This is a genomic window from Salinilacihabitans rarus (assembly GCF_024296665.1).
Taxonomy (GTDB): Archaea; Halobacteriota; Halobacteria; order Halobacteriales; family Natrialbaceae; genus Salinilacihabitans; species Salinilacihabitans rarus.
In genome coordinates, this window is sequence record NZ_CP100762.1 from 1,661,526 (window position 1) to 1,717,209 (window position 55,684).

Annotated in this window: 54 protein-coding genes (2 of these 54 only partly in view); 34 read left to right on the forward strand and 20 right to left on the reverse strand. The window is 68.5% G+C overall.

Features of this window, described 5'->3' with window-relative positions:
* From NKG98_RS08700 to NKG98_RS08710, 4 genes are all read right to left on the reverse strand, one after another.
* On the reverse strand, positions 1-382 hold the 5' portion of the coding sequence (locus NKG98_RS08700) for a TATA-box-binding protein (protein ID WP_254769264.1). Its footprint begins 167 nt before the window's first position; 382 of the gene's 549 nt are visible here — the first part of the coding sequence; the start codon lies at positions 380-382; its stop codon lies off the left edge, out of view.
* A gap of 46 nt (positions 383-428) precedes the next feature.
* On the reverse strand, positions 429-704 hold the full coding sequence (locus NKG98_RS19165) for a DUF8112 family protein (RefSeq protein ID WP_484593357.1): 276 nt from the start codon (positions 702-704) through the stop codon (positions 429-431).
* Entirely contained in the window at positions 701-1,177 is a 477-nt protein-coding gene (locus tag NKG98_RS08705; protein ID WP_254769265.1) for an SWIM zinc finger family protein, read from the reverse strand. The genes NKG98_RS19165 and NKG98_RS08705 overlap by 4 nt, the downstream gene beginning before the upstream one ends.
* A gap of 448 nt (positions 1,178-1,625) precedes the next feature.
* Positions 1,626-1,871 carry a MarR family transcriptional regulator gene (locus NKG98_RS08710; protein ID WP_425504402.1) on the reverse strand — a complete coding sequence of 82 codons (246 nt, stop codon included), beginning with the start codon at positions 1,869-1,871 and terminating at the stop codon, positions 1,626-1,628.
* A 149-nt stretch (positions 1,872-2,020) separates the two neighbouring features.
* On the opposite strand from NKG98_RS08710, the gene NKG98_RS08715 reads away from it, so the two are divergent.
* From NKG98_RS08715 to NKG98_RS08725, 3 genes are all read left to right on the forward strand, one after another.
* Positions 2,021-2,740 (forward strand): PH domain-containing protein, encoded by a 720-nt coding sequence (locus NKG98_RS08715; RefSeq protein WP_254769267.1) that lies wholly within the window; start codon positions 2,021-2,023, stop codon positions 2,738-2,740.
* A gap of 62 nt (positions 2,741-2,802) precedes the next feature.
* The gene (locus NKG98_RS08720; RefSeq protein WP_254769268.1) at positions 2,803-3,384 is read left to right on the forward strand and encodes a hypothetical protein; all 582 of its coding nucleotides are present in this window, start codon (positions 2,803-2,805) and stop codon (positions 3,382-3,384) included.
* A 236-nt stretch (positions 3,385-3,620) separates the two neighbouring features.
* The gene (locus NKG98_RS08725) at positions 3,621-4,541 is read left to right on the forward strand and encodes an HFX_2341 family transcriptional regulator (protein WP_254769269.1); all 921 of its coding nucleotides are present in this window, start codon (positions 3,621-3,623) and stop codon (positions 4,539-4,541) included.
* Between the two features lie 30 nt (positions 4,542-4,571).
* Here the strand turns inward: NKG98_RS08725 and NKG98_RS08730 are convergent, their stop codons facing one another.
* Together NKG98_RS08730 and NKG98_RS08735 are read right to left on the reverse strand one after the other, a co-directional pair.
* Positions 4,572-5,360, reverse strand: coding sequence for a hypothetical protein (locus NKG98_RS08730; RefSeq protein ID WP_254769270.1), 789 nt, complete (start codon positions 5,358-5,360; stop codon positions 4,572-4,574).
* 87 nt (positions 5,361-5,447) lie between these two features.
* Positions 5,448-8,030, reverse strand: a complete 2,583-nt coding sequence (locus tag NKG98_RS08735; protein ID WP_254769271.1) for an efflux RND transporter permease subunit — start codon at positions 8,028-8,030, stop codon at positions 5,448-5,450.
* Between the two features lie 110 nt (positions 8,031-8,140).
* Here NKG98_RS08735 and NKG98_RS08740 point away from each other — a divergent pair, with 110 nt between their 5' ends.
* Positions 8,141-8,809, forward strand: a complete 669-nt coding sequence (locus NKG98_RS08740) for a DUF8102 family protein (RefSeq protein WP_254769272.1) — start codon at positions 8,141-8,143, stop codon at positions 8,807-8,809.
* A 285-nt stretch (positions 8,810-9,094) separates the two neighbouring features.
* A complete protein-coding gene (locus tag NKG98_RS08745) occupies positions 9,095-11,758 on the forward strand; it encodes a valine--tRNA ligase (protein ID WP_254769273.1) in 2,664 nt (887 codons plus the stop codon).
* A gap of 385 nt (positions 11,759-12,143) precedes the next feature.
* Here NKG98_RS08745 and NKG98_RS08750 read toward each other — a convergent pair whose 3' ends face one another.
* Positions 12,144-12,842 carry a DUF1405 domain-containing protein gene (locus NKG98_RS08750; protein WP_254769274.1) on the reverse strand — a complete coding sequence of 233 codons (699 nt, stop codon included), beginning with the start codon at positions 12,840-12,842 and terminating at the stop codon, positions 12,144-12,146.
* Positions 12,843-12,968: 126 nt separating this feature from the next.
* On the opposite strand from NKG98_RS08750, the gene pdxS reads away from it, so the two are divergent.
* The 4 genes from pdxS to NKG98_RS08770 all read left to right on the forward strand — a co-directional run bounded on the left by pdxS (position 12,969) and on the right by NKG98_RS08770 (position 17,164).
* Positions 12,969-13,877, forward strand: a complete 909-nt coding sequence (gene pdxS, locus NKG98_RS08755) for a pyridoxal 5'-phosphate synthase lyase subunit PdxS (RefSeq protein WP_254769275.1) — start codon at positions 12,969-12,971, stop codon at positions 13,875-13,877.
* Between the two features lie 97 nt (positions 13,878-13,974).
* Positions 13,975-15,156: a radical SAM protein gene (locus NKG98_RS08760; protein WP_254769276.1), complete on the forward strand. Its 1,182-nt coding sequence runs from the start codon at positions 13,975-13,977 to the stop codon at positions 15,154-15,156.
* A complete protein-coding gene (ahbB, locus tag NKG98_RS08765) occupies positions 15,153-16,184 on the forward strand; it encodes a siroheme decarboxylase subunit beta (RefSeq protein ID WP_254769277.1) in 1,032 nt (343 codons plus the stop codon). The genes NKG98_RS08760 and ahbB overlap by 4 nt, the downstream gene beginning before the upstream one ends.
* 125 nt (positions 16,185-16,309) lie before the next feature.
* The gene (locus tag NKG98_RS08770; RefSeq protein WP_254769278.1) at positions 16,310-17,164 is read left to right on the forward strand and encodes a hypothetical protein; all 855 of its coding nucleotides are present in this window, start codon (positions 16,310-16,312) and stop codon (positions 17,162-17,164) included.
* Positions 17,165-17,185: 21 nt separating this feature from the next.
* Here the strand turns inward: NKG98_RS08770 and NKG98_RS08775 are convergent, their stop codons facing one another.
* Complete coding sequence (locus NKG98_RS08775) at positions 17,186-17,536, reverse strand: hypothetical protein (RefSeq protein ID WP_254769279.1); 351 nt, start codon at positions 17,534-17,536, stop codon at positions 17,186-17,188.
* Between the two features lie 6 nt (positions 17,537-17,542).
* Positions 17,543-18,421 (reverse strand): homoserine kinase, encoded by an 879-nt coding sequence (locus tag NKG98_RS08780; RefSeq protein ID WP_254769280.1) that lies wholly within the window; start codon positions 18,419-18,421, stop codon positions 17,543-17,545.
* A 190-nt stretch (positions 18,422-18,611) separates the two neighbouring features.
* On the opposite strand from NKG98_RS08780, the gene NKG98_RS08785 reads away from it, so the two are divergent.
* On the forward strand, positions 18,612-18,794 hold the full coding sequence (locus tag NKG98_RS08785) for a DUF5786 family protein (protein WP_254769281.1): 183 nt from the start codon (positions 18,612-18,614) through the stop codon (positions 18,792-18,794).
* A 27-nt stretch (positions 18,795-18,821) separates the two neighbouring features.
* On the opposite strand, the gene NKG98_RS08790 is transcribed toward NKG98_RS08785, so the two are convergent.
* Positions 18,822-20,111: an MFS transporter gene (locus NKG98_RS08790; RefSeq protein ID WP_254769282.1), complete on the reverse strand. Its 1,290-nt coding sequence runs from the start codon at positions 20,109-20,111 to the stop codon at positions 18,822-18,824.
* Between the two features lie 94 nt (positions 20,112-20,205).
* A complete protein-coding gene (locus NKG98_RS08795) occupies positions 20,206-20,799 on the reverse strand; it encodes a DUF6149 family protein (RefSeq protein WP_254769283.1) in 594 nt (197 codons plus the stop codon).
* A 199-nt stretch (positions 20,800-20,998) separates the two neighbouring features.
* Between NKG98_RS08795 and NKG98_RS08800 the strand changes: the two genes are divergently transcribed.
* From NKG98_RS08800 to NKG98_RS08815, 4 genes are all read left to right on the forward strand, one after another.
* Complete coding sequence (locus NKG98_RS08800) at positions 20,999-22,237, forward strand: NAD(P)/FAD-dependent oxidoreductase (RefSeq protein WP_254769284.1); 1,239 nt, start codon at positions 20,999-21,001, stop codon at positions 22,235-22,237.
* Between the two features lie 306 nt (positions 22,238-22,543).
* Positions 22,544-23,950: an NCS2 family permease gene (locus tag NKG98_RS08805; RefSeq protein WP_254769285.1), complete on the forward strand. Its 1,407-nt coding sequence runs from the start codon at positions 22,544-22,546 to the stop codon at positions 23,948-23,950.
* Positions 23,951-23,998: 48 nt separating this feature from the next.
* Complete coding sequence (locus NKG98_RS08810) at positions 23,999-24,244, forward strand: glutaredoxin family protein (protein ID WP_254769286.1); 246 nt, start codon at positions 23,999-24,001, stop codon at positions 24,242-24,244.
* A 149-nt stretch (positions 24,245-24,393) separates the two neighbouring features.
* Positions 24,394-24,954, forward strand: coding sequence for a hypothetical protein (locus NKG98_RS08815; protein ID WP_254769287.1), 561 nt, complete (start codon positions 24,394-24,396; stop codon positions 24,952-24,954).
* 12 nt (positions 24,955-24,966) lie between these two features.
* Here NKG98_RS08815 and NKG98_RS08820 read toward each other — a convergent pair whose 3' ends face one another.
* Both NKG98_RS08820 and NKG98_RS08825 read right to left on the reverse strand, forming a co-directional pair.
* On the reverse strand, positions 24,967-26,478 hold the full coding sequence (locus NKG98_RS08820; protein WP_254769288.1) for an aldehyde dehydrogenase family protein: 1,512 nt from the start codon (positions 26,476-26,478) through the stop codon (positions 24,967-24,969).
* An 87-nt stretch (positions 26,479-26,565) separates the two neighbouring features.
* Positions 26,566-27,534 (reverse strand): transcriptional regulator, encoded by a 969-nt coding sequence (locus NKG98_RS08825; protein ID WP_254769289.1) that lies wholly within the window; start codon positions 27,532-27,534, stop codon positions 26,566-26,568.
* A 197-nt stretch (positions 27,535-27,731) separates the two neighbouring features.
* Between NKG98_RS08825 and NKG98_RS08830 the strand changes: the two genes are divergently transcribed.
* Genes NKG98_RS08830 through NKG98_RS08840 form a run of 3 tightly spaced genes read left to right on the forward strand, consistent with a single transcriptional unit; the run spans position 27,732 to position 31,853 of the window.
* Complete coding sequence (locus tag NKG98_RS08830) at positions 27,732-28,781, forward strand: gluconate 2-dehydrogenase subunit 3 family protein (protein ID WP_254769290.1); 1,050 nt, start codon at positions 27,732-27,734, stop codon at positions 28,779-28,781.
* Entirely contained in the window at positions 28,781-30,544 is a 1,764-nt protein-coding gene (locus NKG98_RS08835) for a GMC family oxidoreductase (protein WP_254769291.1), read from the forward strand. The genes NKG98_RS08830 and NKG98_RS08835 overlap by 1 nt, the downstream gene beginning before the upstream one ends.
* Before the next feature lie 43 nt (positions 30,545-30,587).
* Positions 30,588-31,853 carry a tRNA(Ile)(2)-agmatinylcytidine synthase gene (locus NKG98_RS08840; RefSeq protein WP_254769292.1) on the forward strand — a complete coding sequence of 422 codons (1,266 nt, stop codon included), beginning with the start codon at positions 30,588-30,590 and terminating at the stop codon, positions 31,851-31,853.
* A gap of 85 nt (positions 31,854-31,938) precedes the next feature.
* Here NKG98_RS08840 and NKG98_RS08845 read toward each other — a convergent pair whose 3' ends face one another.
* Together NKG98_RS08845 and NKG98_RS08850 are read right to left on the reverse strand one after the other, a co-directional pair.
* Positions 31,939-32,142 carry a VNG_1110C family protein gene (locus tag NKG98_RS08845; RefSeq protein ID WP_254769293.1) on the reverse strand — a complete coding sequence of 68 codons (204 nt, stop codon included), beginning with the start codon at positions 32,140-32,142 and terminating at the stop codon, positions 31,939-31,941.
* A gap of 115 nt (positions 32,143-32,257) precedes the next feature.
* Positions 32,258-34,696: a methyl-accepting chemotaxis protein gene (locus tag NKG98_RS08850; protein ID WP_254769294.1), complete on the reverse strand. Its 2,439-nt coding sequence runs from the start codon at positions 34,694-34,696 to the stop codon at positions 32,258-32,260.
* Positions 34,697-34,882: 186 nt separating this feature from the next.
* Here NKG98_RS08850 and NKG98_RS08855 point away from each other — a divergent pair, with 186 nt between their 5' ends.
* From NKG98_RS08855 to NKG98_RS08870, 4 genes are all read left to right on the forward strand, one after another.
* Positions 34,883-35,992, forward strand: coding sequence for an OBG GTPase family GTP-binding protein (locus NKG98_RS08855; protein ID WP_254769295.1), 1,110 nt, complete (start codon positions 34,883-34,885; stop codon positions 35,990-35,992).
* A 62-nt stretch (positions 35,993-36,054) separates the two neighbouring features.
* Entirely contained in the window at positions 36,055-37,374 is a 1,320-nt protein-coding gene (locus tag NKG98_RS08860; RefSeq protein ID WP_254769296.1) for a hypothetical protein, read from the forward strand.
* A gap of 82 nt (positions 37,375-37,456) precedes the next feature.
* The gene (locus tag NKG98_RS08865) at positions 37,457-39,148 is read left to right on the forward strand and encodes a Na+/H+ antiporter NhaC family protein (protein ID WP_254769297.1); all 1,692 of its coding nucleotides are present in this window, start codon (positions 37,457-37,459) and stop codon (positions 39,146-39,148) included.
* 76 nt (positions 39,149-39,224) lie between these two features.
* Positions 39,225-40,016 (forward strand): VOC family protein, encoded by a 792-nt coding sequence (locus tag NKG98_RS08870; RefSeq protein ID WP_254769298.1) that lies wholly within the window; start codon positions 39,225-39,227, stop codon positions 40,014-40,016.
* Between the two features lie 8 nt (positions 40,017-40,024).
* Here the strand turns inward: NKG98_RS08870 and NKG98_RS08875 are convergent, their stop codons facing one another.
* Positions 40,025-41,467, reverse strand: a complete 1,443-nt coding sequence (locus NKG98_RS08875; RefSeq protein WP_254769299.1) for an FAD-binding oxidoreductase — start codon at positions 41,465-41,467, stop codon at positions 40,025-40,027.
* A 315-nt stretch (positions 41,468-41,782) separates the two neighbouring features.
* On the opposite strand from NKG98_RS08875, the gene NKG98_RS08880 reads away from it, so the two are divergent.
* Both NKG98_RS08880 and NKG98_RS08885 read left to right on the forward strand, forming a co-directional pair.
* Positions 41,783-42,511, forward strand: coding sequence for an alanyl-tRNA editing protein (locus NKG98_RS08880; protein ID WP_254769300.1), 729 nt, complete (start codon positions 41,783-41,785; stop codon positions 42,509-42,511).
* A gap of 309 nt (positions 42,512-42,820) precedes the next feature.
* Positions 42,821-43,042, forward strand: a complete 222-nt coding sequence (locus NKG98_RS08885) for a hypothetical protein (protein WP_254769301.1) — start codon at positions 42,821-42,823, stop codon at positions 43,040-43,042.
* A gap of 160 nt (positions 43,043-43,202) precedes the next feature.
* Here NKG98_RS08885 and NKG98_RS08890 read toward each other — a convergent pair whose 3' ends face one another.
* Positions 43,203-43,328, reverse strand: coding sequence for a hypothetical protein (locus NKG98_RS08890; protein ID WP_343230440.1), 126 nt, complete (start codon positions 43,326-43,328; stop codon positions 43,203-43,205).
* Positions 43,329-43,584: 256 nt separating this feature from the next.
* Here NKG98_RS08890 and NKG98_RS08895 point away from each other — a divergent pair, with 256 nt between their 5' ends.
* The 4 genes from NKG98_RS08895 (at position 43,585) to NKG98_RS08910 (ending at position 46,425) form a co-directional block, all read left to right on the forward strand.
* The gene (locus tag NKG98_RS08895; RefSeq protein WP_254769303.1) at positions 43,585-44,301 is read left to right on the forward strand and encodes a DUF2270 domain-containing protein; all 717 of its coding nucleotides are present in this window, start codon (positions 43,585-43,587) and stop codon (positions 44,299-44,301) included.
* A 165-nt stretch (positions 44,302-44,466) separates the two neighbouring features.
* Positions 44,467-45,078: a hypothetical protein gene (locus tag NKG98_RS08900; RefSeq protein ID WP_254769304.1), complete on the forward strand. Its 612-nt coding sequence runs from the start codon at positions 44,467-44,469 to the stop codon at positions 45,076-45,078.
* A 309-nt stretch (positions 45,079-45,387) separates the two neighbouring features.
* Entirely contained in the window at positions 45,388-45,882 is a 495-nt protein-coding gene (locus NKG98_RS08905; protein ID WP_254769305.1) for an Lrp/AsnC family transcriptional regulator, read from the forward strand.
* 177 nt (positions 45,883-46,059) lie between these two features.
* Positions 46,060-46,425, forward strand: coding sequence for a DUF7344 domain-containing protein (locus NKG98_RS08910; protein WP_254769306.1), 366 nt, complete (start codon positions 46,060-46,062; stop codon positions 46,423-46,425).
* A gap of 137 nt (positions 46,426-46,562) precedes the next feature.
* Here the strand turns inward: NKG98_RS08910 and NKG98_RS19100 are convergent, their stop codons facing one another.
* Entirely contained in the window at positions 46,563-46,772 is a 210-nt protein-coding gene (locus NKG98_RS19100) for a hypothetical protein (protein WP_425504403.1), read from the reverse strand.
* A 207-nt stretch (positions 46,773-46,979) separates the two neighbouring features.
* Here NKG98_RS19100 and NKG98_RS08920 point away from each other — a divergent pair, with 207 nt between their 5' ends.
* The 4 genes from NKG98_RS08920 to NKG98_RS08935 all read left to right on the forward strand — a co-directional run bounded on the left by NKG98_RS08920 (position 46,980) and on the right by NKG98_RS08935 (position 49,570).
* Complete coding sequence (locus NKG98_RS08920; RefSeq protein ID WP_254769307.1) at positions 46,980-47,639, forward strand: helix-turn-helix domain-containing protein; 660 nt, start codon at positions 46,980-46,982, stop codon at positions 47,637-47,639.
* Between the two features lie 67 nt (positions 47,640-47,706).
* Positions 47,707-48,066, forward strand: coding sequence for a DUF7344 domain-containing protein (locus NKG98_RS08925; protein ID WP_254769453.1), 360 nt, complete (start codon positions 47,707-47,709; stop codon positions 48,064-48,066).
* A 282-nt stretch (positions 48,067-48,348) separates the two neighbouring features.
* The gene (locus NKG98_RS08930; RefSeq protein WP_254769308.1) at positions 48,349-48,543 is read left to right on the forward strand and encodes a cold-shock protein; all 195 of its coding nucleotides are present in this window, start codon (positions 48,349-48,351) and stop codon (positions 48,541-48,543) included.
* A gap of 463 nt (positions 48,544-49,006) precedes the next feature.
* Positions 49,007-49,570 (forward strand): YdcF family protein, encoded by a 564-nt coding sequence (locus tag NKG98_RS08935; protein ID WP_254769309.1) that lies wholly within the window; start codon positions 49,007-49,009, stop codon positions 49,568-49,570.
* 78 nt (positions 49,571-49,648) lie between these two features.
* On the opposite strand, the gene NKG98_RS08940 is transcribed toward NKG98_RS08935, so the two are convergent.
* Positions 49,649-50,653, reverse strand: coding sequence for a hypothetical protein (locus NKG98_RS08940; protein WP_254769310.1), 1,005 nt, complete (start codon positions 50,651-50,653; stop codon positions 49,649-49,651).
* 451 nt (positions 50,654-51,104) lie between these two features.
* On the opposite strand from NKG98_RS08940, the gene NKG98_RS08945 reads away from it, so the two are divergent.
* Positions 51,105-53,630 carry a BGTF surface domain-containing protein gene (locus NKG98_RS08945; protein WP_254769311.1) on the forward strand — a complete coding sequence of 842 codons (2,526 nt, stop codon included), beginning with the start codon at positions 51,105-51,107 and terminating at the stop codon, positions 53,628-53,630.
* A 209-nt stretch (positions 53,631-53,839) separates the two neighbouring features.
* Positions 53,840-54,013 (forward strand): hypothetical protein, encoded by a 174-nt coding sequence (locus NKG98_RS08950; protein WP_254769312.1) that lies wholly within the window; start codon positions 53,840-53,842, stop codon positions 54,011-54,013.
* Between the two features lie 52 nt (positions 54,014-54,065).
* Here the strand turns inward: NKG98_RS08950 and grxC are convergent, their stop codons facing one another.
* Positions 54,066-55,394, reverse strand: a complete 1,329-nt coding sequence (grxC, locus tag NKG98_RS08955) for a glutaredoxin 3 (RefSeq protein ID WP_254769313.1) — start codon at positions 55,392-55,394, stop codon at positions 54,066-54,068.
* 103 nt (positions 55,395-55,497) lie between these two features.
* Between grxC and NKG98_RS08960 the strand changes: the two genes are divergently transcribed.
* Positions 55,498-55,684 carry the 5' portion of a DUF357 domain-containing protein gene (locus tag NKG98_RS08960; RefSeq protein ID WP_254769314.1) on the forward strand. 98 nt of this gene lie beyond the right edge of the window, so 187 of the gene's 285 nt are visible here — the first part of the coding sequence; it begins with the start codon at positions 55,498-55,500; its stop codon lies off the right edge, out of view.

Sequence of the window (55,684 nt, forward strand, 5' to 3'; positions counted from 1 at the left end):
GTTCCATTCCGAGTTCGAGCGTCAGGGCTTCCAACGGGATTGATGTGCCAATATCCGCTGTAGTGACGATGTTGCTGATTTCTACGGTCGGCTCGTACTCGAACTGTAGAATGTCCCGCATGAGGGTATTAACTCGGTCTGCTACCTCGTGAAAATGTTCGACTGAATTGCCGCCTGCTATTGAACAGCGACCGCTCCGATAGAATGCGACGTAGGTGTCATCGGGCGCGAACCGAGTCTGTAGCCAGTGATTCTCGGCAGGTTCATAGGTTACGTCAGAAATCTCACCACGGCGAGTGAATGTGTCTGCCAACGCGTCTAATGCAATCTCTTGCTGGTAGGTGATTGTCCCGACGACGTTGACGACCGTTGGCTCTACCACTATTCCGAGAAAGGTAGTTGTCGGGTATAAGTCCGGTTGGTATTGGTCAAGGCCGACTGCGGTCTACCGTGGTCACACCAACGAGCCGTCCCGACCAGTACACGGCCTTGACCAGTACTTCGTCGGCCCCGTCGGTCGTCAGACCGATATTCGTGCTTCCGCAGTCCGCGCACATCACGCGCCGGACGACCCACCCGTCGGCATCGTAGTACGTGCCGTACACGACGGCTTTATCTCCGGTTCGGATACCCCTATTGCACCGGTCGCAGATGTGACCTGTCTCTGCGCCGTTCAGGGCCGCCGCCGGAGATGGTCGAGTCATTCGCTATCACCCGGTAGGTCGCGCTGACCTTCGAGGTAGCACTCGAAGCAGGGGAAGTCCGAGTCGTCGCACCAGCACCCGTCTTCGTCGGTGTCCTTGGTAGCGAACTCTTCGAGGGTGACACCACCGTCGGTCGCGGCGACCTTTGGCGTCTCTTCGAGGTGTTCCCCGAGTTGAGCGTCTACCTCGTCGGCGTCAACCCGCGCGGGAATCGGTCGCTCACCAGTGGCGAAGGCGACACGACGGATGTGTTTGCACCGGGCTTCTCGGTACTGGTGGTCGGGGCAGGTACAGCGGGCTTCACGAGCGTCCACACGGTACTCTGACCCGCTCTGTGTAGTCACAGAGTACACGTCGCCCCCGAGCGGTAGAACGGTCATGTACTCCGTAAGGGCACGTACATCGCGCTGTTCGAGGTCGGTACAACCAGCCGTGACGGAAGATTCACCTTCCGCTGTCTCGAATTGGCTCATGCCTTCTTGGCACCTACGAGAAGGCCTCGTCCGGTGTTGGCGCACCGGGCGTTTTCGCGTGAATCACGCCCCAAGAGACGAATCCTTCCCTATCTATACCTTGGACGGCACGGATATTAAGTGTACTGCCTTAGACGGTATAGTTAACTGATTACGGGCAATAGACGGTAGTATGGGCGAAGAATCTAAACCGGGTCCGACACCGAGGGTGAGTGACGACGAAATCATCGGCTTGTTTCGAGACACGGACGACCCTGTGCTTTCGACTGCGGAAGTGACAGAACAAGTACCGCTGAAACGGCGTGCAACCTACAACCGACTCCGGTCGTTGGCCGACGAGGGTCGATTAGAGAGTAAGCAGATTGGTGGCCGGAACACGGTATGGTGGCTTGCCGAGTCCGAGAAGCCGGGGCCGCGCTCGTTCTTGGAATAGGACTTCCGGCTGTGGTCAGTTTTCATCCGACTCAAGTTCAGCCGCGTCAAGTTCGCCATCGAGATACTGCTGACCTTCGTCCGTGATAATGTAGACGCCGTTTCCGAGGTGGCGAATCAGACCAAAGTCGAGTAACTTCTTGCACCGTTGCGTGATGTATGAACGACTGAACCGGACATTCCCACTGTCCGCCATCTGTTTTGGTGTCCCTGTCTCGTTCTCTGCAAGATATTCGAGAATGCGGTCGTCAGCCGAAACCATCCATTCCGCCGATAATCGCATTAGCGGTGAAAACACGCCTTAGAGTGGTGACTACGCCGAATAGTGGAATATCAAACTTAGAGTTTAGTAACCAACTCTTATTTGATACCACTTACTAACGATTACCTATCGGAGTTGGTGATTCAGAAATGCCTCAAGGAAGCTACGTCACGAGCGATACTCTCGGCAAGGTAGACGACGAAGTCCGAAGCGACGAAACGGTTCAGTACATCGCTAAAGGAAACAGTCTCGACGCGAAGTACCAAGGCTCTACGACCAGCTACAACAACACGAAAGGCTGGCCCCGGATGGTGGCGACCGACCAGCGGGTCTTCTACAAGGTTCCCAAGGTCTTCAACACGAAGGTCGAATCAGTCGAGTACAGCAACCTAAGCGCGGCTGACCTTGGGTCAAGTGGCCTGAGTGGTACGGAAATCAAACTCCGAACCGTTCGAGGCAAGACGTACACGTTCAAAGCAGACGAGCCGGGGGACGTCGAACTCGAAGAGATGGTTGAGTTCATCCGAGAACAGATTAGCAGTCAGACGGAACCCGAGACGCAGTCTGCTTCGTCTGATACTGCCTCACTCTCGTCTACCACCACTTCCCAATCGACAACGTCGCCTTCCGACAGAGCTGACCTACACAAGACCGAGTCCTGTGTCGAGTGTGGAGAAAGCGTTTCAGAAGGCGTCGAGCGGTGTCCGAACTGTGGATACAACCCCGACGCCCATAACAAGTGGCGAGCGATTCACTCGGTGCTTGCTGGCGTCTCCTTTATCACTATCATCGGAATCCCGCTTGCGGTGTGGTTCTACTTCAAGGCGAAAGGTCACCGCAAGAAGGTGAAAGCAGGCGTCACCGGGTAGGATGAATCGTCTCGCTACCGTGTCAGACGAACTCTTTTCAGCTACCCCTTCGGCGTAGGAGTATGACTGAACAACCCGAATCAGGGGAACTTCTCGTCGGCTCGTACCTTCGACTCGTAGAGGGTTGCGAGTTGGTGATGTACAACCAGCGCTCGCAAGAACAAGGGAACCAACTCGAAATCGACGTGATAGGAGTAGACAGCACCGAACAGGGCGAACGGGTCGTTTACACCTGCGAGGTCGTGACCCACATCGACGGCCTTCACTACTCGGGAACACCCGACAACGACCGATGGGTAGAGTACGGGAACGAAGACTACCAGCACACCCTCGAACGTCTATGGCGGAAATTCAATTCGGACAAGGAGTACGTCACCGACCTCTTCGACGCTGATGACTATTCCTTCGTCTTCCAATTCTGGTCGCCCGTCGTGCGTGGGAACCGTGACGAGAAGTATCTACTGACGGGCCTCTACGACATGGCCGACGAGTTTGAAGAGGAAACCGGTACGGAACTCGAACTCGTAATCAACGAACAGTACACCGAGCGCATAGAAGCACTGCGCGAGAAAGCGGGACAGACCGAGAAGGACTACGGCGAACTTGGCTTTCGTATTCTCCAAATCCTCGAACATCTGCGGTGAGCGAGCGCAGTTAGCCTCGGGGCAGACTACGACCATTGAAATCCTAATCCCTCGAATACGTCACGCACAGCAGTCAAATCTATACAATTCATTCCGAAAGAGGGGAAGACTGAAAGGGCCAAAGCCCCTACGTATGTATGAAAGCCCACGAGGGCGCGGCGACAAACATCGTCGATGTGCATAACAACGGTCGGAAGACTGGTGCTTTATATAAACGCCAGCCCGTTGTCCCCCGTATGCAGACCCACATCGTCCCGGTCGGCTTCGACTACGACCGGCTGATCGCGCCGCTGGTGCGCGATCAGTTCGACGTCGACCGCGTCGTCCTGCTGGAGGGGGCGGTCGGCAGCGAGGCCAACGTCGAGTACTCCCGGCACCTCTCGCGCAAACTCGAGACGGACTTCGAGAACCTGCTCGGCGCTCGTACCGAACGGTTCGTCCTCGAGGACGTCTACGACTACGACGAGGCGTTCGAGCAGGCCTACGACCTGATCAACGCCGAACTCGACGAGGGCAACGAGGTCTGGGTCAACGTCGCCGCGATGCCCCGTACCGTCAGCTTCGCGTTCGCCACCGCCGCCCACTCGCTGATGGTCGAGCGACAGGAGGACCGCGAGGGGATCCACACCTACTACACGGCCCCCGAGAAGTACCTCGAGACGGAACTCGCCGAGGAACTGCGCGAGGGAATCGACCTGCTCGAGGACCTCCACGGCGCCGCGGCCGACGGCGGTTCGGTCGCCGAGGGCGTCGATCCCGCCCGGATCGAGCGGCGCCTGGAGAGCGCCCGCGACCTGCTCGCGGAGTTCGACGAGCGCGGGACGACCATCGGCGCCAAGGAGATAGACGGCGCCCACGTCGTCGAACTCCCGGTGGCGTCGTTCTCGAACGTCAAGCCGTTCGAGGAGCTCATCCTCTACAAACTCGGGGAGGACGGCGAGTTCGAGTCGGTCTCCGAACTCGCGGAGGCGCTCGCCCGCGAACTCAACGAGGAGTACACCGACAGCTTCCGCTCGAAGGTGATCTACAACGTCGACCGCCTCGGCCCCGGCGGGAAAGGCTACATCGAACGCGAGGAACACGGCAAGTCCTACCGGACGCGGCTCTCGCGGATCGGCGAACTGTGGGTGCGGGCCCACTCGGACGACCCGGAGTGACCGCGGACGGGGTGTCGATCGGGACCGCGTCTAGCCGGGCGGCCCCGCGTCGTCGGGCGGACCGGCGTCGTCGGGCGGACCGGCGTCGTCGGGCGGCCCGGCGTCGTCAGGGGGTCCCGCGTCGTCGGGCGGCCCCGCGTCGTCGGGCGGACCGGCGTTATCCGGCGGCCCTGCATCGTCCGGCGGCCCCGCGTCGTCGGGCGGCCCCGAATCGTCCGATTCACCGTCCCCCTCGTCGCCGCCGGTGACGTCGCCCACTACGTTCTCGGCGTCCGACGCCGCCTCGTCGACTACGTCGAACGGTACGCTCGCGTCGTCGTCCGACTCGTCGCTCTCGCCCTCCCGATCGGTCGAGGTCTCGGTCTCCGTCGACGTCCACTCGCTCTCCACCGAGGCCACCTCTCGTTCGGCGGTCCCGTCGTCCGCCGTCGCTCGACGCTCCTCCCGACCCGCGCCGTCGCTTCGCTCACCGTCTCCCGCGTCCGCCTCGTCCTCGCCGGCCGGTGACTCGCCGTCGAGAGCGCCGTCGTTCTCCGCGTCGTCGGCGCTCGGTTCGCCGGACTCGCCGCTGGTCAGGTCGACCGCGGGCACCGACTCGGTCGCGTCGCCGTCGCTTCGCTGGCGCTCGCCCGTCGCGTCGCCGTCGGTTGCGTCTTCGGCCGCCGCGTCCACCGCGTCACCCGGCGCCGCGGTCGACTCCGCGGACGGCTCCGGCGCCAGCCCCGGCGCGACGAACGCCACGGTCGCGCCGAAGACGAGCAACACGAGACAGAGGGTAACGACGAGCGCGGCGCCCGACGGTTCCGAAGCGCTGGCCATCGGCTCTCGGTCGGCCACCACCTCGGCCAGCGGCTTTGTTACGCGTGACCGACGGGGAGTAGGGGATCGGTACGCGCCCGTCGCCGCTCAGGCTGCCCGTGCCAGCAGCCGTTCGCGGACCACCAGCAGCGACGGCAGGACCGTCGTACAGGCGACGAACGCGAGGACGATGCTCAGGCCCGTCACGAGGCCGAACCGCTGCAGCGACGGGGCGAGCGCCAGCGCGAGGACGCCGAAGCCGGCCGCGGTGGTCGCCGCGCTGCCCAGCAACGCCCCGCCGGTCCCCGTCATCGTCGCGGTGAGCGCCGCGTCGAGCGTCTCCCGTCGCTCCTTCTCGGCCACGAACCGCTCGCCGACGTGGATGCTGTAGTCGACCCCGAGGCCGATCGCGAGGCTCGTGATCACCGCGGTCTCGCTGTTGAACGGGAGGTCGAGCGCGGCCATCGCCCCGAGCAGCCACGAAAGCGCCGCGACCACGGGCGCGAGCGTGACGGCCCCGAGCGTGAGCGACCGGTGGCGCACCCAGTACAGCGCGGTCAGGAACAGGAAGATGACGACGAGGGTCGCGGCGAACGCCTGCACGAGCGTCTCGAGGAGGGCGTCCTGCACCACGGCCGTCGTCACCGGCCCGCCCGTCGCGATCGCGGTCGCCGGGGCCCCGGCCTCGATATCGTCGGCGACGGCGCGCACGTCGGTGGCGACGTCCTGTGCCGACGCGTCGCCGCGAACCGAGACGAGCAGGCGGGCGGACTCGTACTCGCCGTCCTCGGTCCGGTAGAGCACCGTCGACGCCGCCTCCTCGTCGGCCGCGAAGAGGACGTCGTACAGCCCCGCGAGGTCCTCGTCGGGGAGGCCGTCGCCGTCCGCATCCCGCTCGTCGAGCGCGGCGGCGACGGTCTCGTTCTCGCTCGCGAGCGCCGCGAGGGTCGCGGTCGGCCCCTCGATCGCCGCGGTTCCGTCCGCGCGCACGTCGACGGTGCCGCCCTCGTCCACCGCGCCCGTCGCGCGGTCGATCGCCGCGAGGGTCGCGGGGTCGGTCACGTCGCCGCGTATCAACACCTGTGCCCGCGAGTTCGGCCCGCGGTCCTGGAAGTTCTCGCCGAGGTAGGTCGCGTCGTCGGCCACGGTGTACGTCCCGGTCGCCAGCGGCCCCGGCAGCGACTTCGCCCAGTCGGGGGCGTCCTCGGGCAGGAAGTCGGCCTCGTTGAACTCGGTGTCGATGCCGGTCGCGCCGTAGGCGCCGGCCGTCGCGAGCAGGAACGCCACCAGCACCACCGCCAGCGGCGCCCGCCGGGCGAGCGCCACGCCGCCCGAGAGCGCGCGGGTGACGGCCCCGCCGCCGACGCCGAACGGCGATTTCGCCCGGTCGCGGCCGAACCGCCGTTCGAGCAGGTCGTCGACCTCGACCTTCAGCGCCGGCACGAACGCGGCGAACGCGACGAACGTCGCGAGGATGCCGCCGGCGCTGAGGACCGCGAAGTCGCGGATCGCCGGCAGCGGGCTGACGACGTTCGAGAGGAAGCCGACGCCGGTCGAGAACGTCGCCGCGGCGAGCGCGAGGGTCACGCCGGCGAGGCCGAGAGCCATGGCCGCCGCCGACGCCCGCGGACCGCCGTCGGCCGTCGCCGAACGGGCCGACGGCGACCGCGGCGTTTCGAGGGTCCCCGCGCGGGCCTCGCGGTAGCGCATCACGACGTGCAGCGCGTAGTCGATCGAGAGGCCGATCAGCAGGAACGGGACGGCGATCAGCAGTTGGCTGCTCGGGATTTCGAGCCAGCCCTGAATCCCGGCGAGCCAGGCCATCACGACGGTGATGCCGACGAAGCCGAGCAGGACGTCGACGGCGTCGCGGTAGGTCACCCCGAGGACGACGCCGACGAGCAGGAGGGCGACCGGCGTGATGATCGCGAAGCTGTCGCCGACGGCGCTGGCCGCGGCCGCGTCGGTGATCCCCTGACCGAAGACGAAGCCGTCGTCGAACCGCTCCTCGAACAGGCTCCGGAGGACGATCTGGGCCTCGTAGGCCGCCTCGGGGTCCTCGTCGGGGCCGCTATCGTCCTCCTGGAAGACGAACGTGATCCGCGCGTCGGCGTCGGTCTCGCCCTGCTCGTAGTCGCTCGGGAGGAACGCCGTCGGACTCTCCCCGCCGCGGTCGGCCTCGGGGTCGAGCACGTCCGCGAGCAGGGCCTCGACCTCCTCGTCCGACCGCGATTCGAGGGCCTCGATCCCCTCGTCGAGCGTCGGCTCGCTCGTATCCGGCGGCCCCTGTGCGGCCGCGGCGCGGTCCTCGAAGACTGCGGCGGTCGCGACGACGTTCTCGAGGCCGACGAACCCCTCGTCGGTCAGCGTGGCGTTTACCGTCTCGTTCGCGCGGGCCTCGCGCTGGAGGCGGAGGCTCTCGAGCAGCGAGTCCCGGCTCAGGACGTCGCCGCCCTCCTCGCGGACGACCACCTGCGCGACGACGCGGTCGTCGGTGTCGTAGGTCGCCTCGATCTCTTCGAGCGCGTCGGTCTCGGGGGAGTCGGTCTCGAACTGCCCGATCCCGCCGTCCTCGGGGTCGTTCACGACCGCCCCCGCGGCGACCACCAGCGTGAGGACGAGCAGGCAGGCGACGACCAGCCTGCTCCGGGTAGCGACGAACTCGGCGTACCGGTCGGCGAGCGAACTCATCGGTCGGGACCACCTCGGACGGGCGCGTCGGCGTGCATCGTCGTCCCGTGGAACCCGAGCGTTCATATGCGTTCGGATGGAAATCGGTGTCGTATAATCCGAAACCGATTATGAACACGGAGATCGACCGCGACCGCGGCGTGCTCAGCCCCGCCGACCGCGAGTTCCTGCTCGGCGAGCGGGAACTCGGCCACGAGCAGTCGCGGCGCAACGCCGAGGCGCGCGTTCGTCGGCGCGTCGAGAACGCCATCCTCGACTTCGACCTGCTGTTGCACACGCTCCCGGAGAAGGACCGGCGGCAGGTGTTCGAGGGGGTTCCGGCCGACCAGGACCTGCTCGACGGGCTCAGGGCCGCGATCGCGTTCGCCTACGTCGGCACCAGAGAACGGGGGGTGGACTTCGAGCGGGTGCTCGTCCCCGCGGTCCGGAGCGCCGAGGAGGCCGTCGCGGCCAAGGAAGCGGGGACGAACGTGGCCGTCGACGTCACGTTCGAGGTCGAGACGACGGTCCGGGCGACGCTCGACGGGATCGCGGCCCGACTCGACGCCGGCGAGCCGGTGACCCCCCGCGAACTGTTCTCGCTCGTGATGCAAGGCGAGTACGACCCGGCCCGCCACGACCGCATCGCGCTCGTCCGCGCCGACGACGACGGCGTCGACGACGAGTTCCTCGATCGGCTGGCGTCGTACCTCGGCGGCGACGTCCGGCGACTGACCCGCTCGCGGGCGGTGATCGACCTGCGGGACGACGGCGACGGCGGCGACGGATGTGCGCCCTGACCGGCACGAGCCACGCGAGGATCGGGTCAGACGCGAAACACCTAACAGGGATGGGCGGTGAAAGGGTAGGTATGGCCGAGTCCGTCACCGGCGCGTTCGACCGCCTCGACGGGCCCCGCGGCGACGTTTTCGTAGGGGCCTCCTAGCCCCGCATCCCAACCCCGTATCGACGGATGTATTGTAGCCGACCGGCATTCACCGAGCAACGACCAGTATACAGATGTACGACCGACGTCCGCGACCCACGACGACGCAGCGCCGACGCCCGATCCGGGCGGTGAGAGCATGAGCACGGACGCCGAAGCCCGCGAGCGCGACGACGACGGCCTCGACGGCGGCTACGACCCCGACGAGGTCGAGCCGAAGTGGCAGCAGCGGTGGGTCGACGCCGATACCTACCGCTACGAGGGCGACCCGGGACAGGACCCGAACACCGTCTACTCGATCGACACGCCGCCGCCGACGGTCTCGGGGAGCCTGCACATGGGCCACCTCTACGGCCACACCCTCCAGGACTTCGCCGCGCGCTTCCAGCGGATGGCCGACGGCGACGTGCTGTTCCCGTTCGGCTACGACGACAACGGGATCGCCTCCGAGCGACTGACCGAGAAGGAACTCGACATCCGCCACCAGGAGTACGAGCGCCGCGAGTTCCAGCAGCTCTGCCGGGAGGTCTGCCAGGAGTACGAGGCCGAGTTCACCGAGAAGATGCAGGGGCTGGGCTGCTCGATCGACTGGAACAACACGTACAAGACGATCGAGCCCCGCGTCCAGCGCATCTCGCAACTCTCCTTCCTCGACCTCTACGAGAAGGGCCGCGAGTACCGCAAGAAGGCGCCGGCGATCTGGTGTCCCGAGTGCGAGACCGCCATCTCGCAGGTCGAGATGGAGGACATGGAGCGGGGTTCGCACTTCAACGACATCGCGTTCGACCTCGTCGGCGAGGACGCCCCGCGCGAGGAGTTCGTCATCTCGACGACCCGTCCCGAACTGCTGCCGGCGTGTGTCTCGGTGTTCGTCCACCCCGACGACGAGGAGAATCAGGACCTCGTCGGCGAGACGGCCCGCATCCCGATCTTCGGCCACGAGGTGCCGATCATCGCGGACGACCGCGTCGACATGGAGAAAGGCAGCGGGGTCGTCATGTGCTGTACCTTCGGCGACCAGAAGGACATCGAGTGGTACCAGGCCCACGACCTCCCGCTTCGCGTCGCGATCGACGAGTCCGCGACGATGACCGACCTCGCCGGCGAGTACGAGGGGCTGTCGACCGAGGCGGCCCGCGAGGCCATCGTCGAGGACCTCGACGCGGCGGGCTACCTCCGGGACCGCCGCGAGATCAGCCACACGGTGCAGGTCCACGAGCGCTGTGACACGCCCGTCGAGTTCCGCGTCTCCAAGCAGTGGTACGTCGAAATCTTAGACCACAAGGAGGAGTACCTCGAGGCCGGCCGGGAGATGGACTGGTACCCGGAGAAGATGTTCACCCGGTACAAACACTGGATCGAGGGACTGGAGTGGGACTGGCTGATCTCCCGCCAGCGCGACTCGGGCATCCCGTTCCCCGTCTGGTACTGCGCCGACTGCGACCACGAGGTCGTGGCCGAGAAGGCGGACCTCCCGGTCGACCCGCTGTCGGACGACCCGCCCGTGGACACGTGTCCGGAGTGCGGCCACGACGAGTTCGTCCCCGAGGACGACGTCTTCGACACGTGGGCCACGTCGTCGCTCACCCCCCTCATCAACGCCGGCTGGGACTGGGACGCCGAGGCCGAGGCGTTCCGGATGGAGCACCCGGAACTGTACCCGTTCGACCTGCGCCCGCAGGGTCACGACATCATCTCGTTCTGGCTGTTCCACACCATCGTCAAGTGCTACGAACACACCGGCGAGGTGCCGTTCGACGCGACGATGATAAACGGCCACGTCTTGGACGAGAACCGCGAGAAGATGTCCAAATCGCGGGGCAACGTCGTCGAACCCAGCGAGGTGCTCGCGGAGTACCCGGTCGACGCCGTCCGGTTCTGGGCGGCCAGCGCCGCCGTCGGCGACGACTTCCCGTTCAGCGAGAAGGACATCGTCGCCGGCGAGAAGCTGCTGCGAAAGCTCTGGAACGCCTCGAAGCTGGTCGACTCGCTCGCGCCGCGCGAGCCCGACGAACCCGCGGAACTCGAGGCGATCGACCGCTGGCTGCTCGCGGAACTCGACGCCGCGGTCGAGGAACTGACCGACCACTTCGCCGAGTACGAGTTCGCCAAGGCGCGCAACCGCCTGCGGACGTTCTTCTGGAACACGTTCTGTGACGACTACCTCGAAATCGCCAAGACCAGGGAGGACGAGTCCTCGACGGCGTACGCGCTGCGGACGGCCCACCGGGCGTTCCTGAAGCTGTGGGCGCCGTTCCTCCCGCACGTCACGGAGGAGATCTGGCAGGCGCTGTACGCCGGCGAGGGGAGCCTCGACGAGACGAGCGTCCACACCTACGAGTGGCCCGACCCGCGCGGCTACGAGGCCGACCTCGAGGCCGGCGAGACGGCGATGGAAGTCATCTCCGCGCTGCGGCGGTACAAGTCCGAGCGCCAGCTTCCGCTCAACGCCGACCTCGGGTCCGTCTCGGTCTTCGGCCCGATCGAGGGCTTCGAGGCGGCGATCAGCGACGTGATGCACGTCGCGGCGCTCGAAGCGCTCGACGAGCCGCCGGAGATCACGACCGAGGTGGCCGCGATCGACCTCGACTACGCCACCATCGGGCCGAAGTTCGGATCGAAGGTCGGCGAGATCGACGCCGCCATCGAGGCCGGCGAGTACGAACTCGACGAGGAGACGGGCGTGCTTCGCGTCGCCGGCGAGGAACTCGACGAGGACCTCTTCGAGGTGGAACTCGAACGGACCTACTCCGGCGACGGCGAGATGCTCGAAACCGAGTCGGCGGTCGTCGTCGTCGAGTAACGTCGCGGGTCCTGCGTTCCTCGGCGCCCGGATCGACGTTTTACCGTCCGGACGATTGATAGGTGCCCCCGCCCATCCTCGGGTATGCGACGACGCGTCCTGCGCGCGCTCGTCGCGGCCGCGGCCGGCTGTTCCGCGCGCGGGTCGACCGGCCGGACCGGGAGCCGTACGGGCTGGGCGGCGCCGAACCGGTCGCCGACCCGCCGGCCGAGGTGGCGATGGGCGGCGCCTGCCCGCCCCGCGGCGAGGACGTGGCGCGCGTGGTCTGCGACGACGAGATCGATCCCGACGAGACGGCGACGTTCCTCGAACCGTCGGCCGAGACCGTCGGCGGCGAGCCTCGACCCGTACCTCGACCTCGCTCCCGGCAGTCGAGACCGGCCGGTCACCCTCTCGTTCGATTCGCCCGGCTTTCACACGTTTTCGCCCGCGTGGCCAGCGCCAGAAACAGCGCGAGCAGCGTGAACGTCACCTCGCCGACGGCGACGGTGCCGAGGGCGTCAGCCCCGAGGAACGTCGGGGCGTCGCGGGCGACGGGGATCACGGTGTGGTGGGGGGCGTCGCCGACGACCGGGACGAAGTAGTCGACGACGAGGTTCGACCAGTACCACAGCAGCGCGACGGCGACCGCCCACACGGGGAAGTCGGTGATGCGGTGGAGGACCAGCGCCTGGACGACCATCGCGAGGTGGCTCCAGAAGAGGAACTGGTACATCGCGGGGTGGAGGTAGTCGTAGGCGTCGGCGAACGCCAGCAGCGTGTACGGCGTCCACAGCCCGAGGATCACGTTCCCGAAGAACGCGAGCGCGGTGAGCCACGGCCGCTCGCGGCCCAGTTTCCACGAGGCGATCGCCAGCGCGATCAGCAGCGTCGCGAACGGGCTGTCGGGCACCCACGGCCACATGATCGCCGGCGTCGTGGCGAACTGCGAGGAGTAGTACCAGAACCCGAACGCGGTGCCGGCGAGGTTGACGGCGACGACGAGCCACGCGTACCGTAGCCCGAGGTCCTCCACCCGCTTCGGCACCGGCGCGAGGTAGCGGGGCAGCGGCGCTCGCTCCGGCAACCGTGTCGGCTCGGTCATCGTCCGCCGTCACGGGGGGGGAACGCAAAACGGTACCGATCGGCGACAGGTCGACCGGCGAATCGCCGGCGGCGGCGTCGGGGGGTAACAGACACGCACAAGTGGGGCGCGCGCTAACCCCGGCGTATGCCGACCACGACCGACCTCGAGGATCTGCGGCGCGGAACCGACCTCGTCAAGCGGGGCTTCGCTCGAATGCAGAAAGGCGGCGTCATCATGGACGTCGTGAACCCCGAACAGGCGCGCATCGCCGAGGAGGCCGGTGCCGTGGCCGTGATGGCTCTGGAGGCCGTCCCGGCGGACATCAGAAAGCGCGGCGGCGTCGCCCGGATGGCCGACCCCGCGGAGGTCGAGGCGATCATCGACGCCGTCTCCATCCCCGTGATGGGCAAGGCCCGCATCGGCCACACGAAGGAGGCGGAGATCCTCGAGGCCGTCGGCGTCGACATGATCGACGAGTCCGAGGTGCTGACGCCGGCCGACGACGCCTACCACATCGACAAGCGCGAGTTCACCGCGCCGTTCGTCTGTGGCGCCCGCGACCTCGGCGAGGCGCTGCGCCGGATCGGCGAGGGCGCGGCGATGATCCGCACCAAGGGCGAAGCCGGCACCGGCGACGTCAACCAGGCGGTCCACCACCAGCGCACCATCAAAGGCGAGATCCGCAAACTCGAGGGGATGAGCCACGAGGAACGGGAGGCTTACGCCCGCGAGATCAGGGCGCCCGCCGACCTCGTCCACGAGACTGCCGAGATGGGACGGCTCCCCGTGGTCAACTTCGCCGCCGGCGGCATCGCGACCCCCGCCGACGCCGCGCTCATGATGCACCACGAGTGCGACGGCATCTTCGTCGGCAGCGGCATCTTCGGTGCCGAGAACCCCGAGGCGATGGCCGACGCCATCGTCCGGGCGGTCAACGACTGGGACGACCCCGAGGCGCTGGCCGAAATCTCGAAAAACATCGGCGCGGGGATGAGAGGCGACGCCAACGTCGACCTTCCCGACGAGGAGAAGTTGCAGGGTCGGGGCGTCTAGGGGCGCTCACCGACACACCGCCGAACCGACGCTGAACGGCTAAAAACCCGGTATATCGCGGAGTATCGCTTTCCCGTCCGGAGGACGAGGGTACCGTATGGACCACCCGCGTTCGCGCGACGGATCCGCGAGTGACGGCGACGGGAACGGCGGCCACGAACACGACCACGGCCACCCCGGCCCCGGACCGGACTACGACCGGACGCCGCTCGTGGTCACCTGGGAGGTGACACAGGCCTGCGCGCTCGCCTGCGACCACTGTCGTGCCGAGGCGACGCCGGAGCGCCACCCGGACGAACTCACGACCGAGGAGGGTCTCGCGCTCTTCGATCAGGTCGCGTCGTTCGACGGCCGGCAGCCGTTTCTCGTCCTCTCGGGCGGCGACCCGCTCGAACGACCGGACCTGTTCGACCTGATCGAGGGGGCCCGCGACCGCGGCCTGCGGCCGTCGGTCACGCCGGCGACGACGCCGGCGCTCGACCGCGAGACCGTCGAGCGACTCGCCGACGCCGGCGTCGAACGGCTGGCGGTCAGCCTCGACGGCGCGACCCCCGAGCGCCACGACGCCTTCCGCGGCGAGGCCGGCACGTTCGAGGCGGCGATCCGCGCGGCGAGACACGCCCGCGAGGCCGGGATCTCGACGCAGGTCAACACGACGGTCACCGCCGCGACCGTCTCGGACCTCCCGGCGATCGCAGACCGCGTCGAGGACCTCGGGGCGGCGATGTGGGAGGTGTTCTTCCTCGTCCCGATCGGCCGCGGCGAGACCCTCGACCAGCTCCGGCCGACCGAGGCCGCCGCGGTGGCGGCGTGGCTCTACCGGCGCTCGCAGGCGGCGCCCTACCGCGTGATCACCGTCGAAGCACCCTTCTACCGCCGGGTGGCGCGGGAGGTCGCGACCGCGGCGGGCGAGCGGCCCCGGCGGGTGGGGTCGACTGGCGCCGGCAACGGCTTCGTCTTCGTCAGCTACGACGGCGAGGTCTACCCCTCCGGGTTCATGCCGACGAGCGCGGGGAACGTCCGCGAGGAGTCGCTCGTGACGATCTACCGGGAGTCGGACCTGCTGCGGGCGCTGCGCGACCGCGAGTCGTTTTCGGGGCCCTGCGGCGACTGCGCCGCGACCGAGGTCTGCGGGGGCTCTCGCTCCCGGGCTTACGCGGCGACGGGCGACCCCCGCGGGAGCGATCCGCTCTGCCCGTGGGCGGCGACGGACCACGCCTACGACGCCGCCGACGCGCCGTGGCTCGACGCGGGGACGGTGCCCGAGGTGATGCGGTGAGCGACGACTGGCGCGAGGGGCTGGACGCGGTCGACGAGGCGCTGCTCGACGGCTACCAGCGCGGGTTCCCCGTCGAGCGCCGGCCGTTCGAGGCGATCGGCGCCGACCTCGGGATCGACGGCGACGAGGCCTTCGACCGCGTCCGGGCGCTGGTCGACCGCGGGGCCATCCGACGGGTGGGGCCGGTGCTCGCCCCCTCCGCGATCGGGTCGTCGACGCTCGCGGCGCTCTCGGTGCCGGACGACGAGTTCGCGGCCGCCGCCGCGGTCGTCAACGGCTACCCGCAGGTCAGCCACAACTACCGCCGGGACCACGAGTGGAACATGTGGTTCGTGCTCGCGGCCGGGTCGCGCGCGAGGCGGGACGCCCTCCTCGCCGATATCGCCGCCGAGACGGGCCGGGAGCCGCTGGTCCTCCCGAAACTGCGAACCTACGGCGTCGACCTCGCGTTCGCCGTCGGCGGCGACGACCGGACGCCGGGCGAGTCCTCGGCGGCCGACGAACGGCCGCGCGCCGGCACACCCCGCGAGGAGCAGTCCGTCTCCCTGACGCGCTTCGAGGGGGACCTCCTGCTCGAGATACAGGACGGCCTCCCGCCGTCGGCGACGCCCTACGCGGACGTCGCGGCGTCGCTCGGGGCCGACGTCGACGACGTGCTCGCGGCGCTCGACCGGTTGCTCGACCGCGGTGCCGTCAAGCGGGTCGGGTGCGTCGTCAGCCACCGGAAGACCGGGTTCGACGCGAACTGCATGGTCGTCTGGGCGGTTCCGGAGGACGCGGTCGACGCGGTCGGCCGCGAGGTCGCCGCCTACCCGTTCGTGACGAAGTGCTACCGTCGGCCGCGCCGTCCCGACCGGGGCTGGGAGTACACCCTGTTCACCATGCTCCACGGCCGGTCGCGGGCGGCCGTCGACGAGCGGATCGACGACCTCGCCGCCGAGATCCAGTACCCTCACGAGCGCCTCTCCACGGTCGAGAAGCTGAAACAGACCGGCGTCCGCTTCGAGCGCCTCGGCGAGGGCCGGTAGGTGTCGGGACTACGGCTTCGTCGCGCCGAGGGCTCGACGAACCGCCCGTCGGACACCGGCCCGGAGAGCGAATCCTTGCGGGGCGAACCGGAAAGCTTTCGTGCCAGTTGTGTGCCCTGAACGACATGCGACGCCGCCAGTTCCTCGCCAGCGGAACCGCCCTCCTCTCCGTCGCCATCGCCGGGTGTGGCCACCCGCCCGTGGTTCTCGACATGGACGACGCGACGGCGGACGGCATCGCCGGCGAAGTTTCGATGACCGCCGTGCCCGGGTCCGAAGAATACGCCGTCGTCACGTCGGCCCGCGAGAACGGATCGGCCACGCGGGCCGGACGGCACGCGCTGTTCGATCACACCGACACCGTGCGGGTCGAAGACGCCTTCTACGACGTTTCGGAAACTCGACTCGGGAGCAGCGAGGTGACGGTCTACGAGGTCCGCGTCGATTTCGATCCGGACGACCCGACGCCGGAACTCGGCGAAATCGAGTACGACGACCTCCCCGAGACCGATCGCCGGCGCCTCGACGCGATCGTCTCTGACGACCCGCCCAGTCAGGACGGATACGATCTGGGCGTCGGTTACGGAACCGCCGAGGAGGTGGGGGACGGATCGGTGTTCGTTCCGGAGCAACAGTACGATGTTCTCGTCTACGACGGGGATCGGTACCGAGTCGCGGTCGACTCCCGAACGGCGTCCGAGGTGGAGTACCGGTACGAGGCGACGGAGGTCGCTCCCGACGTCGAGACGTTCGCCGACCGGGTTCGAGCGCAGTATCTGTTCGCGCTCACGGGCCTCTCCGAGGCCGAACGCGCGGTCGTCGAGGAAGCGATCGACGGGGGGTACTTCGAAGACGACGACGCCTTCCGGTCGGTGGTCGACCGCATCCGAGAGCACGAGGGGCTGGACGTGGACGACTTCTACGGGACGTGGCTCGTGGAGTACGAGGGCGTCGAGTATCTCACCTACGCCGAGTGGTAGACCGTCGCCGGCGCGCGTCGGCTACGTCCACGCGCGCGGCGGCGGCACGGCGCCCGCCCGAACGAGCGCGAGCAGGAGGAAGTACGCCGCGAGCGCGCCGCCTCCCGCCGAGAGCAGCGGCGAGGGCGCGACGGCCGCGCCGACGGCGACGAGCGCGAGCGCGCCCGCGAGCGACGCGACCTGAACGGCCCGCCGCTCCCAGTACCGGCGCACGGCCGCCGCCCGTCGCGCGGCGACGGCCTCGAAGGCGAGCGTCCCGGCGGCACCGAGGAGGAAAGCGGGGACCGACGGCGCGGCGTCGACGGCGACGAACGCGGCCGCGAACGCCGCGAGGGCGACCGCCGCGAGCGCCCCGTCGGTTCGCGCGCCCATCTCCGGTCAGCGGTACAGTCGGGCGCCGTCGCCGACGCGGGTCTGGTAGGCGCGGCTCTCGACGCCGGCATCGTCGAAGGCGTCGAGCATCGCGGCGGCGACCGCGCGCCGGTCGGGCCGGCGACAGACCGCGAGCAGGGCCGGCCCCGCGCCGCTGACGGTGACGCCCGTCGCGCCCGCATCGAGGGCCGCCTCGCGGACGGCGTCGTAGCCGTCGATGAGCGCGGCGCGTTCGGGGGTGACGATGCCGTCGTCCATGCCGCGGCCGACGAGGTCGGGGTCGTCGCGGGCCATGCCGACGGCCAGCGTGGCGGCGTTCCCGACCGTCTCGACGACGTCGGGGAGGGCGGCCGAGTCGGGGACGACGCCGCGCGCGTCGCGCGTGGAGACGGTGATGTCGGGGAGACACGCCACCAGCGACAGCGAGGCGTCGACGCGGGTGACGCCGTCGTCGGTGACGACGGTGAAGCCGCCGAGCAGCGCCGGGGCGACGTTGTCGGCGTGGGCCTCCCCGGAGACCAGCGCCTCGCCCTCGGCGGCGACCGGGACGAGTTCCTCGCGGGAGCGGCCGCGGTCGTAGAGTTCGTCGAGCGCGACGGCCGCGGCGGCGGCGCTGGCGGCCGACGAGCCGAGGCCGGAGGACGGCCGGACGCCCTTGTCGATCCGGATGTAGGCGGGCGCGTCGAGGGCCTCCGCGACCGCGCCGACGGTGTTCTTCGCGGGGTCGTCCGGGATGTACTGGCTGCCGACGCCGGTCACCTCGATGGTCGTCTCCGGGGCGCGTTCGACCCGGATCACGTCGGCGGGCGCCCCGAGCGCGAGACCGAAGACGTCGAAACCGCTGCCCAGGTTCGCACTCGTCGCCGGCGCCCGCACGGTGAGCATGGCGCCTTCTATCGGGAGTGAGGGCAAAAAGGTAGCGAACGCCGCGACCCTGCCTCGCGGCGCCCGCGGCCGGTTTCGCCGTCCCGGCACCCCCCGACCGCGCGAGGCGCGGTACCGGCGCGCACGCGGCGCCCTCCCACGGAGCGGTCGAATCGGTGGGACTAAATTCGCGTGCCGGCTCCGTACCTGCATGGGTTTTGGTAGCTACGACGAGTCCGAGCAACGGCAACCCGACGCGGACGACGACGGCGAGAGCGCGGGCGTCACCGTCCACGAGAACGACTACGAGGGCGAGATGAGCGTCGAGACCGGCGGCTCGACCGACGACCTCCTCGGGCAACTCCAGGACATCAAGGCGTCGAAAGACGAGTAAGCGGGGTCCGCCCCCTCTCTGCGAGCGTCAGTCGTCCGGGTTGGCGGCGACGTCGGCCCCCGACCGGGCGAAGACGCGGTCGAGGCCGACCAGCAGACCCGCCGAGAGCGCCGCGCCGGCGAGGGCAAACGCCGCAAGGAGGGCGAAGAAGGCGCCGGTCGAGAAGCCGTCGAGGACGAAGCCGCCGATGGCGATGCTGGCCGCGCCGAGGCCGAACTCGCCGAGGTAGGTGTAGCCGTAGGAGAGCCCCCGGGCGTCGGCCGGCGTGTAGACCGCGACGGCGTTCTGGTAGAACGGCTGGATCGCGAACAGGAAGAAGCCGAGGACGGCACAGTAGGCGACGATGGCGACCAGTCCGACCGACGCGACGGGGACGAACGAAAGCGCCAGCGCCGCGAGGACGACGAAGATGACCGCCATCCCGCGGGCGGGCGCCACCCGATCGGTCAGTTTTCCGCCGGCGTACTGGCCGGCCATCCCGACGACGAGCAGGCCGGCGTAGACGTAGAACTCGGGGTCGACGTCGTAGCGTTCGAGCGTCGGCGCGACCGACAGCGCCTCCAGCGCGGGGGTGCCGTTGAGGATCTCCGGCAGGAAGGTGAGCGTCCCGCGGTAGAACAGCCCCTCGACGGTGACGATCGCGAAGACGACCGCGAACGCGCTGGCGAACAGCGCCCGCGAGTTCGCGACGAGGTCGGCCGGCGAGAGCGCCTCCTCCGGCCCCGCGTCGACGTCGTCGTCGACGGCGGCGGCCGGGTCGAACTCCGCGCGGAGGCCGTAGGCGGCCGCGAGCAGGCCCGGCACCGCGAGCAGCGCGGCGACGTACTGCCAGTCGAGGAAGACGAGCATCGTCGCGGCGGCCAGCGGGCCGAGCGCGATGCCGGCGTTGCCGGCGATGCCGTGCCAGGCGAAGACCGTCCCGCGCTCGTCGACGCCGGTGGAGATGAGCGAGAGCCCCGCGGGGTGGTAGACGCTGGCGGCGACGCCCCAGAGCACGAGGCCGACGGCGATCGCGTAGATCGAGTCGGCGTAGGCGGCCGCGGCGATCACGACGAACGCGAGGCTCATGCCGGCGAGACAGCCGACGATCAGCCGCTTGGTTCCGTAGCGGTCCGCGAGGATTCCGCCCGGGAGCGCGCCGATCCCGAAGGGGGCGTAGCCGAGCGCGACGACGACGCCCACGAGGGCGACCGAGACGTCGAACTCGGCGAGCCAGACGACGAGGAGGATCGGGATCGAGGTCTCGAACCAGTGGACCAGCGCGTGGCCCGCCATCGTGAAGCCGGCGATCGATCGGTCGTTCGCGTTCAGGGACATGCGTGGGGTACGTTGGCGAAACCGCGTCGGTCCGGCTACTTAGCCGCTCGGAAACCGGTCGGCCTCGCGTCGCGTCGGCCCGGCGGTGTGGTGGTCACTCGTCGACGGCCTCGTCGTCGACGCCGACCGCCCGCGAGACGTCGACGTCCTCGGGTTCCTCCCGGCCGCCGACCACGAGGTCGCCGTCCTCGGTCTCGACGTAGACGTCGTCGGCGAAGCCGCCCTCGGCGTGGGGGTGTTCCGGATCGTCGAGTTTCGCGGGCGTCGACGGCGCCTCCGGAACGCCGCCCTCGGGCTCGAACTCGCCGAGGGGGTCGTCGATCGTGATCCCCCACGTCTCGAAGAAGTCGGCGTAGCGCTCGTAGTGGGCGTCGAGTTCGTCGGCGGGGATCTCCATCATCTCGGTCCAGCCGTGGTTGTAGAAGTCGAAGTTGGCCTGCAGGTGGGTGATCTCGCGGGCCTCGGCCTCCGAGTAGCCCGCGCGCAGCGCCTCGAGGTAGGCGTCCATCGTCGCGTCGAAGAAGGCGTCGAGGTGGGTCTCGCGCTCGTCGGCGCGGTCGGGGTCGGCCTTCCCGGTGAAGACCCTCGTGTGCAGGCGCACGAGACCGTACCGGGCAACAGAGCGGACGCCGGGCATTTCGAGGGCCTTCCGCGAGGCGAAGTGGCGGGCGTTCTGACGGATCTTCATACGCGTACGTGTGGACCCCACGATAAAGAGGGATTCGGCGCGTCGCCGCTCGTCTCCCGGCCCGCGATGGCGGATTCGAGCGCCTGGGCGCCGTCAGCGCTGGGACGCGCTGGGACGTGAACGCTCGCGCGTACGCGTTCGGCCGCGCCCGTTTTCGAGATAGCAACCCACTTTAACCCCCGTTACGAACGTTTCGGACATGACTGAGTACGTCATCATCGGCGACGGGATCTCGGGCAGTTCGGCCGCCGAGACGCTCCGGGAGGAGGACCCGGAGGGGTCGATCACCGTCATCACCGATGAGGGGGAGCCCCTCTACAATCGAATCCTGATCAAAGAGCACGCGAAGGGGAAACTCCCGGAGGCGCCCATCTCCATCCACGAGGAGGAGTGGTACGACGAGCGCGACATCGACCTCTCGCTCGACACCCACGTCACCCGGATCGACACCGACGAGAAGGTCGTCCACACCCACGAGGGCGAGGACATCGGCTACGACAAACTCCTGATCGCCACCGGCGGCACCCCCACACAGCTTCCGGTCCCCAACAGCGACGCCGACGGCATCCACCACTTCTGGACGTTTCAGGACGCCCGGAAGATCCGCGAGGCGGCCGAGGGCTCCGACCGGGCGGTCATCGTCGGCGCGGGCCTGCTCGGGATCGACTTCGCGGCGGTCTGTGGCGCACAGGACATCGAGGGCAAGTACCTGATGCGCGGCGACCGCTGGTGGCGCTACGCGCTCTCGGCCGACGGCGCCGAGATCATGCACGAGGGCATGCGCTCGAAGGGCGTCGAACCGGTCTTCGAGAGCGGCGTCGACGAGTTCGAGGTCGACGACGACGGCCACGTGACGGCCGCGGTCGACCCCAACGGCGACCGCTACGAGTGTGACTGGGCCGGCGTCGCCATCGGCCTGACGTTCAACACCGAGTTCCTCCGCGACAGCGACGTCGAGCAGAACAACGGCATCGTCGTCGACGAGTACATGCAGACCAGCGTCGAGGACGTCTACGCGGCCGGCGACATCACCCGCTTCTACGACGTGTTGCTCGGCGAGCAGGCCCAGAACGGCTCGTGGGGCTCCGCGAAGGAACAGGGCCGCGTCGCCGGCGTCAACATGGCCGCCGACGACGAGGCCGAGCCCTTCGAGTGGGTCTCCTCGTACTCGATCACTCACTTCGACTTCCCCTTCCTCTCCTTTGGCCACCCGACGCTGGGCGACGACCACGCCGAGCGCAAGTACTCCGACACCGAGTGGCGCCGCATCGCCTTCAAGGACGGCAAGATCGTCGGCGGCGTCCTCATCGGCGACCTCTCGCCCCAGAGCAAGTTCAAGCAACTGATGCGCGAGGGCCGCGTCGTCGCCGACCAGAAGGAGGTCCTGCTCGAGAAGTCGGTCGACCTCGACGAACTCGCGCCGACCCAGGAACAGTAACGTTCTTCTCCCGCGGTATCCCAGCCCCGAGGTCCCGTCCCGACGCGCGGACGTTCGCGTGTTCGCTCGACGTACTCGTCCCATCGGTCTCGCGTGCTCGTCTTCACCCGTTCCTGCCCTGCCGTGGTCCACTCCGCCGCGTCGCGCGGCCCGTCGTCCCGACCCGTCCAGCGGCGCCTCCGCTCCCGACGCGACGGTTCGACCGCGCCCGTCGTCGCGGCGAGTATACACGAACGTGGATAGATAGACGGGAGGTGCAGACGGGAAACTTTAACTTACCCCTGTATCTATGCTCGACCGTCCAACATGGGGGTCACAGAGTACTTCGAACTCGAAGCGCACGACACCGACGTCGGCACCGAGACGATCGCCGGCGTGACGACGTTCCTCGCGATGTCGTACATCATTCTGGTCAACCCGTTCATTCTGGCGAACGCGATCGACGTTCCCGGCTACGACCTCGTCCCGACGGTCCAGATGATCGCCATCGCGACCATCCTCGCGTCGGCCGTCGCCATCTTCGTGATGGCCTTTTACGCCAACCGGCCGTTCGGGCTGGCGCCCGGGATGGGGCTGAACGCCTTCTTCGCGTTCACGGTCGTCCTCGGCATGGGGGTCCCGTGGCAGACGGCACTCGCCGCGGTGTTCGTCGAGGGGGTCATCTTCATCGCGATCACGGCGATCGGCGCGCGCGAGGCCATCATCCGGCTGTTTCCGGAACCCGTCAAGTTCGCCGTCGGCGCGGGGATCGGCATCTTCCTGCTGTTCATCGGCCTGCAGGAGATGGCGATCGTCACCGCCGACCCGGCGACGATGGTCGCGCTCGGCCCGATCGCGCAGTCGCCCGCGGCGCTGATCGCCCTCGCCGGCCTCCTCCTGACGCTCATGCTGTGGGCGCGGGGGGTCACCGGCGCGATCATCCTCGGCATCGTCGCGACGACCGCGATGGGCTGGCTCGCCTACCTCGCGAACCTCGCGGCGCCCGCGGAGATCCTCCCGGAGGCGCTGCTCAACGAGGAGACGGGCGAACTCTCGTTCGCGGTCGTCACCTCGCCGCAGTACGACATCACGCCGCTGGTCGGCGCGTTCGTCGAGGGCCTGCGCGACGTCGACCCGGTGACGTTCGCGCTGGTCGTCTTCACGTTCTTCTTCGTCGACTTCTTCGACACCGCCGGGACGCTCATCGGCGTCTCGCAGTTCGGCGGCTTCCTCGACGAGGAGGGAAACCTGCCCGAGATGGACAAGCCGCTGATGGCCGACGCCGTCGGCACCACGTTCGGCGCGATGGTCGGCACCTCGACGGTCACGACCTACATCGAGTCCTCGACCGGCGTCGAGGAGGGCGGCCGGACCGGCCTGACGGCGCTCGTCGTCGGCGTGCTCTTTCTCGTCTCGCTCGTCGCGATCCCGCTGATCGCCATGATCCCCGCGTACGCCTCGTTCATCGCACTGGTCGTCGTCGGGATCATCATGCTTCAGGGCGTCCTCGACATCGACTGGCACGACCCGGCGTGGGCGGTCTCCGGCGGCCTGACGATCACCGTCATGCCGCTGACCTACTCGATCGCCAACGGCCTCGCGGCCGGCATCATCGCCTACCCGCTGATCAAGGCCGCCACCGGCGACTTCGAGGACGTCAGCCCCGGCCAGTGGGTGATCGCCGCCGCACTCGTCGGCTACTTCTACGTCTACACGAGCGGCATGCTCGGCTAGCGCGGCGGGATCGCCGCGCTCTTACGTTCGAACCCGCTAGCGACGGCCATGGGAACGATCACGTTCTACGAACTGCCCGGCTGTCCGTACTGCGCGAAGGTCCGGTCGAAACTCGAGGAACTCGACCTCGAGTTCGAGACCGTCGAAGTCCCCGCGGCCCACGCCCAGCGCACCGAAGTCGAGGAGGTCAGCGGCCAGACCGGCGTTCCCGTCATCGTCGACGAGGACCACGGCGTCGAGGGGATGGCCGAGAGCGCCCACATCGTCGCCTACCTCGAGGAGACCTACGCCTGACCCCGGCAGTCGCAACACATTAGTGAGGCGAAGATAACCGATCTACCGATATGGAGATCGGTAATCATATCTCGGCCGTCAGAAACTGGATCCTGAATCTCGTCCGTGACACGGACGACGATACGGCGTCGGCCACCGAGGACCCGGCCGTGATCGACCGCACCGGGTTCGACGGCTCGCTCGACGGCGCGGAGGTGATCGGTCGGAGCCCCCTGTCGTACATCGCGGCGAGCGAGTCGGTTTCGCCGATGATGGGGAAACACACCACGCACAAACTCGCCTCATACGGCCTCGACGACATCGACCCCGACGAGTGGTACCCGCTCCGGGCGCCGCTGGCCATGCTGTTCGAGATGCGCGAGGAGTACGGCGAGGGCAGCATGCAGAACATGGGCCAGAACATCCCGGAGCACGTCGAGTTCCCGCCGGACATCTCCACCGTCGAGGAGGCGTTGCACTCGATCGACGACGCCTACCACCACAACCACCGCGGCGGCGAGATCGGCTTCTACGAGTTCCGCGAGGAGGGGCCCGGCGAGGGGATCATGGTCTGTGAGGATCCGTACCCCTGCGAACTGGATCAGGGGCTGATCAAGGGCGTCGCCGCGAAGTTCGCCGACAGCCCCGTACAGGTCGAGGAGGTCGGCGACCGGTGCCGGGCCGAGGGCGGCGGGCGCTGTGAGTACCGGGTCGACTGGATCGAAGCGTAGGCGCCGGCCCGCTCAGTAGGGGTACTCCCGGGGCTCGCGCTGGACGGAGATCCACTTCACGGTCGTCAGCGTCTCGAGGATCCACTCGTCGTTGTACCGGCCCATCCCGGAGGCGCCGACGCCGCCGAACGCGACGTGCGGTTCGTCGTTCAGCGGCTGGTCGTTGATGTGGACCATCCCCGTCTCCATGGCGTCGGCCACGTCCCGCGCCCGCGAGAGGTCCGTCGAGTGGACTGATCCGGAGAGGCCGTACTCGGTGTCGTTGGCCAGCCGCACCGCCTCCTCGTCCGTCTCGAACGGGATGACCGGCGCGACCGGGCCGAAGTGTTCGTTCGCGGCCACCGGCATCTCGTTGGTCACGTCCGACAGCACCGTCGGCTCGACGAACAGGTCGTCGTAGTCGCCGCCGGCCTCGACGGTCGCGCCGGCCGCGACGCTCTCCTCGATCAGGCCGACGATCTTGTCCCGCTGGGATTCGTTGATCACCGGCCCCACGAGGGTCCCCTCTTCGAGGGGGTCGCCGATCGGGAGGGCCCCCGCGCGGTCGGCAAGCGCCGTGACGTACTCGTCGTACAGCGACTCGTGGACGAGGTGGCGGTTGATCGAGATGCACTCCTGTCCCTGGTGGGTAAACGAGCCGAACGCGCCGGCGTCGACGGCCCGTTCGAGGTCGGCGTCCGACAGCACGACGTGGGCGTTGTTGCCGCCGAGTTCCAGCGCCGGCTCCGTGAACTGGCCGACCGCGCGCTCGCCCACCCGGCGGCCGACCTCCGAGGAGCCGGTAAAGGACATCACCGACGGGGTGGGGTGCGCGGAGAAGTGATCGCCGATCTCGTCGCCGTAGCCGGGGACGACGTTCAACACGCCGTCCGGGAGGCCGGCCGCCTCGAACAGCGCCGCGAGCACGAGTCCGCCGGTCAGCGGGGTGTTCTCGTCGGGCTTGAGCACCACGCCGTTGCCCAGCGCGATCGCGGGCGCGACGACCCGGCTCGAGAGGTACAGCGGGAAGTTCCACGGGGTGATCACCCCGACGACCCCCGCCGGTTCGCGCACGAGCAGGTTCTCCTTGCCGGGAGTGACCGACTCCGCCCGTCGCCCCCCGTCGCGCATCGCGAGGCCGGCGCCGACCTCCATCGTCCCCTGGGCTAGCTGGGTCTCGAACTGCGCTTTGAGGTCGACGCCCCCACACTCGACGGCGAACAGCGTCGCGAGGTCGTCGGCGTACTCCTCGATCAGCCGACAGGCCCGGGAGACGACCGCCGCGCGCTCCTGCGGGGGCCGCTCGGCCCACGCGTCCTGTGCGCGCTCGGCGACCGCCATCGCCTCGTCGACGTCGGCCTCGGTACCCGACGGGACCGACGTGATGGGCTCCCGCGTCGCGGGGTTCTCGACGGGAATCTCCTCGCGCTCGCCCGCGGGGACCCACTCGCCGTCGAGGTACAGGGCGTTCCACCCGTCCTCCGGCGCGATGTCGAGGTCGTCGACGCTCTCTACTTCGGTGACGCCCGATTCGGGTTCCGACATGGCCCTACCTTCAGACGAAGCGGATTTATTCGTTTGGTTGTACGAAGGCGTGGCCGGGAAAACAAACGGCGCGGGCGCGGGGCCGACTCAGGCGGCCTCCTCGCGCTCGGCGCGCTCGCGGATGACCTCGCGAAGCTGTTCGCCGTCGCGGACGTCGGCCAGTTCCTCGCGCTCGATCAGCGCGGTGCCGTCGATGGCGTCGCGCTTCGCGCGGTCGACGACGTAGACCGAACGGGTGTGGGTGATCCGGCCGATGGAGCTCATGATGCGGGCGCGCTTCTCGGCGGCTTTCGTGAGTTCGGAGTGGCCCGTGAGGACGACGTCGTCTTTGCCCCCCTCGTTCTCGCTGACGGCCTTGAACGGCGAGCGCAGCGTCGGGTGGACGCTGTAGCCCGCGCGGCTGAGCACGGCGACGACCTGCTGGTCGTCGGGGTCGGCGGCGGGGTCCTCCGGGGTCGCCTCGCTCTCGTGGACCTCGTCGGCCCCTTCGAGGACGTCCACCGGACTCGTCAGCGGCGCGTCGAACAGCTCCTCCAGGGCCATCGCCACCTCGATGGAGGCGTTCATGCCGTCCTCGTACTTCGAGACGGTCCGCCGGGAGACGCCCAGTTCGTTCGCCAGTCGGCCGAGGCTCCAGTCGCGGGCCTCGCGCTCGTCGGCCAGCAGGTCGCCGTCGATGTTGACGTACAGCCCGCCGGGCGCGGCGTAGATCAGCGGTGGCACCCCCTCGACGAACAGGTTGTACGCCGTGTCGGGGCTGAGGACGGGGACGCCGTGTCGGAAGTAGACCACGTCCGGCTTGAGGTCCTCGTCGCGGCTGCGCAGGCCGATCACCAGCGGCGTCGCTTCGAGGTAGGTGCCGAGGCGGCGCATCTCGTGGCCGGTCTCCTCGTTGAACGCGTCGATGTTGCCGAGAATCTTCACGAGGAGGAGGTCCTCGCCGCGGCGCGCGGCGACGTCGAAGCTCTTCGGTCGGATCGCACACCGGTCGCTCACCGTGAAACCCGCGTCTTCGAGCATCGCGGTGACGTTACCGACCAGTGCGGACCGGGACATAAGGGATTGTAAGTGACTCCACCTATATGAGATTTTCTCCCGTTACGTCGCGGTTGCGTCGGGCGATTCTCCGCCGCGGCGGGGACATACTTATATAGGGCTCCGGCGCGACCCCGGAATTCGACACGGCTCCGCGTCCGTCCGCGGCGCTCGTGCGCAAGGGTGTGCGTTACCCGCCCCACCGGTGTCCGATGGGTATGCCACGGGAGGACGACCCACGGCTCGACTTCACGCGAGACGTATCGAGACGCCAGGCGATGCGCGTCGGCGGGGGACTCGCCGTCTTCGGTATCGCGGCGCCCGGCGAGGCGTTCGACGCCGACCGGTTCGACGTCACGCCGCTGGCGGAGATACAGGAGGTCGAACTCGACGAGCAGGGCCTCGAGTACTTCACGATCCGGCAGGCCCGCGTGGTCCACGACCTGACGGCGCGGATCTACCCCTCCGACGAGACCGGCCCGGGCGCGCCGGAGGCCGGCGTCGTCTACTTCATCGACTCGCAGTTGAACTCGGCGTGGGGACGGGGCGAGCGGTGGTACATGGAGGGACCGTTCGCCGGGAAGGACCCGACCGACCCGTTCGAGGACGACGCGGAGGAACCAGCGGACGTCGACCCGGAGACGGAGGTCCCCTGGGCCGAACAGAACCCCTCGGAGACCCAGGGCTGGCAGTACGCGCTCGCGCCGAACGAGGCGTACGATCAGGCGATCGCGGCCATCGAGTCGTTCGTCCAGCAGGAGTACGACGCGGATTCGTTCGCGAACCTCGAAGGGGGCGAACAGGACGAGGTGGTCGCCCTCCTCGAGGAGGGGATGGTCGAGACGTTCGAGGAGACGAACGTCGATCCGGACGGCTTCTTCCTGCTGGTCCGCCAGAACACCCTCGAAGGGATGTTCTGTGACCCGACGTACGGCGGCAACCGCGAGATGGTCGGCTGGCGGCTGAAAGGGTTCCCCGGCACGCCCGGCGCGCTGGGTAGCTACCGCGGGCTGATACGGGAAGGCGAGTACGTCGAACCCGAGGAGGGCGACTACCGGAAACTCGCCGACGACGTCGAGTCGCTCGGGATCGGCGACGAGAACGAGGGGCCGGCCACCGACCAGAGCGAGGAGGGCCACGCGCACGTCCACGACGCCGCCGAGGCGGACTACCCGAACGTCGTCGACGAGGCGGCCGCCCGCGGCGAGACCGAAGCCGAGGTCGAGAGCGTCGATCTCGACGACGTCGACGACGGGGGTGAGCGCTGATGGTCCAGGAACTCGACCCCGTCGACGTGGTGACCGTCGGCGCCGGCTGGACCGGCGGCATCGTCGCGAAGGAACTCGCCCAGGCCGACTACGACGTCGTCAGCCTCGAACGCGGCGGCGAGCGCGCCACGGAGGACTTCTTCACCGTCCACGACGAACTGGGGTACGCGCTGCGGTACAAACTGATGCAGGACCTCTCGAAGGAGACGATCACCTTCCGCAACTCCGTCGACGAGGTCGCCCTGCCGATGCGCCGCTACGGCGCCTTCCTCCCCGGGAGCGGCGAGGGCGGCGCGGGCGTCCACTGGAACGGCCAGACGTGGCGCTTCCTCCCCTACGACTTCGAGATCCGTTCGCGAACGGTCGACGAGTACGGCGAGGAGAAGATCCCCGAGAACATGCAACTACAGGACTGGGGGATCAGCTACGAGGAACTCGAACCGTACTACGACACGTTCGAGTACACCGCCGGCATCGCCGGCGAGGCCGGCAACGTCGAGGGCGAGACCCAGGACGGCGGCAACCCCTACGAGGGGCCCCGCGGGCGGGACTACCCGCTGCCGCCGATGGTCGAGACGCCGGTGCTCGGCCGGTTCAAGGAGGCGGCCGCGGCGCTGGGCTACGAGCCGTTCCAGGCGCCGTCGGCCAACCTCACCGAGTCGTACACCAACCCGGACGGCGTCCAGCAGGGCCAGTGCGAGTACTGCGGCTACTGCGAGCGGTTCGGCTGCGAGTGGGGCGCGAAGGCCTCGCCGATCACGACCGTCTTGCCGGCCGCCCGCGAGACGGGTAACTTCGAACTCCGCACGCACGCCGACGTGGTCGACCTGCTGTACGACGAGGACGAGGGGGAGGTCTCCGGCGTCCGGTACGTCGACCGAAAGACCGACGAGGTGTACGAACAGCCCGCCGAGGTCGTCGCGCTGACGGCGTACGTGCTCAACAACGTCCGACTGCTGTTGCTGTCGGGGATCGGCGAGCCGTACGACCCCGAGACGGGCGAGGGCGTCGTCGGGAAAAATTACTGCTACCAGAACTTCGCCGCCAGCGCCCGCGGCTTCTTCGACGACGAGAACTGGAACCTCTACATGGGCGCCGGGGCGCTCGGCGCCTCGTTCGACGACCTCAACGGCGACAACTTCGACCACGCCGATCTGGACTTCCTCCACGGCGGCAACGTCGCCTGCAACCAGACCGGCGACCGCCCGATCGCGAACAACCCCGTCCCCGAGGGGACGCCGTCGTGGGGTTCGGAGTTCAAAGCCCGGAGCGTCGAGTACTACCACAGTTCGGTCGCGGTCGCCTGTCAGGGCGCGGTGCTCCCGTTCCGGGAGAACTACCTCGACCTCGACCCCACCTACACCGACCAGTACGGCCGGCCGCTGTTGCGGATGACGTTCGACTGGCGCGAGCAGGACCGCAACCTCGTCGAGCACGTCGGTCCCCAACTGGAGGAGGTCGTGCGGGAGATGGGCGCCGACACGGTCGACGCCACCACGACGCTGGAGGGGAGCTTCGACATCGTCCCCTACCAGTCGACGCACAACACCGGCGGCGCGATCATGGGCGCCGACCCCGAGGCGTCGGTCGTCAACGACTACCTCCAGTGCTGGGAGGCCGACAACCTGTTCGTCCCCGGCGCGTCGGCGTTCGCACACAACAGCGGCTACAACCCGACGGGAACCGTGGGCGCGCTCGCGTTCCGCGCCGCCGAGGGGATCGAGGAGTACCTCGAGGACCCCCGGCCGCTGGCGAGCGCCTAGGCGTCCGAAACCCGTTACTCCCTCCGGCCACTACCCGACGGCGATGACCGTCGTCGGGCTGGACGACACCGACTCCCGCGAGCGCGGGATGTGTACGACCTACGTCGCGAGCCGCGTCGCCGACGACCTGCGCGAGGCGGGTGCCGTCGAGCGACTGCTCCTCGTCCGGCTCAACCCCGCGGTCGAGCACAAGACCCGGGGCAACGCCGCGCTGGCGATCCACGCCGACTGCGACGCCGAGACCGCCTTCGCCGTCGCCCGCGACGCCCTCGAATCGCTCGCGGAGACCGCCGACGAGCGGACCAACCCCGGCCTCGTCGTCGCCGCCCACGACCCCGCCGACGCCCCGCCGGCCGTCCGCGCGTTCGCCCGCGAGGCCGTCCGCGACCACCACGAGATCGCCGACGCCGCGGCGCTGATCGACGCCGCCGGCTACCGCGGCTGGGGGCTGGGCAACGGCCGCGGTCGGATCGGCGCGCTCGCGGCCGTCGGCGCGTGGGCGGCGTTCGACGAGTGGACCTCCGAGTACATCTCCTACCGCGACCCCGCCCGGTGGGGGACCGAGCGGGACGTCGACGTCGACAGCGTCTTCGCGGCCGCGGACGCCGGCTACCCCACGGTCTGGGACACCGTCGACCGCGGCGAGGGCGAGCCCGTCTGTGTCCCCCACACGCCGGGGCCGATCCTCCACGGGATCCGCGGCGACGACCCCGAGGCCGTCCGCGCCGTCGCCGCCCGGATCGAGAGCGAGCCGGTCGAGCGCGCCCGGCTGTTCGTCACGAACCAGGGGACCGACGCCCACCTCCGGGACGCGGCGCTCGCCGACGTCCGCGACCGCCGGGCCTACCGCGTCGACGGTCGGGTCGCCTCCGACCCCGAAACCCGCCGCGGCGGCCACGTCTTCTTCGACCTCGCCGACGGCGACGCGCGCCTCCAGTGTGCCGCCTTCGAGCCCACCAAGCGGTTCCGCGACCGCGTGCGCGCGCTGCGCGTCGGCGACCGCCTCACCGCCTGCGGCGAGGTCGCCCGCGGGACGCTCAAACTCGAGAAGTTCGCCGTCCGCGACCTCGTGCGCACCGAGCGGGTGACGCCGACGTGCCCCGACTGCGGGCGGACGATGGAGAGCGCGGGCCGCGACCAGGGCTACCGGTGTCGCGACTGCGGGACGCGCACCGCCGAGAAGGCGACGGCGCCGCTGGACCGCGACCTCGAACCGGGGTGGTACGAGGTGCCGCCCTGCGCCCGCCGCCACGTCGCGAAGCCGCTGGTCCGGGGCGGCTTCGACGCGCCGACCCACCCCGAGCGCTGACGGCGGCCGGTCCGCGGGAACGTCCTCGCGGCGCTGTGTGCGGGTGCGGGGGTCGCGGTGCGGGGCCGAGCCGCGTGGAAAACGTCTACCGGAGGCTGACGCCCTGCCGGGCGAGGAACTTGCTGGCCTGCTTGATCTCGACGGGGCTGCCGATGATCCGGCAGTACTCCTCGTTCTCGGGGAAGATCGTCACGGTGAACCGGTTGTCGAGCTGCGTTTCGAGGCCGTCGATGGCCTCCTGCGGGAGAACGATCTGAGTGCTGTCACGCAGCCGCGACGGATCTGGCATTCCTACGCTCGGAGGATCACCTGCCCGGCGTTTATGTGTGTCGAAGTCAGTTTGCATCGGTAACGGTCCACGAAGTTGAAAGTTTCCGACCGGCGAGCCCTCGGGCGATCGCGGCCTACCACTTCGCCTCGTCGGTCCCCTCCGACTCCTCCGGGGCGTCGGTCGAGTCGACGAACGTGAACGTCTCGTCCTCGTCGCCGTCCCCGGCCGGCGCCTCGTCGAAGGGGTTCTCGCGGTCCTCGACCGGATCCGTCGGCACCGTGTGATCCAGTTCGACGTCCGCGTCCGTCTCGAACTCGTCGAGGTCGGCCGACAGCCGCGCGGCCTGCTCGGAGAGGGCACTGGCCGACTGGCTCACCTCGGTGAGCGCCGTCGTCTGCTCCTCGCCGGCGGCCGCGACCGTCTCGGCTTCGGCCGTGGTCTCCTCGGAGATGGTCGAGGCCTCGTCGACCATCGAGACGACCTCCTGGGTCGAGGCCGCCTGCTGTTCGGTGGCGGCCGAAATCTCTTGAACGCCGTCGTTGGTCTCCTCCGCGTAGGCCGCGATCTCTTCGAGCGCGTCGACGGCCTCCTCGACGGCGTCGCGGTGATCGGCGATCCGCTGGCTCGTACGCTGGACCTCCTCGGCCGTGCGGTCGGTCTGGGCCTTGATCTCCTCGATGCGGTCCTCGATGTCCTCGGCGGTCTCTTTGGTCTCCGAGGCGAGGTCCTTGACCTCGCTGGCGACGACCGAGAAGCCCTCGCCCGCGTCGCCGCTGTCGTTGCGCGAGGCCTCGATGTTGGCGTTCAGCGCCAGCATGTTGGTCTGGCCGGCCACCTCGCCGATGAACTCGACGAGTTCGTCGATCCGGTCGATCTCGTCTTCGAGCGTCTCGATCTCGTCGACGGCGTCCTCGGCTTCCGCCTCGATCGCGTCCATCCCCTCGATGGCGTCGCCGGCGGCCTCCCGGCCCTGCCGGCCCGTCTCGGCGGTCCGCCGGGCGAGGCTCGCGACCTGGTTCGAGGAGGCGGCGATCTGCTCGGTCGTCGTCGACAGCCCGTCCATCTCGCCGTTGATCGCCTGAAGGTTCTCGTTCTGGCGCTCGGCGCCGTCGGAGATCTCCTGGATCGATTCGGCGACCTGCTGGCTCGCGGCGTGGACCTCCTCGGTGCTGGCGGTGACCTCCTCGCTCGAGGCGGCGACCTCCGTCGCGAACTGCGACAGCCGCTCTGCGGTCTCCTCGAGTTGCGCGACCATCCGGTTGAACTCGACGGCGATCTCCGACATCGCCTCGTTCTCGCTCTCGGGGTCGAGCCGGCGGGTGAGGTCGCCCTCGGCGCACTCGCGCATCACGCTCCGGTACTCGTCGGCCTTCTGTTCGAGGTGACGGTTCAGCCGGGCGGTCTCGTCGCGGGCCTGCTCGGCCTGCTCGCGGGCCCGCTGGACCTCCCGGATCTGCTCGCGCAGCGAGACGCGCATGCTGTCGAACGCGTCGTAGAGCTGGCCGATCTCGTCGACGCGGCTCGTCTCCAGTTCGGCGTCGAGGTCGCCCGCTTCGAGTTTCCGTGCCTGCTCGGCCAGCCGACCGAGCGAGCGGGTCGTGTTGCGCCCGACGACGGCGCCGACGAAGCCCAGCCCGAGCACCGAGAACGCCACCAGCGCGAGCACCGACTGCGTGATGTCGTCCTGGAGCGCGTAGGCCGCCTCGACCGGGACGTGGGTCATGACGACCCAGTCGGCCCCCGGCACCGGCGCGAAGCCCATGGCCATCACCGAGGAGTGGCCGTGGCCGCCCATCTCCATCTCGACGTAGTCCGTCTCGCCGTCGATCCCGCGATCGACCGCCATCGACTCCACTTCAAACTCGTCTTCAGCCCCCATATTTTGGGTGTTTATATCCTCGCGATGATGACTCATCACGACGGTCCCGCGCTCGTCGACCACGTGCGTGAACGCGCCGTCCGCGGTCGACGGCCGTTCGAGCTGGCCGGTCTGGGCCTCGAGGTCGATGACCACGACGATCGCCCGCCCGTCGTTGTCGGGGACCTGACTGACGAACGCGACCGCCGGCGCGTCGATCACCGGGTCGTGGTACGGGTGGGTCACGGTCGTCGGCGACCCCTCGTCGAACGCGAGGCCGTCGACCGTCCACTCGACCTCCGCGTCGGCGTAGGCGCTCGCCGCGACGCCGCTCTCGCTGCTCTCGAGGACCGTCCGGGTGCCCCGATCGTAGTAGTGGATGGCGGCGACGGACGCGGGCGCCTCGGCGCGTTCGGCTTCGAGGTACGGCCCGATGGCCGTCTCGTCGCCGGCCCGGACGACGTCGGTCTCGGCGAGGTGACGCGACGTGGCCTCGGTACGGTCGACCCACTCCGCCAGCGTGTTCGCCTGCAACACCGTCGACCGCTCCATGGTCTCCTCGGTGCTCTCCTCGAGTGCCGTCCCGGTCTGGACGTAGATGATGCCACCGATCGCCGCGATCACCACGACGACGGCCAGAAACAGGACCGCCAGTTTGAGCGAGAAGCTCCCCTTGAGACGTCGAATCGGCGATAACGTACTGCTGTCGCTCATGTTCGCCTATGCCGAGACACTCACGTGATAAAAAACTAACCTTGAACAGTTATAACATGATCGTTGATACTTTTTCGGCCGGCGGCCGTCGCCGGCCGCCCGCGCGGATCGCCGTCCAGTACGGCGATTTTTTCGGGCCGGATGGGTCGAAAGTGTTTTTCGGCGGGGCCGGCTGGGCCTAGACACATGGGGCTCGAGGAGGAGATCGAGGCAATCGAGGAGGAGATCGCCAACACGCCCTACAACAAGTCGACGGAGGCCCACATCGGCCGCCTGAAAGCCAAACTCGCCGAGAAAAAAGAGAAACTCGAGAACCAGTCGTCGGCCGGCGGCGGCCACGGCTACGCCGTCGAGAAGACCGGCGACGCGACGGTCGCGCTGGTGGGCTTCCCGAGCGTCGGCAAGTCCTCGCTGCTGAACGCGCTGACCAACGCCGACTCCGAGATCGGCGAGTACGAGTTCACCACCCTCGACGTCAACCCGGGGATGTGCAAACACAGGGGGGCGAACATCCAGATCCTCGACGTGCCCGGGCTGATCGAGGGCGCCGCCTCCGGCCGCGGCGACGGCCAGCAGGTGCTCTCGGTCGTTCGCAACGCCGACCTGATCGTCTTCGTCCTCTCGGTGTTCGAGATCGAGCAGTACGACCGCCTCCGCGAGGAACTGTACGACATCAAGATCCGCGTCGACGAGCAGCCCCCGCGCGTGACCGTCCGCCCCAAGCACAAAGACGGCATCAAGCTCACCTCGAGCGCCGACCAGGACCTAGACGAGGAGACGATCAAGGACGTCCTCCGCGAGCACGGCTACGTCAACGCCGACGTCAACCTCGGCGAGCGCGTCGACATCGACCGGCTCATCGACGGCCTGATGGACAACCGCGAGTACATCCCCTCGATCACCTGCGTCAACAAGGTCGACCTCATCGACCCCGACTACAAGGAGACCGTCGACGAGCGACTGCGCGAGCGCGACCTCGACCCCGAGGAGGTGACGTTCATCAGCGCCGAGGCCGAGCGGGGACTGGAGGCGTTCAAAGACCGGATGTGGGAGAACCTCGGGCTCATCCGGGTCTACATGGACAAGCCCGGCCGCGGCGTCGACTGGGACGAACCGCTGGTGGTCGAGGCGGGCGCGACCGTCGCCGACGCGGTCGAGAAACTCGGCGGCGACTTCGAGGAGCGCTTTCGCTTCGCCCGCGTCTCCGGCCCGAGCGCGACCCACGACGAACAGCAGGTCGGCGACGGCCACGTCCTCGAAGACGGCGACGTCCTGAAGCTGATTCTGCGCCGCTGACCCCCGCGGCCGGGCCGGAAGGCGCTCCATAACTAACCCGCTCGGCGGGGCGCTCTCGCCCGATGACGCGCGTCCCGGGAGTGAACGGGCGGACGAACGGGCGAACCGGATCCCAATCGCAATCGCGGGGGCCGCTGGCGGCCGCGCGGGAGGTACTCGACCCCCGCGTCGGCGGGGCCCGCGCGGCGCTCGAACGGCCGGATCGGATCGACCCGCCGTACGAGCGCTGGCTCGACGACGCCCTCGCGGCGCTGTTCCGGCCGGTCGAGGCCGACGGCTTCTGGGACGACGAGGCGGGGCGGTTCGTCCGCGCGCTGTGCTGGACGCCGACCGCCGACGGCCTCGCCTGGGCGCCCCCGCGGGGGCGGGGCTTCCCCCACGGCCCGCTCGCGACGATGGGCGCGATGGCGTGGCGCGATTCGCCGGCCGGCACCGACGCCTACGACGCGAAGCTGCGCCGCCAGCTCGCGGCCTGCCGGCGGCTGGTCGCCGAGGAGCGGTACGCCGACCGCCGCGAGGCGGCCGTCCTCGGGCCGCTGCTCGACGCGTTCGCCCGCGCCGGGACGCGCTTCGGCGACGAGTGGCTCGACGCCGCCCGCGAGTGCTTCGAACGCACGCGCGGCTGCGCGTTCGAGCGCGCGGCCGACGGACTGGTGCTGGCCGGCTGGGCGACCCTCGCCGAGCGGACGGGCGACCGCGAGGTCCGCGCGGCGCTCTCGGAGGCGCTGGGGCTGATCGACGGCGCCCGGGGGGCCGACGACCCCCTCGGGCTGGCCGCCCCGGCGGGGCGGCGCCACCGCCACGAGCAGTACGCCTGCTGGGGGCTGGCCCGCGCGGCGGCCGTCACCGACCGGCGCGACGCCCTCGACGCCGTCGAGGCCGCCCTCGAACGCGCGATCGACCGCCGGCTGCGCGGCGACGGGGCCTTTCTCGCGACGACAGCGCCGCTGGGGCGCCGGCTGAGCGACCGCGCGCTCGAACTCGTGGGGGCGCCGCCGGGACGCTGGCGCGTACTGTTCGCCGCAGACCAGACGGCGTTTGCGACCGCGGTCGCCGAGTACGCCGCCGCGGGCGGCGAGTACGGCTACGAGCGCGAGGTGGCGGCCGCGATGGGCTGGCTCGCCGCCACCAACCCCCTCGGCACCGATCTGCGGTCGGTCACCGGGCTGGGCGTCCCGCTGCGGGCGGTGGCGACCGACGGCCGGATCGACCTGCCGCGCCACCGCTTCGTGGGCGTCCACGAGGTCGGCACGCTCGTCGCCGCGCTGACGCACCTCACCGCGGGCGCGCTCGCCGACGACCGCGCCGTCGGCGACGCCTACGCCCGCGCCGCCGGCGAGCGCGACACCGCCGAGTGGGAGGTCACGGACGCGAGCGACTGAGGCGGCGGCGGGCAGACGGGTGCCCCGCCGGACACCGCGCGACTACGATCATTTTTACCGTTGCAGGAGAAACTGCCAACGTATGTCCGAATTCGGGGCGCTATCACTGGTTCCCCCGCTGCTCGCGATCGTGCTCGCGATCTGGACGCGCCGGCCGATCCTGTCTCTGTTTCTCGGGATCTGGTCCGGCGGCGTCATCGTCACCGGGGGGATCGGGATCGATCAGACCTTCGACTGGATCGTCGAGGCGATCATCGCCGACGACGGCTTCCACGTGCAGATCCTCCTGTTCACGCTGCTGCTCGGTTCGGGCGTCGCGCTGATCTGGCGGCTCGGCGGGGCGGTCGCCGTCCGGGACTGGGCGACCACCCGGCTCCAGACCCAGCGCACCGTCGGTCTGGCGACGTGGATCCTCGGCATCCTCATGTTCTTCGACGACTACGCCAACACGGCCATCGTCGGCTCCACGATGCGCGAAATCTCCGACGAGATGCGCATCTCCCGCGAGAAGCTCTCGTACATCGTCGACTCGACGGCCGCGCCCGTCGCGACGCTCGTCATCTCGAGCTGGGTCGCGTTCCAGCTCTCGCTGATCAGCAGCGCCTACAGCGACCTCGGGGTCAGCGAGGAGGCGCCGACGGCGTTCCAGACGTTCGTACAGTCGATCCCGTACAACGTCTACGCGCTGCTGGCGATCCTCATGGTCGGCATCGTCGTCTACACCCGCCGGGACTACGGCGAGATGCTCGACGCCGAACACCGCTCGTGGCGCCACGGCGAGGTCAACCGCGCCGGCGCCCAGCCGCTGCAGAAGGTGCAGGCGGACCTCGGCGAGCCGGTCGACGACCGCCCGATGCTGCGGACGTTCTTCGCGCCGATCCTCGTGTTGATCGCCGTCACGCTGTCGAGCGCCGCCTGGACCGGCTACGTGGCGTGGGTAGACCAGCAGCTCGAAGCGGGGGCGACGGCGTCGCTCAGCGCCGCCGCAGCCGAGGACGGGCTCGCGACGGTGCTGGTCGACGTCGTCGGCCTCGGCGACTTCGCCGTCGCGCTCATCTGGGGTTCGTTCGCGATGGTCGCGACCGGGATGGCCGTCGGGCTGGTCTACGACCTCGTCGACGTCGACGAGGCCGTCGAGACCGTCCTCGACGGCTTCGGCATCATGCTCACCGCGGTGACGGTGCTCGTCCTCGCGTGGACGATCAGCACCGTCGCCGAGACCCTCGGCACCGGCGAGTACGTCGCCGGCGCCGCCGAGGGGGTCGTCTCGCCGGCGATCCTCCCGGTGATCGTCCTCTTCGTCGCCACGTTCATCGCGTTCACGATGGGGTCGTCGTGGGCGACGATGGGGATCGTGACGCCGATCTCGATCTCCGTCGCGTACGAACTGACCGGCGGCTTCGAGGTCATGCCGGTCATCGTCGGCGCCGTCTTCTCCGGGGCGATCGCCGGCGACCACACCTCGCCGATCTCCGACACCACGGTCCTCTCGTCGACGTTCACCGGCGCGGACCTGATCGACCACGTCCGCACCCAGATCTACTACGCCGGGACGGTCCTCGTCGTGGTCGTGGTCTGTTACCTGCTGTACGGCTACCTCGGCGTGCCCCCGAGCGTCTACCTCCCGCTGGGGGCGGTGTTGCTCGTCGGCCTCGTCTACGGCCTCTCGGAACTCGACGCGGCCCGCAAGGGGATCTCCCCGATCGCCTCCGCCGTCGAGCCGGAGGTCGACCGCGACGAGGAGGCCGAGGCCGGCGCCCACGGCGCCGAGTAAGCGCCCGTCCGCGGTCGCGGTCGAGGCGTTGACCGCCTTCGCTACCCTTTTCCCGCCCGCACGAGACCTATCCCGTATGGACGGAACGCTCGACCACGTCATGATCCGGGTGTCGGACCTCGAGGAGTCCCTCGACTGGTACGGGACACACCTCGACTACGAGGAGAAAGACCGCCACGAGGGCGACGGCTTCACCATCGTCTACCTCGGCCCCGAGGAACTCGGCGAGGAGGGGGCGATGCTCGAACTCACCCACAACGAGGGCGAGACGCCCGAACTCGGCGACGCGTGGGGCCACATCGCCGTCCGCGTCCCCGAGGGCGAACTCGAGGCCCACTACCAGCAGCTCATGGACGGGGGCGTCGAGGACTACCGCGACCCCGAATCCTGCGGCGGCCGCTACGCGTTCGTCAAAGACCCCGACGGCCACGAGGTCGAACTCGTCCAGCGCGACCCCGACCTCCCGACGTGGTCGCTCGACCACACGATGATCCGCGTCGAGGACGCCGACGAGGCGCTGGGCTTTTGGACCCGCAAGTTCGAGTACGTCGAGACCGGCCGCTGGGAGGCCGACACGTTCGCGAACTACTTCGTCGAACCCGAAGACGCCGCCGACGAGGCGATGTCGGTCGAACTCACCTACAACTACGACGGCCGCAGCTACGAGATGGGCGACGCGTGGGGCCACCTCTGTGTCCGCGTCGACGACCTCGGCGAGGACTGGGAGCAACTGCTGGTCCGCGAGGCCGCCGACTACCGCGACCCCGCGAGCAACGACGACATGTACGCGTTCACGACGGACCCCGACGGCCACGAGATCGAACTGCTCGAACGCGACCCCGAGGCCGAGTCGCTGTTCCCCTTCTGAGCGCCCGCTCACTCCCGCTCGCGTTCGGCCGGCCGGACGTTCCGATTCGACCGGAACAGGTTGGCCGGGTCGTACGCCGCCTTCAGTTCGGCGAGGCGGTCGAAGTTGGCGCCGTAGGTCGCCCGGAGGCGCTCCTCGTCGGCGTCGGCGGACTGGAAGTTGACGTAGTTCCCGCCCGTCGAGAACGGCCGGAGCCGCGCCCACGCGTCGCGGATCCACTCTTCGAACGCCGCCGCGCGGGGTTCCTCCGGCTCCCACTTGCCGGCCGCGCCGTAGACGAAGCGCGCGTCGCGGTTGCCGACGGCCCCGTCGTCCGGCGCGCGCTCGTTGAGCGCCCCGCCGACGTGTGCGACGACGAGTTGCGCCTCCGGGATCGGACACTCGCCGCCCAGATCCCGCACGGTCGACAGGAGCCCCTCGTCTAGCTCGGCGGCGAACTCCGTCTTCCAGTAGTAGTGGTGGCCCTTCGGCTGGGTCCCGTCGAGGTACGACTGGAGCGTCGTGTACGGGTGCGCCCGCAGTCGGTCCACGAGGGGGTCGCCCAGCGCGCGGATCGGGGCCAGCGCCTCGTCGGCGTCCTCGCGGGCGCCGCTGTAGCAGACGGTCATGGCGCAGATCAGTTCGCCGTGCCACGCCTCGGGGACGAACGGCGCCGGCGGGGCCCGGCGCACGATGAGGAACGCCGTCAGCGTCCGGGGTGCGTCGGCGGTGAGGGCGCGGTAGGCCGCGAGGACCTCGTCGGCCCGCTCGAACGGCCAGGCGACGAGCCCGCCGTAGACCGTCGGGCCGACGTCGTGGAGCCGGAACGTGAACGACGTGACGACGCCGAAGTTGGCGCCGGCGCCGCGGACGGCCCAGAAGAGGTCCGGGTTCGCCGCGCGGCTGGCCCGGCGGACCCGCCCGTCGGCGGTGACGATCTCGACCGCGAGCAGGTTGTCGACCGTCCAGCCGAACCGGCGGGTCAGGTAGCCGAAGCCGCCGCCGAGAGTCAGGCCGGCCAGCCCCGTCTCGGAGACGAACCCCAGCGGCGTGGCGAGGCCGTGCAGTTGCGTCTCGCGGTCGACGTCGCCGAGCAGGCAGCCGGCCTGGGCCGTCGCGGTCCGCGCGGCGGGGTCGACGACGACCCCGCGGAGGGCGGACAGGTCGACGGTCAGGCCGCCGTCGACCAGCGCCGTCCCCGCGATGTTGTGGCCGCCGCCGCGCACCGAGAGCGCGAGGTCGTGCTCGCGGGCGAAGTCGACCGCGGCGACGACGTCGGCCGTGCCCGTCGGGCGCACGACGAGCGCCGGCGTCTTCTCGATCATGCCGTTCCAGAGCCGGGTCGCGTCCGCAAAGCCCGCGTCCGCCGGCACCAGCACCGGCCCGCGGGTCCGCCGGCGCAGCGCGTCGACCGCCCCCTCGGGGAGCGTGGTCGTCGCCCCCTCGCGGGTGGCGACGGTCAACTGCGTCACGGCGCCCCCCGCCCGGTGTGCGCCCGCGTCAACGCTCGCGGGCCGGCCGTCCGGTCGCGCGCCTCGCGTCCGTCCGTCTCGCGGTCGTCCCGTGTCGTGCGTGTCATCGTCTTCCTCCGGCGCGCACGCACGACGGGTCCCACCCCCGGTCCGGCCGCGGCGCGCGCGAGCGTCCGTACGGGCGCCACCGGGAGGTAGCTATCCGCTGCCGGCACGGCAGGGGCTGCCGTCCGTGCAGCCGGTGCCCGGTCGGTGCGGCCGCCGGCCCGCCGGCGGAGCCGTCGACTTTTGTCGGTCGCCCGCCTCTCCTCGCGCGTGACCGATCCCCTGTACCTCGACGACCCGACGCGACTCGACTGCGAGGCGACCGTCGAGCGCGTCGTCGACGACCGCGTCGTGCTCGACCGCACGTGCTTTTACCCCGAGGGCGGCGGCCAGCCGGCCGACACGGGCGTGCTCCGCGCCGGCGACGAGACGTGGCGCGTCGTCGACGTCCAGAAGCGCGATACGATCTACCACCACCTCGCGGGCGACGGCGCGCCGCCGACGGCCGGGACGACCGTCGCGGGCGCCGTCGACGCCGACCGCCGGCGGGCCCACAGCCGCTACCACACGGCCCAGCACCTGCTCTCGGCGCTCCTGCTCGCGGAGTACGACGCCGCCACGACCGGCAATCAGCTGTACGCCGACCGCGCGCGGCTGGACTGTCGGTACGAGCGCTTTACCGACGACGACCTCGCGGCCATCGAGACCCGGCTGAACGAACTGGTCGACGCCGACCTCCCCGTGCGGTGGTACACCCTCGACCGCGCGGTCGCCGAAAACCGGCTCGACCCCGAGCGGACGCGCCTCGACCTCCTGCCGGACTCGATCACCGAGGTGCGCATCGTCGAGATCGGCGACGCCGACGACCCGTTCGACCGGACCGCCTGCGCGGGCACGCACGTCGAGCGCACGGCCGAGATCGGCCGCGTCGCGGTGACCGGCCGCGAGACCCGCGGCCCCGAGGAGGAGCGGGTGCGGTTCCGGCTCGCGGACGCCTGAGCGTCGCCGGTCGCGGGCGCGTTCGGGACCGGCTGGCCGCCTTCGTAGCCGCCTGCCCGCACCGTTCCCCTCGCTCGAACCGCCCGCAGTCGGTGCGTGCGGGCTCCGACTCGCGCTCGCCGCGCTCGGGAGTCTCGTACAGTTCGCCCGCGTCCGCGGCAGCGCCGCGGACGCGGGCGGGTCGTGACACGGGGGAGAGGGAGGGCCCGAGAGCGGGTGATCGGTCGGTACGGGCGACGAACTGAACGGTTTCGTCGCCTCCGAAGTCGGTCGCGAAACACTCTCCGTGGCCCGCCTCGTCACACCGGTATGGCCACGACCATCACGACGCCCGATGCGGACGAGACGTGTGCGTACTGTGGCTCCCGTATCTTCGACCACGACCCGATCTGTGTGCGTGATTGCACCGCCGATTGCGGCTCGCCGGCGTACTTCTGTAACTACGCCTGTCTCTCGGCGTCCGTCGACGAGAACGACCTGACGGCAGGAAACGCGTGTGAGTGGTCGCCCGGTGACGGCGATCGGTGCTAGTCGAGGTGTGTCGGTACGGTTGCAGGCCGTCCGTTTCACCTCGTCGCTCTTTTACCGCATTCGTCGGCCGACTTCCGTCCGCACTGCAGGCGCGGGCCGCTCGTCGAGCGTCCCACACGCGCGACTGCTGTCGTCGGTGATCTCCACCCACGGGGAGCCGTCACCGGGCGAGATGCGACCAGTTCTCTTCGGGGACCAGTTCCGTTCCACCGCAGCAGCCACACTCGTCCGGCGGCTCGTACTGGTGCTCGCCGTCGGCCGACGACGCGACCGTACCGGCGTGCATCGTCTGACACGCCGTGCACACGTACTTTTCCGGGCGTTCTGGGGCGTGAGCCATGTTCCCACTTACCCGCGCCAGCGGTATATAGCCCGGGCGTGCCGCCGGGGCCACGCGCTCCGCGACGACTGGCCGTCCCGACGGCGGTTTCAGGCGGGCTGTCGCGGGTCCGTTCCCTCCCGCCGCACGCGGTCGGCCACCGTTCGGCGAGTCGGCTCGCGGACCTGCCAGACGTTATTCCGGTCGGGCGCGTACACCCGACATGAGTGACCCGACCGACGAACCCGATTCGAAAGATGCGGAAGTTGCAGCCGCGGCCGGCGATGATCCGGACGCGTTCCTCGCGCTCGTCCCGCACTTCTATCGGGGCAGCGTGAGTCAGGCGACCAGCGCACAGGATCGACTCGACCGGACGACCGACTGGGCGATCACCCTGATCGCCGCGTTGCTCTCGATCGTGTTCGCAAGCGAGGGGACGCCGGCGTATCTCCTGTTGATCGGGCTGTTGCTGCTGAGTATGTTCCTCTTCTTCGAGGTCCGTCGCTACCGGTTCTACGACGTCTGGCGTTCGCAAGTCCGGTTCGTTCAGGAGAACGTCTTCGCGAACGCGTTCGATCCCGCGGACGCCGAACTCCACCCCCACTGGCGCGAAGCGATCGGCGACGACCTCCGCCAACCGACGTTCAAGGTCACGTTCCTCGAAGCCCTGTCCCGTCGGCTCCGTCGGGTGTACGCGCTGCTCTTCGTCGTCGTCGGGCTCGCCTGGGTCTCCAAGATCACCCTCTTTACCCCCGAGGCACGGTGGACCGAGGCGGCGGAGCTCCCGGGCGTCCCCGGGTCGGTCGTCGCGACGGCGCTGGCCCTGTTCTACGTCACGGTCGTGGTGGTCGCGTTCTGGCCGGGCAGACGCGAGGCGAAAGGCGAAATCCACGGCGTCGAGCCCGGCCGGTGGAAGGAGACGGACGACGAGCGACGATAACCCGGTCCGCTCGCGAGCGCCACGGAGCGTGGCGGGTCGGCGCCTGTCACGCCTGCTCGGACCTGCGGCGTTCGCCGACACGGAGTCACTCGACCGTACAACCGAACGGACCGTCACGGAGGGCCGTACAACAACATCAACCGTCTCCTCCGCGTACGCATCACCATGCCCGAACACGATGCCATGCAGAGACACACGTTTCAAACGATCGACGGCGTCGAGGCGCGTATCACTCTCGACCCCGGCGAACTCTTTCTTGATCTGCCGGTACAGACGCCGCGTTACATTCGCGTTCAGGAGGGCGATCGGATACAGGAGGGGGACGTGCGCACGCAGACGAGAGAGACGATGGACTCGCAAACGCTCTCGGAGTGGACGATCGACGACATTTCGGTCGACGCCGTCACGGGAACCCACGTCGAGACCGGAGAGTCCCGGGAGTGGGATCGGGAGTGGTTGATCCAGCACCTCGGGACCGGCGGCTTCAGCGTCGAACTGACCGACTTCAACCGGGTGAGCGTGAGCGAAACGACCGGACTGCGGCCGGCTCAGAGCGACGCCCAGTCCGGGACGGTCGCCCCTCACGTGATCGTGACCGCGTACGGGAACGACGGCCAACGGTTCACACAGTTGTACTCCGCCACCGAGGCCGACGATTGGGACTCGCTCCGGCTCGTAGATCAGGATCGCCACGTCCGGGAGTTCAGCGAGGAGCTCCGGGAGAGGTTCGATGCAGCCGTCGCGCGGGCAATCGAGTTAGAACAGCGGTATCACTGACCGGTGCTCGATTCGGGGGCCGACCGTCGTGTCCCCCGTTCGGCGAGTCGCCTCGGTGTGGACGGTGCCGGACGGGCGACGACCCTGCTTTCGTATCGACCAGCCGGAACCGTTCTGTGCTGCCCCCGGCGGCAATCTCGACGAGGACGGGACGCGAGTACGTGTACCCTGGTCCGTCCGGCCTCTTTCGGTGTCAGTGCCTCTATCTTTCTGCACGAAGGGAATCCCGCCGTTTACGGCGAGGAGGATGTCACTCGCAGACGTAAGCTACCCCGGACAGCTATTGAGGTGGCCGGTGGAGTGGCCGGCATGGTCGATCTGGACAACGTGGACCGGGGTATCCTGCACGAACTCCAGCTCGATGCACGGAACCGCACGGCCCAACAGATCGCCGACAAGGTCGACGTCTCTGCGAGTACGGTTCGCAACCGGATCGCGCAACTCGAATCCGCCGGGGTCATCGAAGGCTATCATCCGAAAATCGACTACGAGACGGCTAACCTGCCGCTCCAGCTCTTGTTCGTCTGTACGGCACCGCCGACGGAACGAGCAGCGATGGTCGAGCAGATACTCGACGTTCGCGGGGTCGTCGATGTTCGAGAGACGCTGACCGGACGCCAAAACCTGTACGTGGAAGCCGTCGGAACCGGAACGGCCGACACCGGTCGTATCACCGACGCCCTCCACGAGATCGGCCTCTCGATCGAGAGTTCGGAGATCCTGCGCCAGCGCCGGGTGCAACCGTTCGACCACTTCTTCTACACCGACCCGTACGACGGTGAACAGGGTGCCCGAGAGGAGTAGGCGCACGCACACGGTTTCTGACTCGTTGTAAGATTCGCAATCCCGAGGGGGAAAAATACGGGAAGTCACACGCGCTCGTGTGGCAACCGCGATCGGTCGCCCCCAAACTGCGTTTTTCACAACGAGAAAATTATATGATGAACAACACTTATCCGAGCGGGGGCCCACGGTATTCGTATGGCTACCTCTCCCCACGAGATCGAAACACTGGCAACGGAGCGAGCGAACAACACCACGATCTTCACGACGCTCGCCGAGCCGCGACGTCGATTCAGCCTTCGATATCTTCGGGCCGCCGACACGCCGATCAAAGTGGGCGATCTGGCAGCGGAAATTGCGGCGTGGGAAAGCCGCCGGACGGCGGCCGGCCGACCGGATGGCGACGTCGACCGGATCGAAGTCGCTCTCGTACACAATCACCTGCCGTCGATGGACGACGTGGGGTTTATCGAATACGATAGCAGCCGGGGGACGGTGGCCTTAACCGACCACGATGACCGAATCCAGTCCCATCTCAGGATCTGCGGTGGGAACCGGCCGTAGGACGGCCGCGCCCGCACCGAGCGCCAGGGACCTGCCGAAGCCGCCTTCAAAACGGACTGCCACGCCGTTACCCGGGTCGTGGTGAAACCCTGAATCGCTGAGAGATACCGGAAGGCGTTCCGAACGCGGGGCGAACGTCACACGAACTCGGGTTCGAGTTGCGACGGTGGTGATCGCTCGGTCCAGCCGACGGGAGTCCCAAAGCGGCTATCGTCCGCACGATCACCGTCGTCGAGGACGTCGATCCGATGGACTCCCCGGAAGCGCTCGGGACCACGCTCTTCGACCACGTCGATCCGGAGGCGCTCGACCGGCCCGTTGGCCGCGAACGGTGACGCAGGCGACACACCGTCGGTCGACGGCGCACGACGGCCATCGGTACGCGTGGAGATGCGGGACGTGGCCACCTCGTCGTCGAAGAGACCGGCCGAGGTCGACGGTCGCCGTCGGCAGTACGGTCACGGGCTGGAGAAACGGGACGGTCGGGTTAGTTCGCACCTCGTTTGCGCTGCCCCGTGGTGGGTATTTACGCCCGGAACGCCACAGTTCGGCCGATGGCTACCGAGGCAACCTTTACGGTACCGTCCGACAAGTTCCCGCTGGGGACCATCTTCGAACGCCTGCCGGGCGTGACGGTCGAACTGGAGCGAATCGTCCCCGCACGAGACGTGGTGATTCCCTACTTCTGGGTTCGAGGGACTGCCGTCGACGACGTCGAACGGGCGTTCACCGAACACCCGGGCGTGAAACAGATCGAATTCATCGACGCCGTCGAAGACGAGTCCCTGCTGCGCGTCGAGTGGGCGGTCGATTACGACGACGTGCTGACCGCGTTGACGGAGACGAAGGTCGCGCTCATCGAAGCCGTCGGAACGAACACGCAGTGGACGTTCGAGATCCGCGGGGACGCTCGAAGCGACATCGTCGCCTTTCAGTCTCGCTGTCGAGAGCTGGACATCCCGACCACGCTGACCGAGTTGCACGCGCTCACGCCGGTCGAGACGGCATCCGAGGCGGCGCTAACCGAGAAGCAACAAGAGGCGCTGGTGCTCGCCTACGACCGCGGCTACTTCGAATCCCCGCGCGAGGTGACGATGGAAGACATCGGTGACGACCTCGGAATCTCGGAGCAAGCCGTCGCCTCTCGTCTCCGGCGGGGCATCAAACGGGTCCTCGGGAGTACGCTGACCGGCGTCGCGGCTTCCTCCCGATAGCGGATTAAAAAGGTGTTGAATACTAAAAAGGCACGTGGAGCCGTGGTAGCCGCTTACGGTGGACGTGATGAGCGGGGATTCCATCGAATTCGACACGGTGCTCGACCTCTGTCGAGACCAGCACCGTCGAATCGTGCTCGCGGTACTCGCGGAAGAACGCCGGACGTTGACGGTGAACGATCTCTCGAAGGTGATACTGAAGTACAATCATCAAACGCCGGTTACAGCGGCTTCCGAAGCGGTGCTCGCGGAGATTCGCCTCGCGTTGTCTCACGAGCACATCCCGAGGTTAGCGTCGGCAGGGGTCGTCGAATACGACCCGGAGCGCCAACACGTCGTCCCGACGGAACGGTTCGACCAGTTGCAACCGTCGCTCTTCGCGATCGTCGATGCCGATCCCGATCTCCAGCGCCCCGTCGAACTGTGAACTCGTATCGGGCCTCCCCGGTTCGATGCGGACTCTCGATGGGTTCCTCAGCGACGTAGACGGCGGTCAGTTCGGGTGCGGGCGTCACCGGGGCCGTGATTCACCCCTCCGGTAGCCGACGGCAGCCGCGTGCTGGATACAGCGAGTGTCTCCAGCAGGCCAGTTTTTACCGGCGGACTTCCGTCGGAGTCGGTGTGTACTTCCGCCGACCGGGAGTGGTCGGATCGTGGTACCGTCACCCTCGGAAGCCTTATCCGTGCCCCCGCCATCCCTTTAGAAGCAATGGCAAACGGTAAGGTTGATTTCTTCAACGACACTGGCGGTTACGGTTTCATCTCGACTGAGGACGCGGACGAGGACGTTTTCTTCCACATGGAGGACGTTGGCGGTCCGGACCTCGAAGAAGGACAGGATGTCGACTTCGACATCGAACAGGCCCCCAAAGGCCCCCGCGCGGCGAACGTCGTCCGCAACTAATCCCGAGTTTCAGCCGTCGCCTCACGGCGACGAGTGAGTGACTCCATTTTTCGAACGCGATACCCAATAGCTGGCGCTCTCGTGGGCCCGGAGCCTGTCGTCGTCACGCCCTCTCGTCGACTCCGGCGAGTTCTCACCGCCTGCAACGCGTCCGACATTCGATTTGCTATTGGTCATTCCCTGTGGTTCGACCGTGCGAAGACGACAGCTCCTCACGGCCGTCGGCGGGACCGTCGGCGCGAGCGTCGTCGCCACCGGCACGGGCCGGGCCGACGACTGCGGCGACCACATCGTCCCGGGCGGGCCGTCTCCCCGAGACGGCGGCCGGTCCGTCGCTGCACTTCGGGGCCGTCACAGCCCGCCAGCGGGCCGACTCGCATCTCCACAGGTAGCTGTCCGAGTTTCGAACTCCCTCACCGACCGGCTTCGAAACGTTCATAGACGACTGCTCGCTGGCGAAACCATGGTCGTCGTTACGCTCGGACACCGCCTCGCCGGTGACGCGATTCACCCCCACCTCCGAGCGCGCGTCGACGCCGGCATCACGGCCGTTCGCGAGACGACCGCGTCGGCGCTCGTGTTCACTGGCGGGCACACGAATCCGGCGGTGCCGCGGGCGGAGTGTGAGGTGATGCGGGAGTACGCTCTCGAACGGGGTGTCGATCCCGACCGGATCGTCGTCGAGGACCGGGCCCTGGACACCGTCGGAAACGGGTACTTCTCGCGCCGTCTCGTCGACGACCTCGACCGGACGGTAGACTCGCTGTTCCTCGTGACCGCGGACTATCACGTGCCCCGGTCGAGGTACGTCTTCGAGCAGTGTTTCGGAACCGAGCGTCGGATCGATACCTCGTACGCGGTTTCGACGGCGACGTCTCCTGAGTGTCCGGCGGAACGTCGCAGTTTTCGGTCGGCACGCCGGTTTTTCGACTCGATTTCACCGGGCGACGTCGAGGCGATCGAACGCCGGCTGATCACGAACCACGAGTGTTACGACGCGCGACACGCGTCGTCGTCTCGGGTGTAGCGCCGCCTTCCCGATTCGGGAGACGAAACGGAAACTCCGGGTGCGGGTGCTTTCGCCCGTCTCCTCGCTCCTCGCTTCTCACTCCGTCCCTTCGTCGCGCCAGGTCGCCGTCGCGGTGACCCGGCCGTCCTCGATCTCGACGGACGTCTCCGTCGCCGAGGCGCCGAGGACCGCTTCGAGGTCGGCCTCGGTCCCGTCGTCGAGGCCGGAGAAGATGCCGGCGAACTCGGCGACCGTCTCGCGGGCCTCGGCGTCGGCCGACAGCGAGCAGACGAAGCCGTCGGCGCCGTCGACCCCCTCGATCGCCTCGTCGGGGTCGGGGGCGTCCTCGGAGCCGGGGGCGACCTCGCCTTCGGTCTCGGGGTCCTCGCCGAAGGCGCCGACGACGAGTTGGCCCTCGCCGGCGGTCTCGAGGGCCCACCCGAAGCCGTCGAACGCGTCGGCCGCGCGCTCGGCGTCGCCGGCCGCGGCGTCGAGGGCCTCCTCGACGACGGCCTCCGGATCGTCGTCGAACACCTGGACGACCACCTCGTCGCTCACGACGACCGCGCCGTCGCCGAGGCCGTCGTCGGCGGGTCGGTAGAGGTCGTAGTCGCCGAGTTCGTCGGTCCGCTCGTACCGGCGCTCGAACAGGCCGTCGGCCGTACCGAGGAGTTCGTCGACCTCCTCGACGTCGAACTGGCCTTCGAGGACGATGGCGCCGGTGACGAGGAGTCCCTCGACCGTGGAGTCGTAGGCGTCGTCGGCCTCGTCGTCGTCGAGCGAGACCAGCGCGTCGAGGCCCGTCCCGGCGAGGGCGACGTTGGCCGCGAGGCCGACGAGGACGGCCCCGCCGCGGGGGATCGCGAGCAGGGGGTCGTCGGGGTCGGTGCCGCCCCCGTCGGGGCTCACGTCCTCTTCGAGGTCGTCGATCTCGGCGACGTCGGCGTACGCGAAGGCGACCCCCTCGTCGCGGGCGGCGAGCCAGCGGTCGTAGCCGTCGTCACCGAAGCCGACGGCGTCGAGACAGCCCGCGGTGCCGACCGTCGAGGCGGCGACCGCGGCACCGGCGAGTTTCAACGTATCGCGTCTGCGGAGGGTCATGCTGGAGTAACTTTCGTGAGTGCCCCGTATGAGTTTTCTGTTTCGATACTCCGGCCGAAACCATCGGCTGTGAACGACGGCGACGTCACTTATTTTAATTTGACACGTGTGCGTGAGACAAGTGGGCGAGAGACGGCGTACCTACCCGCCTCTCGTCGGCCGGGACACCCGTTGCGCGTGTGACACCCGCGCCGCCGAACGCCGAAAGACGATATTAACCGGTGTCGGACCCCGAAAGTCGGTACGTCGGACGTGTTCGGCCGCCGAAACGTGATCGGCCGGAGGAGTTATGTGCTCCAGTCGGGCGCTCTAGACGTCCTCACGGGGCGTATACCCGGTCGAACCCGGGTGCGGTGTGCGTGTTTCGGAACTACGCGCGAACTCGTCACCACAAAGCATTTATATAACTGGTTCATCGGTGTCTATTGTACCCCTACCCAGGGTGACAGTAGTGAGTACGGCCCTGAACGCGGTAATCCGTGGTTGGGCTGGAAAGGTGCTGTTGCCGAACGATAAGATCATACAAACGATAACCATGACAGGAAACACATCATATCGCCAAAAGGGCCGCGCAGTCGCCCTTGCCGCGCTTATGATTCTGTCCGTCTTTGCCATGTCCGCGAGCTTCGCGGGCGCGGCGGCGGCAGAACACCAGGCGGATTGGGACACGACAGTTAGTGAGCCGATCTCTGCGGACAGTATCGGTGATCTCTACATCGGTCAGAACGTAGAGGTCACCACGGAGGGAGAACAGAACCTTCGGATCTTCAGGGGCTTCCCCTCGGATCACGAAGATAACGAGGACGTGAAGACCGTCTGGTACGACGACGGCGGCTTCACGGTCGACGCCGACACGTTCGAGCACAACGAGCCGTACTACTTCCACGACGGCTCGAACGCTTCGCCCGTGTTCCGCGTCGTCGAGCAGGACATCTCGGACACCGAGTTCACGCAGGCTAACGCCGGTGCCGACACGGCCTCCACCGCGCTCAACTACACGAGCGCCAACCGTGGCGACGATGTCGACCTCGAGATCTCGATGGAGTACGAGAACGAGAGCCTCAGCGGTGAAGAGGTCGCCTCGATCTTCGGTGTCGAAGACAGCGCCTACGTCCACGACAACTACGCGGTCGTCAGTCAGGTTTCCAACGAGGAACATGTCTCCCTCGACCTCAGCGACGCCGACCTCGGTGACTACAACGTCACCGTGAGCGTCGCCGACACGACGGCCGAGACCACCCTCGACCTCTCGGTCATCGAGGCCGACGACCCGCAGGTCCTCTTCGACAGCAACAACTACGACCAGGAAGCCGGTGACGAAGTCGAGTTCGAACTCGACTTCGTCGGCGGCGCCAGTAACGCGAACGTGACGATCGAAGACAGTGAGGGCGAGTACTGGGCGAACTTCTACATCGAGGCCGACAACCCCGGCGTCGACCCCGTCACGCTCACGTTCAACAGCTACAAGGCTGGTCACGACGACGACGACACGATCACCGCCAAAAACGCTACCATCTACACCGCTGAGGATGGCTCCGGCGAGAGTAATATCAACCAGTACGGCATCAGCGAAGGGCAGCGTCTGATCCCCGACACGTACACGATCGAAGTCGGTCAGGAGGCTGCCGACATCGGCACCGAGGACGGTGAGGTTACCAGCGTCGACGACGTCTCGTTCCTCTACCTGAACGAGGGCTCGATCGGCGAGAGCATCGACACCTGGACCACCCCGTCTGCTGAAGACGACCCCGCCGACAGCGACGACATCGCGTCGTTCCTCGACGAACACGGCAGTGCGACTAACGACTTCGCCAGCGGCGACTACTTCGTCGCCGAGGTCGAAGCCTCGGGCATCTACGGCTACGCCTTCGACGACGACGGCTGGGCCGCTCAGGATGGCGACGGCCTCGAATTCTGGCTGAACTCGACGGCCGAATCGCGCTACGACACGCCGCCGACCATCGGCCTGACTGGCCACGAGGACACTGACAGCACGGTCGGCGTGACGTACATCCCGATGCCGGACGACAACAAGTTCTACGTCGTCAAGAAGATCGACAGCGACTTCCAGGAGGTCGTCGACAGCGACGCTGACTGGAACCTCAACTTCACGGCGACTGACGAGAACGACTACGTTGCCACGGACGAGGAAGAAGTCGCGTCGGCGTCCGTCTCGATGGACGCGCGGTCGATCGAACTCGTCGGCTCGACCGACGACGACGACAACCTCTACGTCCAGAACACGAAGGAATCCGAGATCACCGCCGAGACGAACATCGCGCCCGGTACGGAAGTCCAGTACCGCGTGCAGTTCCCGGACCGCGTCGACCTCGCTGACGCCACCGTCGCCAACGACGGTACGATCTCCGCGACCTTCGACGCCAGCGCCTACTCCGATGGCGACGTGATCGAATCGATCAGCGTCTCCGATAATCGGGGTACGGAGAACTCGGACATCACCTCGGGTGTCATCACGGCATCCGACACGGTCCCGGCCGACACCCAGCTCAGCACTGACGCGCCGAGCTCGGTCACGGTCGACGGTGACGCCGCGCTCGGCGTCACGCTCGAGAACCCCAGCCCGGACGAGAAGACCGAGGACTTCAACTACACCGTGACGATCAACGGTGAGGAAGTCGACTCCGACACGAAGTTCCTCGAGTCCGGTCAGACCTGGGAGCAGAGCTACGACATCAACACCTCCGAAGCGGGCGACATCGAGTGGTCCGTGACGGCGGGTAACGAGTCGGCCTCCGGTACGCTGACCGTCGAAGAGGACAGCGGCACGGACGACGACTCTGACTCCGACTCGGACTCCGACTCCGACTCTGACTCGGACTCCGACTCCGACTCGGAGACCGACTCCGACTCTGACTCCGACGACGGCGACTCCGACGGCCAGCCCGGCTTCGGCGTCGCGGTCGCGCTCGTCGCCCTGCTCGCCGCTGCGATGCTCGCCCTGCGCAAGCAGGAGTAAGCATCAGTAGCTGAACCACCGGCATTCGCCGGCCCTTGCGCCACATTCCTTTTATCGGACGCTACACCGCGTAGCCGCGGCACTCGTCCGACAGCCGTCGAGCGTCGACGCGTCGCGGACACGCTGCGTGCGGCCGCCGGTTCTCGGACGAGCGACCCGACGTCGACGCCGGTCGCTGGCTTGAAGGCGTCCGCCCGTCAGTCGTCGGTATGGATCCGACGTTGCGGACGAACGCGAAGGCGCTCGTGATCGGCCTCGCGGTCGGCATGGGGATCGGGGTCGCGCTCGTGGCCGCCTACGGGGACACCGTACTCGGCCTCTCGACCGGGTTCGCGCTGGGCGTCGCGCTCGCGGCGCTGCTCGCCGACAGGATGCAACGGTGAGCGTCGTCGCCTCCTGGCGACGAACGCGGAGAAAAACGGGGAACGTCGCGGCTCAGTCGTCGGCGGCGGTCGCCTCCGATCCCTCGGCGGCGGCGCGCTCGACGCTTTCGAGGTAGCCGTCGGCGTCGATGGCGGCCTGACAGCCCATCCCCGCGGCCGTCACCGCCTGCTGGTAGTGGTAGTCGACGACGTCGCCGGCGCCGAAGATGCCGGGGACGTCGGTCTCGGTCTGGCCGCCGCCGGTGCCGCCCTGCGTGCTGAGGTAGCCCTCCGCGTCGGTCTCGACGCCCGTGCCCTCGAGGTAGTCGGTGTTGGGGGTGTGACCGATCGCGAGGAAGACGGCGCCGACGTCGAAGTCGAACTCCTCGGTCTCGGGGTCGTCCAGCCGGTCGGTCGGGTGGCCCTTCTCGTTGCGCACGAGGGTGACGTGGTCGACGCCCGCCTCCTTCGAGCCGTGGATCTCGACCAGTTCGGTGTTCTTCATGATCTCGATCTCGCCGTCCTCGACCTTCTCGTGGACGCGGTCGATCCAGTAGTCCTCGGCGCGGAACTCCTCGCGGCGGTGGGCGATGTAGACGGTGTCGGCGAACTTCGTCAGGAAGGTCGCCTCCTCCATGGCGGCGTCGCCGCCGCCGACGACGAGCATGTCCTCGTCACGGAAGAACGCGCCGTCGCAGGTCGCACACGTCGAGACGCCGTAGCCCATCAGGTCGTCCTCGCCGGGGATGCCGAGGGTGCGGGCGCTCGCGCCCGAGGCCGCGATGACCGCGTCGGCGGTGTAGACGTCGCCGCTGGCGAGTTCGACCCGGAACGGCCGCGTCGAGGCGTCGACGCGCTCGACGATGCCGTTTTTCAGTTCGGCGCCGAACTGCCGGGCCTGCTCTTTCATGTTCTCGACGAGGTCGGGGCCGCTGATCCCGTCGGGGAAGCCGGGGTAGTTGGCGACGTCGGTCGTCAGCGTGAGCTGGCCGCCGGGTTCGTCGCCCTCGATGACCAGCGGCTCGTTGTTCGAGCGCGCGGCGTAGATCGCCGCGGTGAGGCCGGCGATGCCGGTCCCCGCGATGAGAAGCCGCCGGTGTTCGACGACGTCGTCGACGGGCTCGCCGCCGTCGGCGACGAGGCCGAGCATCTCGTCGAGTTCGCCGGTCTCCGCCAACGCGGCGGTGTCGTCCCAGCCGCCGATCAGCTCGCCGTCGACGAACACCTCGGGGGCGGTCTTGCGCCCGTCGGCGCGTTCGACCATCTCCTCGAACAGCTCCTCGTCCCCGGTGACGTTGTACTCCTCGTACGCGACGCCCTTCTCCTCGAAGAGGGTCTTGGCCTTCTCGCAGTAGGGGCACTGCGTTTTGGTGTAGATCTCGACGCGAGGCTGCTCGCTCATGTATACGACGTTCGGAGACCCGCCGTAAACGCCTTGCGCTCCACGGGGTGACCGGTCCGCGCCGCGTCGATGCCCTTACGTCGGTGCCGGGCGAGGGGCCGACATGGCCGCGGATCTCGAGGAGAAGACGAACCGGTACGGCGACCTCCTCGCGGAGGCCCTGGAGGCGGCGACGGTCGCCCCGCCGGCGGGGACGCCGATGGCGGCCGCCGCCGACGAGTGCTACGAGATGGCCGCGTCGTACCTCGAAGACGGCCGACACTTCCGCGCGGAGGGCGACCTCGTGAACG

Excerpts from the sequence above, each read along its gene's own strand:
- NKG98_RS19165 (WP_484593357.1), bottom strand. The coding sequence starts at position 704 with ATGACTCGACCATCTCCGGCGGCGGCCCTGAACGGCGCAGAGACAGGT.
- NKG98_RS08705 (WP_254769265.1), bottom strand. The coding sequence starts at position 1,177 with ATGAGCCAATTCGAGACAGCGGAAGGTGAATCTTCCGTCACGGCTGGT.
- NKG98_RS08710 (WP_425504402.1), bottom strand. The coding sequence starts at position 1,871 with ATGGTTTCGGCTGACGACCGCATTCTCGAATATCTTGCAGAGAACGAG.
- NKG98_RS08715 (WP_254769267.1), top strand. The coding sequence starts at position 2,021 with ATGCCTCAAGGAAGCTACGTCACGAGCGATACTCTCGGCAAGGTAGAC.
- NKG98_RS08720 (WP_254769268.1), top strand. The coding sequence starts at position 2,803 with ATGACTGAACAACCCGAATCAGGGGAACTTCTCGTCGGCTCGTACCTT.
- NKG98_RS08725 (WP_254769269.1), top strand. The coding sequence starts at position 3,621 with ATGCAGACCCACATCGTCCCGGTCGGCTTCGACTACGACCGGCTGATC.
- NKG98_RS08730 (WP_254769270.1), bottom strand. The coding sequence starts at position 5,360 with ATGGCCAGCGCTTCGGAACCGTCGGGCGCCGCGCTCGTCGTTACCCTC.
- NKG98_RS08735 (WP_254769271.1), bottom strand. The coding sequence starts at position 8,030 with ATGAGTTCGCTCGCCGACCGGTACGCCGAGTTCGTCGCTACCCGGAGC.
- NKG98_RS08740 (WP_254769272.1), top strand. The coding sequence starts at position 8,141 with ATGAACACGGAGATCGACCGCGACCGCGGCGTGCTCAGCCCCGCCGAC.
- NKG98_RS08745 (WP_254769273.1), top strand. The coding sequence starts at position 9,095 with ATGAGCACGGACGCCGAAGCCCGCGAGCGCGACGACGACGGCCTCGAC.
- NKG98_RS08750 (WP_254769274.1), bottom strand. The coding sequence starts at position 12,842 with ATGACCGAGCCGACACGGTTGCCGGAGCGAGCGCCGCTGCCCCGCTAC.
- pdxS (WP_254769275.1), top strand. The coding sequence starts at position 12,969 with ATGCCGACCACGACCGACCTCGAGGATCTGCGGCGCGGAACCGACCTC.
- NKG98_RS08760 (WP_254769276.1), top strand. The coding sequence starts at position 13,975 with ATGGACCACCCGCGTTCGCGCGACGGATCCGCGAGTGACGGCGACGGG.
- NKG98_RS08770 (WP_254769278.1), top strand. The coding sequence starts at position 16,310 with ATGCGACGCCGCCAGTTCCTCGCCAGCGGAACCGCCCTCCTCTCCGTC.
- NKG98_RS08775 (WP_254769279.1), bottom strand. The coding sequence starts at position 17,536 with ATGGGCGCGCGAACCGACGGGGCGCTCGCGGCGGTCGCCCTCGCGGCG.
- NKG98_RS08780 (WP_254769280.1), bottom strand. The coding sequence starts at position 18,421 with ATGCTCACCGTGCGGGCGCCGGCGACGAGTGCGAACCTGGGCAGCGGT.
- NKG98_RS08785 (WP_254769281.1), top strand. The coding sequence starts at position 18,612 with ATGGGTTTTGGTAGCTACGACGAGTCCGAGCAACGGCAACCCGACGCG.
- NKG98_RS08790 (WP_254769282.1), bottom strand. The coding sequence starts at position 20,111 with ATGTCCCTGAACGCGAACGACCGATCGATCGCCGGCTTCACGATGGCG.
- NKG98_RS08795 (WP_254769283.1), bottom strand. The coding sequence starts at position 20,799 with ATGAAGATCCGTCAGAACGCCCGCCACTTCGCCTCGCGGAAGGCCCTC.
- NKG98_RS08800 (WP_254769284.1), top strand. The coding sequence starts at position 20,999 with ATGACTGAGTACGTCATCATCGGCGACGGGATCTCGGGCAGTTCGGCC.
- NKG98_RS08805 (WP_254769285.1), top strand. The coding sequence starts at position 22,544 with ATGGGGGTCACAGAGTACTTCGAACTCGAAGCGCACGACACCGACGTC.
- NKG98_RS08810 (WP_254769286.1), top strand. The coding sequence starts at position 23,999 with ATGGGAACGATCACGTTCTACGAACTGCCCGGCTGTCCGTACTGCGCG.
- NKG98_RS08820 (WP_254769288.1), bottom strand. The coding sequence starts at position 26,478 with ATGTCGGAACCCGAATCGGGCGTCACCGAAGTAGAGAGCGTCGACGAC.
- NKG98_RS08825 (WP_254769289.1), bottom strand. The coding sequence starts at position 27,534 with ATGTCCCGGTCCGCACTGGTCGGTAACGTCACCGCGATGCTCGAAGAC.
- NKG98_RS08830 (WP_254769290.1), top strand. The coding sequence starts at position 27,732 with ATGCCACGGGAGGACGACCCACGGCTCGACTTCACGCGAGACGTATCG.
- NKG98_RS08835 (WP_254769291.1), top strand. The coding sequence starts at position 28,781 with ATGGTCCAGGAACTCGACCCCGTCGACGTGGTGACCGTCGGCGCCGGC.
- NKG98_RS08840 (WP_254769292.1), top strand. The coding sequence starts at position 30,588 with ATGACCGTCGTCGGGCTGGACGACACCGACTCCCGCGAGCGCGGGATG.
- NKG98_RS08845 (WP_254769293.1), bottom strand. The coding sequence starts at position 32,142 with ATGCCAGATCCGTCGCGGCTGCGTGACAGCACTCAGATCGTTCTCCCG.
- NKG98_RS08850 (WP_254769294.1), bottom strand. The coding sequence starts at position 34,696 with ATGAGCGACAGCAGTACGTTATCGCCGATTCGACGTCTCAAGGGGAGC.
- NKG98_RS08855 (WP_254769295.1), top strand. The coding sequence starts at position 34,883 with ATGGGGCTCGAGGAGGAGATCGAGGCAATCGAGGAGGAGATCGCCAAC.
- NKG98_RS08860 (WP_254769296.1), top strand. The coding sequence starts at position 36,055 with ATGACGCGCGTCCCGGGAGTGAACGGGCGGACGAACGGGCGAACCGGA.
- NKG98_RS08865 (WP_254769297.1), top strand. The coding sequence starts at position 37,457 with ATGTCCGAATTCGGGGCGCTATCACTGGTTCCCCCGCTGCTCGCGATC.
- NKG98_RS08870 (WP_254769298.1), top strand. The coding sequence starts at position 39,225 with ATGGACGGAACGCTCGACCACGTCATGATCCGGGTGTCGGACCTCGAG.
- NKG98_RS08885 (WP_254769301.1), top strand. The coding sequence starts at position 42,821 with ATGGCCACGACCATCACGACGCCCGATGCGGACGAGACGTGTGCGTAC.
- NKG98_RS08890 (WP_343230440.1), bottom strand. The coding sequence starts at position 43,328 with ATGCACGCCGGTACGGTCGCGTCGTCGGCCGACGGCGAGCACCAGTAC.
- NKG98_RS08895 (WP_254769303.1), top strand. The coding sequence starts at position 43,585 with ATGAGTGACCCGACCGACGAACCCGATTCGAAAGATGCGGAAGTTGCA.
- NKG98_RS08900 (WP_254769304.1), top strand. The coding sequence starts at position 44,467 with ATGCCCGAACACGATGCCATGCAGAGACACACGTTTCAAACGATCGAC.
- NKG98_RS08905 (WP_254769305.1), top strand. The coding sequence starts at position 45,388 with ATGGTCGATCTGGACAACGTGGACCGGGGTATCCTGCACGAACTCCAG.
- NKG98_RS08910 (WP_254769306.1), top strand. The coding sequence starts at position 46,060 with ATGGCTACCTCTCCCCACGAGATCGAAACACTGGCAACGGAGCGAGCG.
- NKG98_RS08920 (WP_254769307.1), top strand. The coding sequence starts at position 46,980 with ATGGCTACCGAGGCAACCTTTACGGTACCGTCCGACAAGTTCCCGCTG.
- NKG98_RS08925 (WP_254769453.1), top strand. The coding sequence starts at position 47,707 with ATGAGCGGGGATTCCATCGAATTCGACACGGTGCTCGACCTCTGTCGA.
- NKG98_RS08930 (WP_254769308.1), top strand. The coding sequence starts at position 48,349 with ATGGCAAACGGTAAGGTTGATTTCTTCAACGACACTGGCGGTTACGGT.
- NKG98_RS08935 (WP_254769309.1), top strand. The coding sequence starts at position 49,007 with ATGGTCGTCGTTACGCTCGGACACCGCCTCGCCGGTGACGCGATTCAC.
- NKG98_RS08940 (WP_254769310.1), bottom strand. The coding sequence starts at position 50,653 with ATGACCCTCCGCAGACGCGATACGTTGAAACTCGCCGGTGCCGCGGTC.
- NKG98_RS08950 (WP_254769312.1), top strand. The coding sequence starts at position 53,840 with ATGGATCCGACGTTGCGGACGAACGCGAAGGCGCTCGTGATCGGCCTC.
- grxC (WP_254769313.1), bottom strand. The coding sequence starts at position 55,394 with ATGAGCGAGCAGCCTCGCGTCGAGATCTACACCAAAACGCAGTGCCCC.